Origin of the sequence: Microbacterium enclense (genome assembly GCF_004022425.1) — a bacterium.
Classification (GTDB): domain Bacteria; phylum Actinomycetota; class Actinomycetes; order Actinomycetales; family Microbacteriaceae; genus Microbacterium; species Microbacterium enclense_A.
In genome coordinates this window covers 1-48,416 of sequence record NZ_RBZY01000029.1, presented here as the reverse complement: position 1 = coordinate 48,416, position 48,416 = coordinate 1, and the positions used below count along the sequence as shown (strand labels likewise).

Genomic DNA, 48,416 nt, shown 5'->3' with positions numbered 1-48,416 from the left:
GGGGGGGGGCGAGGCGCGGTGCGCGCCCTCCAGCTGAACACGGATCCGGGCGGCACTCTTCCCGGATGACGCCGTGTTGCACGTCCGTGCACCCGGGGGCGTGAGCCCGCGTGATGTGAGCGCGGGCGCGGCTGCACGCGAAAACCCCGCCGGCACGAGGCGCGACGGGGCTTTCGGCGGGGTGCGTCAGACGATGGCGTTGACGTCCAGCGGGATGCCGGGACCGAACGTGGTCGAGACGGCGCCCTTCTGGATGTAACGGCCCTTCGAGCTGGACGGCTTGAGGCGGACGATCTCCTCGAGCGCGGCCTTCAGGTTCTCGTCGAGCTGCTCGGCCGAGAACGAGGCCTTGCCGACGACGAAGTGCACGTTGGCGTGCTTGTCGACGCGGAACTCGATCTTTCCGCCCTTGATCTCCTCGACGGCCTTGGCCGGGTTGGGGGTCACGGTGCCGGTCTTGGGGTTCGGCATGAGGCCGCGGGGTCCGAGGACCTTACCGAGGCGACCGACCTGGCCCATGAGCTCGGGCGTGGCGACGGCCGCGTCGAACGCGGTGTATCCGCCGGCGACCTTCTCGATGAGCTCGGCGCCGCCGACCTCGTCGGCACCGGCGGCCAGGGCGGCCTCGGCCGCGGGGCCGTTGGCGAAGACGATGACGCGCGCGGTCTTACCCGTGCCGTGGGGCAGGATGACCGTGCCGCGGACCATCTGGTCGGCCTTGCGCGGGTCGACGGAGAGCTTCAGCGCGACCTCGACGGTCGAGTCGAACTTCGCGGAGCCGGTCTCCTTCGCGAGGGCGACGGCCTCGGTCGGGGTGTAGAACGTGTCGGGCGCGACCTTCTCGGCGGCGGCCCGGTATGCCTTGGACTTGGTAGCCATGATTATCTCCCTCAGTCCTCGACCGTGATGCCCATGGAACGGGCGGTGCCGGCGATGATCTTGGCCGCGGCCTCGATGTCGTTCGCGTTCAGGTCGGGCTGCTTGGTCGTTGCGATCTCGCGAACCTGGTCCTTGGTGAGCTTGCCCACCTTGACCGTGTGGGGCGTCGACGAGCCCTTGGCGAGACCGGCGGCCTTCTTGATGAGCTCCGCGGCGGGGGGCGTCTTCAGGATGAACGTGAAGCTGCGGTCCTCGTAGACGGTGATCTCGACGGGGATGACGTTGCCACGCTGGGCTTCGGTCGCCGCGTTGTACGCCTTGCAGAACTCCATGATGTTGACGCCGTGCTGACCGAGCGCCGGACCGATCGGCGGCGCGGGGTTGGCCGCACCCGCCTTGATCTGGAGCTTGATCAGGCCGGTCACCTTCTTCTTGGGTGCCATATCCTTTTCCTCTCTCGAGCGGGGGCCTCGCGGCTCCCTCTCTCCCGCACATCCGGCCGTTCCGGACAGCGGTCGCGCTCGCACGATGCACGAGCAACCTCCCCATCATACGCGATGTCCCGGCATCCCGGTGTCCGCCCTCCCCTCCCCGCCCCGCGTCTGCCGCCTGTTTGCGATAAACGCCGATTCTCCCGAGACACGCTGCGACGCGGAGTGTCTCGAGAGGATCGGCGTTTATCGCGGACGGTAACGCCGCGTTGTCCACAGGCGGCGAACCAACGTGCCCGGCCCTGGCACGCTCGGGAGGATGAACGCCAGCGCCCTACCGCTCCGCGGAGCACCTGCACCGCTGATCGCGGCCGGCAGCGCCCTACTTCTCGGGGCTCATCCGTCGATGGATGCCGAGCTCCACCGCGTTCGCCCGGGGATCTACACGCCGCGGAATCTCTGGAGCGACCTCTCGGAGTGGGACCGCTATCTCCTCCGGATCCACGCTTTCCATTTGGTCCGACCGGACGCTGTGTTCTCTCACGAGTCAGCGGCAGCCCTGATGGGCCTCCCACTCTTCGGCCACCCCCGACACCTGCACGTCTTCGACGGAAGACGTTCGCGGTCCCTGGCATACGGCGACGTGCGCGTGCACACGAGCGCAGACGCTCGACGGTCACAGGATGCCAACGGCATCCACCTCACGACGGTCGCCGACACCGTGGTCGACCTCGCGCGAGCCTTGCCTCCCGCCTTCGGTCTAGCGGTCGTAGACGCCGCGGTACGCGCGCTCGGCGTCACGAAGGCGGAGTTGCACGCACTTCTCGAGCGCCAACGGAACCCGCGTGGTCGACGCCGAGCGGAGTGGTCTCTGTCGCGTGCCACGGCCTTCGCAGAGTCAGTCGGGGAATCCTTGAGCCGGGCCGTCATCGAATGGTGCGGCTTCCCCACACCGGAATTGCAGCATGAGCACCGGGTTGAGGGGCGGCTCTACCGTTCCGACTTCTGCTGGCCCGACCAACGCGTGATCGGCGAGTCCGACGGGTGGGTGAAGTACCGGGCCGAGGACCCGGCCGGGTCGGCTCACGCGGTGCGCGACGAGAAGCGGCGCGAAGACGCGCTGCGACGAGCGGGCTGGAGAATCGCCCGATGGGATTACGCCGCGACGATGAGCGTCACCGGCCTCCGCGACTCCCTCACCGCCGCAGGTCTCTCCCCCACCAACGCCCCCGACCCGATCAATCTTGCTGCGTTGGCACGCAATCCCCGTTCCATGCCTCCCTCCCCCCTCGATAAACGCTGATCCTCGCGAGACTCGCTGCAAGGCAGCGTTTCTGGGGAGGATCAGCGTTTATCGACGCCAGGCGTCGGCGCCCCAAACGGTGAACGCCCCGCCGGCACAGGCCGGGCGGGGCGTTCGCACAGACGCGCGGGGCGTCAGAGCATCTTGGTGACCTGGTCGAACGACAGCTCGACGGGGGTCTCGCGCTCGAAGAGCGACACCAGCACCGTGAGCTTGCCGCTCTCGGGCTTGATCTCGCTGATCGTTCCGGGCAGGCCCGCGAACGAACCCTCCTTGATCGTGATGGTCTCGCCGGCCTCGAAGTCGACCTCGGCGGGGATGACGCGCTGGGCGACGGGAGCACCCTTGGCGGCGCCGCCCTTGGCCGGGGCGGATTCCTTGACCTCGACGAGGCTCTTCAGCATGTTGAACGCCTCGTCGAAGCGCAGCGGCGTGGGGTTGTGGGCGTTGCCCACGAAGCCGGTGACACCCGGGGTGTGGCGCACGACCGACCAGGTGTCCTCGTTGAGGTCCATGCGAACCAGCACGTACCCGGGGATGCGCACGCGCGTGACCATCTTGCGCTGGCCGTTCTTGATCTCGACGACGTCCTCCATGGGGACCTCGACCTGGTAGATGTCGTCCTCGACCTCGAGCGTCGACTTGCGCTGCTCGATGTTGGCCTTCACCTTGCGCTCGAACCCGGCGTACGAGTGGATGACGTACCACTTGCCGGGGAGCGACCGCAGCTCGGAACGGAACGCCTCGTACGGGTCGAGGTCCTCGTCGTCGGCGGCATCCTCATCGACGGGTGCCTCAGCGGCATCGGCGGGAGAGATGGATGCCTCGACCTCGTCGACGACGCTCTCGGCACCGGCAACCTCGTCGACGAAGTCCTCGTCGAGCACGGGTGCGTCGGGCTCGCCGTTGATGTCGGGACCGTCGTAGGGGGTGACCTCGTCGGCGGCTTCCGCGGCCTCTTCTTCCGCTTCTTCCGCGAGCGAGTCGTTGAGCACCTCGGCGGCGGCTTCGGCCTCGCTGGCCTCGTCGATCTCGAGCGCGTCGTTCACGATGGCGTCCGCCTCCGGGTCGGTGATGTCGATGTCGCCGAGGTCGTCGGCGGTGTCGTCGTTCTCGTCGTCGACGATGTGGATGGCCGTGTGCTCGGCCGCGTCGGAGGCGCGCTCCTGGGAGGCCAGGACGCCACCCTCCTGGGCTTCGTCGTCCTCGCTGGACTGCTCGGCCGTGGGCGCCCAATCGGCGTCGTCGACATATCTTTCAGACACTGGTGATCTCTTCCGTTCTAGGCGGCCGCTCGTGGGGGCCGCGCGTCCGCCGAAGCGCCGGTTCCGGCGACGGTCAGGCGCCGGGGATGCCGAACACGGCGCTCGTCAGCCACACGAACAACACGTCGAGGCCGTACACGAGCGCCATCATCACGACGACGAATCCGAGGACCACGGCGGTGAACTTGAGCAGTTCCTGCCGCGTCGGCGTGACGACCTTGCGGAGTTCCGCAATGACCTGACGGATGAAAAGAGCGATCCGCGCGAAGAAGTTCAGCTTCTTCTCACGGGGCGCGCCGCGTTCTGCGACGATCTCGCCCTTCGCCTCGTCCTGCGTCATCGAACCACCTAGGTCGCTTCTCGGTTGCCAGCGTGTGCTGTGCGCAGGGCGGACAGGAATCGAACCTGCAACCTGCGGTTTTGGAGACCGCTGCTCTGCCAATTGAGCTACCGCCCTAAGGCCCCCTGGGAGGGCCCGGGATGCGAAACCGACATGCTTTCGCCAGGAATCTCTCGGGGAGGGATGCCGCCTGTGCGCGGGGCACGGCGAAAGAATGCAGATTTCGACTGCACTCCCCAGTCTATGCCATGTCCCCCGACGTGGCGAACCGCGCCGGGGGACATCGCGGGTCTCAGGCCGTGCGGATCAGCTTCTTGTTCACGAACTCGTCTGCCGCGAGAAGCCCGAGCTCGCGCCCGGTGCCGCTGCGCTTCACGCCGCCGAACGGCAGCTCGGGCGAATCGGCGAGCACGAGGTTGACGTAGACCATGCCTGCCTCGATGCGGTCGGCGATGCGCTCGGCCTGCGCGGCATCCGTCGTGAAGACGTAGGAGCCGAGACCGAAGCCCGTGTCGTTGGCGATCGCGACCGCCTCGTCCTCTCCCGACACGCGGTAGACCGTCGCGACCGGGCCGAAGAACTCCTCGCGGTAGGCGTCCATGTCACTGGTGACGCCGGTCAGCACGGTGCCGGGGTAGAACGCCCCGTCGCGGGTTCCGCCGACCTCCAGCGTCGCGCCCTGGGCCACGGCGCGCTGCACCTGATCGTCGAGGCGCTCAGCGGCGGTCAGGGACGACAGGGGCCCGAGCACGGTGTCGTCGGCGAAGGGGTCGCCGACCTTCGCCTCGCCGAGCGCTGCGCTGAACTTCGCGAGGAACGCGTCGTACAGTTCGTCGACGACGAGGAACCGCTTGGCACCGTTGCAGGACTGCCCGTTGTTGTCGAGGCGCGCGTCCACCGCCGCCTGCACGGCGGCGTCGAGGTCGTCGGTGGAGAGCAGGATGAAGGGATCGGATCCACCCAGCTCCAGGGCCACCTTCTTGAGGTTGCGGCCGGCGATCTCGGCGACCGCCGCACCGGCGCGCTCCGAGCCCGTGACCGAGACGCCCTGCACGCGCGGGTCGGCGATGATCGTGGCCGCCTGGTCGTTCGTGACGCGGACGTTGACGTACGCGCCCTCGGGCAGCCCCGCGTCGCGGTAGATCAGCTGCAGGGCCTCGGCGGACTCGGGGCACTGCGGCGCGTGCTTGAGCAGGATGCTGTTGCCCACCGCCAGGTTCGGGGCGGCGAAGCGGGCGACCTGGTAGTACGGGAAGTTCCACGGCATGATGCCCAGCAGCGGACCGAGGGCCGAGCGGCGGATCACGGCGGTGCCTTCGCCGAGGATGTCGATCGGGGTGTCCCCGGTGATCCGCTCGATGTTGTCGGCGTAGTACTCCGTGATGTCGGCGGCGAAATCGACCTCGCCGAGGGCGGCCTCCAGGGGCTTGCCCATCTCGCGCACGATGATCGCGGCGAGGTCGTCGCGGCGCTCGCGGTGCAGCTCCGCCACCCGGCGCAGGGCCGCGGCGCGCTGCTCGGGCGCGGTCCGCGACCACGCACGGAAACCGTCGTGAGCGGCGGCGAGGGCGGCCTCGACACCCGCGTCGGACAGGGTGTCGTATTCGGCGAGGGTCTCCCCCGTGGCGGGGTTGACGACGGCGTAGTCACTCATGTGTGCTCCCGTGGTGGTGTCGTGATCGATGGTCAAAGGGCCGAGCGGCGGGCGCGGCGGGCGCTCGGCGGAGCGTCGATGGCGAGGGTCTCACCGCGGAAGAACGCCGGTCGGCGGAAGTACTGCACCACCATGATGACCGCCCCCAGGACGATGATGGTGACGCCGAGGACGAACACCAGCCCGACCCCGCCGATCTCCGATCCGCTGCCGTACTCGGGGTTCATGCTGTCGATCAGCGTGGTGACGAAGATCACCGCGAGGATGACCCCGCCGACGAGCGGGAACAGCAGGGTGAAGAACACGTTCCGTGCGGAGTCGAACCACTGCTTGCGGAAGTACCAGACGCACGCGAACGCGGTCAGGCCGTAGTAGAAGCAGATCATGATGCCGAGGGTCAGGATCGTGTCGGAGAGCACGTTCACGCTCACGACGCGCATCACCGCGTAGAACCCGGCCGCGACGATCGCGGAGACGATCGTGGCGTAGCCCGGAGTGAAGAACCGCGGGCTCACCGCCGCGAACTTCGGCGGCAGAGCCCCGTAGTGGCCCATCGCGAGGAGCGTCCGGGCGGGACCGACGAAGGTGGACTGCAGCGAGGATGCCGAGCTGGTGAGCACCGCGAGCGACACGAACGCCGCGAAGGGCCCGAGGATGGGACCGGCGAGCGCGAAGAACGCGTTGTCCTGGATGTCGGGGTTGCCCAAGCCGAACTCCCCGTCGCCGATGCCGGCGAACATGATCATCGACACCGCCAGCAGCAGGTACAGCGACACGATCGTGACGACCGTGATGGTCGCCGCGCGCCCCGGTGTCTTCTCGGGATCCTTGGTCTCCTCGTTCATCGTGAGGGTGACGTCCCAGCCCCAGAAGATGAAGATCGACAGCGACACACCCGCGGCGAAGGCGCTGAACGTCGACACCGCGAACGGGTTGAACCACGCCCAGTCGAACGGCGTCGCGTCGAAGGCATCCCCCCGCAGGACGTGCGCGATCGCCACGACGGCGAAGATCACGAGCACGACCACCTGGAAGCCGACGAGAACGTACTGCAGCTTCTGCGTCGTCTGCATGTCGCGATACGACACCACCGTCGCCCCGAGGACGAACAGCAGACAGACCGCGATGTTGATGGGGAGGTTGGATGCCAGATCGGCGACGCCGGGCTGGCCGGTGAGCTGCGAGATCAGGAGGAAGAGGAAGTCGACTGCGATGCCGGCCAGGTTGGACAGCACGATGACGGTCGCGGCGATCAGGCCCCAGCCGGCCATCCAGCCGATCCAGGGACCGAACGCGCGCGCGGCCCACGTGAAGGACGTGCCCGAGTCGGGCATGCGGTTGTTGAGCTCGCGGTAGCCGAAGGCGACGAGCAGCATCGGGATGAAGCCGACGAGGATGATCGCCGGTACCTGCACCCCGACGGCCCCGACGGTGGGGCCGATGGCGGCGGTGAACGTATAGGCCGGCGCGATGCAGGAGATGCCGATGACGACGGCGCCGAGCAGGCCGATCGTGCCGGCGCTCAACCCCTTCTTCGACAGTCCGCCGGCGTCGCTGCCGGTGGTGGGTGCGGGAGCGGTCATGGCCGCGATCCTTCCGGAGACGAGACGTCGGCACGACTGCGTGGCACGACGACGAGCGGGACGGGTAGTTCGTGCAGCATCTTCGCCGCGGTCGAACCGAGGAACAGGCGGCGCGGCTGCGCGAGACGGCTGCTGCCGACCACGACGAGCTCGGCGGGATCCCAGGAGAGGTCGCGCACGGCCTCTTCGATGCTGTCGCCGTCGGCGACGACCACCTCGGCCGCGACGTCGGTGGGCAGTTCGATGCGGGCCTGTGCGAGCACCTCCTCGGCGTGCCGGGCTCCCGCGATGCGGATGGCACCGGTCTCGAGGCCCGGGGGAAGGTCGACGGTGACGAGGGACAGCAGACGCAGGGGGACGGATGCCGCGGCCGACAGCGCGATGCTCTCCTCGCGCAGCACGTCGGCTCCGGGTCGGCTGCCGATCGCCGCCGTGATGCGGCTGATGCCGACGGCGGGATCCACCCGTCGCGACCCCTCGGGCGCCAGCACCACGGGCACGTCGGAGGAGTGCAGCAGTTCCGATGCGACGGTCCCGAGCCGGTGGCGGCCGCGCAGGCCGCCGTTGGCCGCGCCGACGACGATGTACCCCGCCCCGACCTCGTCGGCGAACGCCACCAGGCCCTCGGCGAACGAATCGGCGTGCCGGACGTGCTCGCGGTGGGGCACGGCATCCCGGATCGTGACGACCGCCTCACCGAGCCAGCGCTCCGCCTGCTCGGCGACCAGGCGCGCGTAGGCGGCGTCCGGAGGGGTGATGACGCTGCGCGCGTCGTCGGGCAGGACCAAGACGACCTCGAGCGGGGCCCCGATCGCCCGGGCGACCCGGATGCCGAGAGCCAGGGCGTCGGCGCCGGTGTCGGTCGCGGTGTAGCCGACGACCACCGGGGCGGTCATCCGCGGACCCGTTCGAGGATCTCGTCGGCGGCGCGGTGCCCCTGGCGGATGGCGCCGTCCACGTGCTGGTAGCCGGCGCCGGCCATGTCGCTGCACGCGAGATGAAGGGGACCGACGGGCTCGCGCAGATCGGCGCCGTAGCGCTGCAGGCCGCCGAGGTCGAAACTCGCGGCGTATGCGCCGCGCGTCCATTCCTCGGTGCCCCAGTCGCTCTCGTAATAGACGACCGGGTTCTTCGCCTCGGGTCCGTAGTAGTGCGACAGCGACTCGAGGATGCGCTCCTTGCGCTCCTCGGCGCTCACGCGGAACAGGTCGTCGGCGTTCTGGTCCGAGACGAAACCGACCAGGGTGCCGCGTTCGTCACCGTGGTTGGTGTTGTCGTACGCCTCGTGCGACAGCTCGTACGGGCTGAACGCCGTGCCGGACAATCCCTGCTCGCGCCAGAACGGGCGGTCGTAGACCGCGTGCACCTTGATTACGAAGCCCATGGAGATGTGCTGGTGCATCTGGTGCTGGAGGCGCGGCAGCGGCGGCTCGAAGGAGATACGCGGGTACAGCACCGGAGCCAGCGCCAGGATCGCGAAGCGCGCGCGGACGGTGACGCCGTCGGCGATCACGGTGACACCCGACGAGGAGGTCTTCGCGGCCTCGACCCGCGCCGTCAACGCACGCAGCTCGTCGACGCGGCGCCCCGTCACCGCATCCGCCCCCCGGTCCGGTGCCACGGAATCCGGGCCCCAGATGATGCGGCGCACCGGCTGGTTCAGCAGCACGTCGTCGCCGAGCCGCTCGGCGAGCAGCTCGGGCACCTGCTGCAGGCCCCCCACAACGCGCTTGTCGAGGATGAAGTCGGCGTCGACCAGGTGCGAATACGACCCGGCGGATGCCGCCATGAGCAGCGACTGCAGCAGCGAGAACGTGTGCGTCGGCTTGGTCAGCATCGCCGAGCCGGTGGCGAACGCGAGGTTGCGGACGGCCTCGTCGTCGTCGGTCTGCTGGCGGAGCCAGGCATCCCACGAGATCTTGTCCCACTCGGCGGCGTTCGGGTGCTCCCACGGCTTGTCCGGGTCGATCTCCGCGACCATGGCATCCAGGCGAGCCGTGATGTCGTCGATGATCCTCTCCGTCTCGGGCGCGACCGGGAACATCTCGCCCGTGAAGCGCTTCGCGACGCCGTCGGGGCCGACGTAGACGCTGTCGCCCTCGCGGTAGCGGCTGTAGGTCGACAGACCCAGGTCGGCGACGGTGTCGATGAGCGCTTCCTGGTCGGGCGAGACCCACTGGCCGCCGAGCTCCAGCATGGCCCCGTCGACGACGTCGGTCCACAGGCGCCCGCCGACGCGGTCTCGCGCCTCCAGCACGACGACCGACAGACCGGCCTTGCGCAGGTCGTTCGCGGCGGTCAGGCCCGCGGCCCCCGCACCGATGACGACGACGTCACGCGTGATCTCGTCCATGAAATCTTCTCTCTCTGCAATGTCCCCTGCGAGGTGACCCGGGATGATGCGGACGAGGGGGCGGCTCGTTCGGGTCGATTGCCGCCCCCTCGGGTCGGGGTGCTCAGTGGCGTGCGAGTGCTCCGGCCACGACGTCGAGGCCCTCGTGCAGAAGGTCGTCGCCGATGGACAGGGGCGGGAGGAACCGGATGACGTTGCCGTACGTCCCGCACGTGAGCACGATGACGCCCTCGGCGATCGCGGCCTTCGCCACGGCCGCGGTGAGCGCGGCGTCGGGGGCGCCGGTGGCCGGGTCGACGAACTCGGCCGCGATCATCGCGCCGTGGCCGCGGACGTCGCCGATACGCGGGTCGCTCTGCTGCAGCGCGTGCAGGCGTCCCTTCACCACCTCGCCGATCGCCCGCGCACGCTCGATGAGGCCGTCGTTCTCGAACGCGTCGATGGATGCCAGAGCGGCGGCGCACGCGATCGGGTTGCCGCCGTACGTTCCGCCGAGGCCGCCCGTGTGGGTGGCATCCATCATCTCCGCTCGACCCGTGACGGCCGCGAGCGGAAGGCCGCCGGCGATGCCCTTCGCGGTGGTGACGAGGTCGGGCACAATACCGAACAGCTCGGACGCGAACATCGCGCCGGTGCGGGCGAAGCCGGACTGCACCTCGTCGGCGATGAACACGACGCCGTTGGCACGGCACCACTCGACCAGCGCCGGAAGGAAGCCGTCGGCGGGGACGATGAAGCCGCCCTCGCCCTGGATCGGCTCGATGATGACCGCGGCGAGGTTCTCGGCCCCGACCTGCTTCTCGATGAGCGAGATGGCTTTGGCCGCCGCCTCGGGACCGGACAGACCGTCGCGGTAGGGGTACGACAGCGGGGCGCGGTAGACCTCGGACGCGAACGGGCCGAAACCGCTCTTGTACGGCATGTTCTTCGCCGTCAGCGCCATCGTGAGGTTGGTGCGACCGTGGTAGGCGTGGTCGAAGGCGACGACGGCCTGGCGTCCGGTGTGCTTGCGGGCGATCTTGATCGCGTTCTCGACGGCCTCGGCGCCGGAGTTGAACAGCGCGCTCTTCTTCTCGTGGTCGCCGGGCGTGAGGCGGTTGAGCGCCTCGGCCACCGAGACGTACGAGTCGTACGGCGAGACCATGAAGCATGTGTGCGTGAAGGCCGCGACCTGCTCCTGCACGGCGGCCACGACGGCCGGGTGGGCGTTGCCGACGCTCGTCACGGCGATGCCGGAACCCAGGTCGATGAGCGAGTTGCCGTCGGCGTCGACGACCACTCCCCCGCCGGCCGCGACGGCGTGGATGGGGACCGTATGCCCGACACCGGCGGAGACGGCGGCGGCCTTGCGGTCGAGGAGCTCCTGCGAGCGCGGGCCGGGGATGCTCGTGACCAGGCGGCGCTCCTGCGGGAGCGAGGGTCCGCCGACGGGGGGCGCGGTGACGGTGTGCGGTGCGGTCATGTTCGGGAGCGTAGGGAACCGTGCCGCCGCCCGATACCCTCCCTGCTGTACATTCTCGATACTCGGCTGTACGAAAAGTACAGCGGATTCCGCCGGAGACCCATGGATGCCACCGACACCCCCACACTGGGCGCACTGCTGCGCCGACCCGATCTCCACCTGCGCCTCGAACACGGCGCGCCGGCCGCGCTCGACCGCCCGGTGCGGTGGGTGCACAGCAGCGATCTCGCCGACCCGACGCCGTTCCTCTCCGACGGTCAGGTGCTACTGACCACCGGCACGCAGTTCCAGGGCCCCGGGGCGACATCGGCTCCCGATTACGTGCAGCGACTGACGGCGCGGGGGGTCGCGGGCCTCGGGTTCGGCACGGAAGTCGTGCGCGATGGCATCCCTCCCGAACTCGCCGGCGCGTGCCGCGACGCCGGGCTCCCGCTGTTCGAGGTGCCGTACCGCACGCCGTTCATCGCCGTCGCACGGGCCAATGCCGAAGCGATCGCCGCCGAGGCCTTCGCCCGACGCACGTGGGCGCTCTCCGCGCAGCGCGCGATCGCGCTGGCGGCGCTGCGTCCCGACGGACTGGGCGCGACCCTCGCCGAGCTCGCGCGGCAGCTGGGCACGTGGGTGGGGCTCTACGACGGGGCCGGTGAACTGACCCGCGAACACCCGAGCGGGGACCTGGATGCCAAGACCTCGGCGTCGCTCGGGAACGAGGTGGCCGCGGTCCTCCGCCGAGGCGCACGGGCGGCGTCGGCGCTGCGGATCTTGGATCGTCCGTTCACCCTGCAGACCCTGGGCCGCGGCGGCCACCTCCGGGGCGTCATCGCCATCGCGGCCGGTGAGCTCGACCAGGAGGGGCGCGGCGTCGTCACCGCCGTCATCGCGATGGCGGGTCTCGCGTTCGAACAGCACCAGGGACTCAGCCGGGCCCGCGGCGCGCTGCGGGCGGGGCTCGTGCAATCGCTCCTCACCGACGACCCGACGCTCGCGCGCCGCATCGCCCGCGACGCGTGGGGCCCTCTGCCGACGCCGCCGATCGCCGTCGCCCTCACCGATGCCGCCGGTGCCCGCAGCGACGGCCTCGCCGAACTGCTCGAACTCCGCGCGGAGGAGCGCCGCGGCGCCGTGTTCTTCGGCCGGGCCGACGACGGCCTCGTGATCGTCGTACCGGCCGACGATCGTCAGGCCCTCGACGAGGCGGCCGGCCGTTTCGGGGCACGGATCGGCGTGTCCGATCCCGCCGCCTACGACCGCTTCGCCGCGGCACTGGAACAGGCACGGGTGGCGAGGGACCGCGGGGGCGAGGCCGTGACGACGTTCCGAGAGGTCGCGGCATCCGGCGTCCTCTCCGCCCTCGGGCCCGAGGCCCCGAGCCTCGCCGCCGCCGAACTCGCGCCGCTGACCGCGCACGACGCTACCGAGGGGTCCCGCCTCGTCGAGACCCTGCGCGCGTGGCTCGACAACGACTGCTCGCACGAAGTGACCGCCCAGGCCCTCGGCGTCCACCGTCACACCGTGCGCACGCGCCTGGCCCTGGCCGAACGCCTCCTCGACCGCGACCTGTCGTCGTTCGCGACCCGCGCCGAGCTGTGGACCGCGCTGCGGGTGCAGTCGGCCTGAATCCCGGCATCCGGCCCGGGCCGTCCTGCGGAGTCTTCGGCCGACACGCAGCCACCGGGGCCCCGAACCGTCGTGTCATCCCGGAACTCCGCACGACGGTAGGAGCGACGGCGCGCACGACGGCGCGATCAGCAGCCGCAGCTGCGGCGCACCACCAGCCGCGGCTCGAAGACCACGTCGAAGGGGCGGTCGGCAGGACCCGCCACTCCCGCGAGGATCCGAGCCGCGGCGCGTCCCATCGCCTCCATCGGTTGGCGGACGGTGGTGAGCGTCGGAGAGCTCAACCGCGCCGCGAGGGTGCCGTCGAACCCGGTGACGACCACGTCCTCCGGCACCCGCACCCCCTCGGCGGCGAGCGCGTCCAGCACCGCGAAGGCGTGCTGATCGGTCGCGCACACCAGGGCTTGCGGCAGCCGTCCCCCGGCGATGAGAGCGCGCAGCTGGGCGACCAGCTCGTCTTCGCCTCGGACGGTGGCATCCACGATCTCCGGACGGAGCCTCATGCCGAGGTCGTCCGCGGCCGCGCGGAGACCGTCCAGGCGCTCGGCGGTGTCGGAGGCCTCGGGGCGCCCGACGAAGGCGACGTCGCGGATGCCGTGAGCGGTCGACAGGTGGTCGGCGAGCGCGCGCACGCCCGCGGCGTTGTCCACGCGGACGCGGTGATGCTGATCGTCGTCGGGGGCCGCGCTGAACAGCACGATCGGGATCGTCGGCGCGTACCGCGCCAGAGCCGGGGCCGTCTGGGGGGACGGGAAGATCGCCAGTCCGTCGACGCGGCCGGCGGTGTCGGCCACCGATACGTCCGTGTCGGCGCCGCTGCTCAGCATCACGGGGCGCCCCAGCGCCCAGCACTCCAGTTCGAAACCGCGCTGCACCTCGTCGACGTACAGCGGGAACGCCCGCGGGTCGGAGAGCACGTCGTCGTCCGTCTCGTTCCACGGGATGACTCCGCCGGCACCCAGTCGAGGCGTCGACAGGCCCGTCAGCGGCTGCGCCTGCGCGAGCGGGTCCGCTCGTTCGAGCAGCAGGTCGAACGCGTGCAGGCCCAGGGTCCCGGTGCGACCGTGCGCGAGGCCGCGGGCGGCTGCGCTGGGGGCGTATCCCAGCCGGCGTGCGGCCGCGAGGACGCGCTCCCGGGTCGCGTCGCTGAGCTTGTCCGGACGGCGGAACGCGAACGACACCGAGGCGATGGAGACGTGGGCCTCCTGCGCCACGTCGTACACGGTCGGTCGACGTGTCGCGTCCGCTTCGCTCATCGGTGCGCGTACCCCCTCATCGGCTCGGCCTCGTCCTCCGCACCCGTCATCTCGAGCCCGAAGTGCACGGGGAAGACGGGGTCGCCGGTGTCCGACGGTACATCCTCGCGCGACGCGCGGACGGCATCCATCGATCGGGGGATCTCGATCGGGAGGCGTCCGCGGGGTGCCACACGGCCGGTGAGCCCGTCGAGCACGGCGCGCGCCGAGCTGCCGTAGTCGGCCACGATCGCGGCGGCATGGCCGACGAACGGCGTCAGGATGGCCGGGCGGTCGAGGTTGACCACGAGCACGAGCGGGCAGGATGCCGCGATCTGCTGCAGCCGGTAGACGAGTCCGGGCGCGAAGTCGAGCGACCCCTGGTGGAACCACGCCTCGAGGAAGAGATCGTCGCGCGGGTCGAACGGCGCACCGATACGCACGAGGGCGAGATCGGCCTCGGCGGGGTCGGACACCACGCGACCGAGCTCCGCGACGTCGCCGGCGCGGAAGCCCTCGACGTACACGGTGCCGGTGCGACGCAGCGGCAGCACGTCGCCCTCGTTCACCAGCACCGTGAGCGAGCGCGCCTGCGCCCGCTCGCCCAGCTCGCGGAACGCCGCGTTTCCGACGATGCGCTCGGCCTCGTCCACGTCCACGTAGGGGTCGTCGAACAGCCCGAGCTGGAACTTCACCCGCAGCAGGCGCCGGACGGACGCGTCGACGCGCTCCTCCGAGACGCGGCCGGAGCGCACGAGATCCACGAGCATCTCGACGCACTCCTCTCCGCCGAACTGGTCGGCACCGGCATCCAGGATCTTCTCCATGCGCTCGCTCGCCGTCAGCTCCTCGACACCCCACGCGCGAGCCGGCAGCACCTGGTCGCCGACGTGATTGTCGTTGACGAGCTCCCAGTCGGTCACGACGACACCGTCGTAACCGAGCGTCTCGCGCAGCAGACCGGTGACGATCTGCTTGTTGTAGCCGAAACCGACCTCCTCGACCGGCCGCCCGTCGAGCTCGAGGCCGACCGGCATGCCGTAGTAGGGCATCATGCCGGCGGTCCCGCGGCGGATCGCCTCGCGGAACGGCTCGAGGTGGTAGTCGAACATGCCGCCGGGGTAGACCTGCTCGCGACCGTACGGGAAGTGCGCGTCCTCGCCGCCCTGCTGCGGTCCGCCGCCGGGGAAGTGCTTCGTCGTGCAGGCGACGCTGTCGGGTCCCAGCTCGTCGCCCTGGAATCCGCGCAGGTACGCCGCGGTGAACTCCGCGACGCGCGCGGCATCCTGTCCGAGGGTCTGTGCCTGCCGCCCCCACCGCGGCTCGGTGGCGAGGTCGATCTGGGGGTGCAGCGCCGCACGGATGCCGACGGCGACGTACTCGCGGCGGGCGACCTCGGCGAATTCGCGCACCGTCTCGACGTCGTCGAGGGCCGCGAGACCGAGCCCCTCGGGCCACTGCGAGAACGGACCCGCCGCGAAACCGACGCCGGTGTTCTCGACGAACGCGTGGCGCGGATCGGTGCTGATGGTGACCGGGATGCCGTGCGGCGTCGTCTCGGCGAGCGCCTGCAGCGCGTTGTTCCACGTGGCCGCCTGTCGCGCGGTGCGGATGGCGTGCACGTTGAAGTGCGTCATGTTCTTGCCCCGCACGACCGCCGTCGTCGGCGATTTCGAGATCTTGCCCGGAGCCTCGAGCAGCTCGCCCTCCTCCCCCACCTCGATGACGGTCTGGAACATCAGGCCGCACTTCTCCTCGAGGCTGAGGCGACCGAGCAAGTCCTCGGTGCGCTCGTCGGCGCTGCGGCGCGGGTCTTCGTACGGGTCCATCACGCCGTTGCCGTTGAGGTCGCGGAAGCGCGTCCCGTCGGGGGCCGTGAGGAAGCGGGGGGAGGTCATGGGAGTCCTTTCGAGGGGCTCGGGGGTGTCGCCCGCGGGGGCGCGGAGCGGACCCCGGTCACTTCAGGCCGGTGGAGGCGATGCCCTGGATGAAGTACCGCTGAAGGAAGACGAACAGCAGGATGATCGGCGCGATCACCAGCACCGAACCGGCCAGCAGCAGGCCGTAGTCCGTCGCGTTCTGTCCCGTGGAGTAGAGCGACAGGGCCACCGGGAGCGTGTACTTCCCCTCGGTCTGTGCCGCCACGAGCGGCCACAGGAAGTTGTTCCACGACGCCAGGAACGTCAGGATGCCGAGCGTCGCCAGCGGAGGTCCGCACAGCGGCATCACGATGCGCGCGAAGATCCGCAGCTCGCCGGCCCCGTCGATGCGGGCGGCCTCGAGAAGGGGGTCCGGGATGCCGAGCATGAACTGCCGCATCAGGAACACCCCCAGCGGCGTTGTCACGAACGGCAGGATCAGCGCGGCATAGGTGTCGACGAGGCCCAGCGAGGACACCATCACGAACAACGGCACGAAGGTGACGACACCCGGGACCATGAGCGTGACCATGACGACCACGAACAGCGCCTTCTTGCCGGGGAAGTCCATCTTCGCCAGTGCGTAGCCGACCATCGAGCAGAAGACGAGGTTCCCCGCCACGGTGAGCAGCGCCACCACGAGGCTGTTGCCGAAGAACTGACCGAAGTTCAACTGCCCGAACCACGCGGCGAAGTTCTCCCACGTGAACTCCTGCGGCCACCAGGTCGGCGGACGTTGCAGGATCTCGCGCTGCGTCTTGACCGAGCCCAGCAGCATCCACGCGAAGGGGAGCATCCACACCAGGAGCCCCACGATGAGCACGGTGAGAGTGAGCGCGCGGCCCGGGGTGACACGGTTCTCCGGGCGACGGCGCCGACGCGGCGATTCCGCGGTGTCGGCGGCGGCCACGGGGGCCGCGGGAGCGGTGAGCGTCATGGCATCCTCCCTCAATCCTTCGAGCGCAGCAGGCGGAACTGCAGCAGGCTGAGCAGCGCGATCGCCAGGAAAAGCAGGTAGCTGGCGGCGGATGCCGTGCCGTACTGCCCGAAACCGAACTGCTTGAACGTGTAGTAGGCCACCGAGAGGGTGGAGTTCAGCGGGCCGCCCTGCGTCATCACGAACGCCTCCTCGAAGAACTGGAGGAACCCGACCGAGATGAGCACGGCACCCAACAGCAGGGTCGGGCGCAGCAGCGGCAGCGTGACCGAGGTCAAGCGCCGCCACGGCGACGCGCCGTCCATCAGCGCGGCCTCCGTGACATCGGTGGGGATTGCCTGCAGCCCCGCGAGGAAGATCACCATGAGCGTTCCGACGTTCCGCCACACCGCCATCGCGATGAGCGACGGCAGGGCGGTCGAGGTGTCGTTCAGCCAGTCCGGACCCTGGATGCCGATGACCGCCAGCGCCGAGTTCACCAGACCGTCGGGCTGCAGGATGTAGCGCCACACCACCGCGACCGCGACGATGCTCGTCACGACGGGCGCGTAGAAGCCCACGCGCAGGACCGACACGATGCGTCCGCCGCTGGAGTTCAAGGCCAGCGCCAGCGCGAGCGCGACGGCCATGGTCACCGGGATCCCGACCACCACGAACGTCGCCGTCACCCCGAGCGAGGTGAGGAACACCGGGTCGCCGAGGACCGACAGGTACTGGTCGAGACCGATGAAGTTCACCGCGAACGGCGAGCGGATGTCGCGGGCCGTGAAGTCGGTGAACGACATCGCGAACGACCCCACGATCGGCACGACCATGAACACCGCGAACACCGCGACGAACGGCAGCGCGAAGCCCCACGCGACCCATCCCTGGCGCCGACGGCGGCTCGACGCCCCGCCGGCGCGGGCGCGACCGGGGGCCGGAGCCCGTCCGGTCGCGCCCACGACTGCCTGTGTCATGGCCTCAGCCCAGACCCAGCTGGTCGGCGGTGGCCTGGAGTTCCTTCAGACCGTCGGCCGGCGACTGCTGGCCGAGGCGGATCTTCTCCAGCATCGCGTCACCGGCCGCGGCGACCTGCACCCACGTGGTCGTGGCCGGCACCGACTTCGCGGTCTCCAACTGCGTTCCGAAGGCCGCGAGGGTCTCGGACGAAGCCAGGGCCTCGGACTCCCAGGCATCCTGCACCGAGGGCAGGTCGCCGGTCGCCTCGTACCAGGCGGCCTGCGTGTCGGGCTGGGTGAGCCACTGCACGAGCTTCCAGGCGCTCGTCGCGTTGTCGGAGTTGTCGAAGACCGCCAGGTTGGCACCGCCGCTGAACGAGGTCGAGGATTCCTTGGCCGGCAGCACGGCGGTGGCGAACTTGTCGCTGAAGCCCTCGCCTCCCAACTCCTCGAGCGCGCCGATGAGGAAGGGGCCGTCGATGAGCATCGGTGTGGCGCCCGAGACGAAGTCCGCCTCCTGCGCGCCGGCCGAACGGTCCGCGGCGGGGTTGGCCACGCCGTCGGCGTAGAAGCTCTGGTAGTACTCGAACGCCTCGACCGCCTCGGGGGTGTCGAGGGTCCATGCCGAGCCGTCCTCCAGCTCCGCGCCGTTGGACCACGGCATCCACAGGTTGCCCTGGAACGAGTCGTTGCCGGCGGGGAGGCGCATGCCGTACTCGGCGCCGCCCCGGGACTGCATGTCGGAGGCCATCTGCTTCAGCTCATCCCACGTGGTGGGGGCCTGGTTCCAGCCGGCCTGCGCGGCGATGTCGGTGCGGTAGTAGAGCACCCGGGTGTCGACGTACCACGGCACTCCCGTCGCGCGGTCGTCGATCATCGTCGAGTCGACCGAGCCCGGGAACATCCCGTCGGTGGAGAGGTCGGTGGGCACCGTCTGCAGCGCATCGCCGAAGTCGGCCATCCACGTGGAGCCCACCATGGCGAGGTCGGGCGTGTTGCCGCCGGCGATCGCCGTCTGGAACTTGCTGTACGCGGCATCCCACGGCACGGGGGTGACTTCGACGGTGACGCCGGGGTTGGCATCCTCGAACTGCTTCACGAATTCCGGCAGCGCTTCGCCTTCGGCACCCATCGCCCACATCGTGAGCGTGCCCTCGGCCGCGGCGTCGCCGATCGTGATCGCCTCGTCGGCACCGGCTCCGGAATCGGAGGTGCGTCCGCACCCGGTCAGCGCGATCGCGGCCGCCGCAACGACGGCGACGGCGCTCCATCGGGTCATTCTCATGGTGTTCCTCCTCGAACGGCGCCCCACATCGGGCGCGGTGGTCGCGCTAAGTTTAAGCGCATAACTTCTGCTGGGCAAGCCCGTGATGTGCGCGGCCGGGGCGTCCCTCACCGCGCCAGCCGCGGCCCGGGCCGTCCGGCGCCGCGGCCTGGGCCGTCCGGCGGGGTTCTCCCACGACACGCCGGGCCCCGGCATCCCTGCCCGGCGTGTTCCCCACAAACTCCGCACGAAGGCACAACCCGGATGCCACCGGCCCGAGGTCGAGGCCGACCGGCGGGAGCCGCCCGGGCACGGGCACCCGGCCGCGGCGGTCCGCTCCGTCCGGCGGAGTTCTCCCACGACTCGCCGGGTGTTGGCATCCCGCACCGGCGTGTCCGCCACAAACTCCGCACGACGGCACGACCGGGCTGCCGGTGGCCACCCCTTCTCCCCAGGTGTCGATCTTGTGCTGGCATCCACGGATCGAGGACTGGACACGGTGACAGATGGGTCGGGTTCGACATCGTCGTTCCATGTGCATCCCAGGGGCCCAGATTCGTACACGGACGGAGTTGTTCACGACGGGAATGTCGCGCCGAACGCTCGACGCGGCAGTTCGCGGCGGCAGCCTCGTGCGTCTGCGGCGCGGCGTCTATGCGGATGCCGGTACCTGCGATGTCGTGCGGCGTGCGGCGTACTGCGGAGGTGCGCCCGCCTGCATTTCCGCGGCGCGACACGAAAAGCTGTGGGTGCTTTCCGGGACGGAACCGCTCCACGTGGCGCTGCGCCCGGACGGACATTGTCGGGCGGGCGAGGTCGTGCCCCACTGGGACCGCGTCGGCTCGGGAGCATTCGGGTCTCCACTCCTTCGCGAGGTTCTGCGACAGATCCTCCGATGCTGCGGAGTCGAGGAGTTCCTCGTCGCACTCGAATCCGCGCTGTACCAGCGGCGGATCCGCGCAGCCGACCTCACCTGGCTCGCGGCGAACACCAACGACCTCGGGCGCGAGGCGATCGCTTTCGCGCGCGCCGATGCCGAAAGCGGCCTCGAGACCCTGGTCAGGTGGCGTTTGCGTGGGTGGGGCATCCGCGTGCGCACCCAACAACGCCTCACGTCCGTCGGCCGTGTCGACCTGCTGCTCGGTGAGCGCCTGATCGTCGAGGTCGACGGCGTACAGAATCATGCGAGCCCCGAAAATCGCCACCGCGACCTCGTGCGCGACGCGAACGCCGCGGCGTGGGGCTTCGTCACGCTGCGGTTCGACTACGCGATGGTGGTCCACGACTGGCCGACCGTCGAACTCGCTCTGCACGGCCTGCTCGACCGGGGGCTCCATCTCGCGGTGCGCTGAAGCCGGCGCAGGCCGCAAGGGCGCGTGACGCGCCGTCCCGCGGAGTCCGGCCCCGACACGCCGCCCGACGACGCCCCCAACCGGCGTGTCACCCACCCACTCCGCACAGCGGTGCGGGTGCCGGCTGGAGACCCGGATGCCAGGACTCAGGGCCGTGGCTGGATGTACCCGCGCACGAACTCGGCGAAGTGAGCCGACATGTCGACGGTGTCGTCGAGAAGCCACTGCTGCTGGAGGCCGTCCATCACGGCGCTGAGCAGCCGCGCGGCGCGCTCCGGGTCGAGGTCGGGGCGCACCTCGCCGGCTGCCTGGCCCGCGCGCAGCAGTTCCGCGGCGCGTGCCGCACCTTCGCGGTATCGGGCGGCGAAGTCGGCGTGGGCGGGATGCTCGGGGTCGCTCGCCTCGGCGACGACCACCGTGTACAGCGAGGTGAGGCCGCGCGTCGTGGCGTTGTACGCCACGACCTTGCTCATCTGCTCGATCAGCGTGTGCTCGCGCGGGTCGCCCGCCGCCCGGCGCACGCGGTCGTCCCGCTGTCGCAGCACCTCGGCGAAGAGCTCCTCCTTGGTGGCGAAGTGGTGGAGCAGGCCCGCAGGCGTCAGCCCGACACGCTTGGCGACCTCGCGCAGCGAGCCGCTGGTCACCCCGGAGCGCCCGAAGACCAGCACCGCTTCGTCGACGATCCGCTGGCGCCGCTGCTGCCCCTTCGGATAGCTCCCGCGCGAAGCGCGCGGCATCCCCTCGTCCGTCATCCGTTCCCTCCCGCGCGCACCGATGCCCGGTCCCGCGAGGGTACCGGGCATCGACGTGCCACTCGGTCAGGGGCGGCGCCCACCCCACGACGACCCGAAGACCTGCTGCTCCATCGCCGGCCGCAGACGCTGCTCCATCTCGTCGTCGACGAAGTAGTCCTTCAGGGTGTCGGCGGTGAGAGCGTTGCCGACAGCCGCGATGATCATCGACTGATCCAGAGACAGATAGCGCTTGGCTACGGTGTCACTCTTCACGGCGACCGCGTCGTAAAAGCCGCCCGGACCGTAGGCGCCGAGCTTCTTCTCGAGACCGCGGAGGTTCTTCAGCACTCCCGGGCGGTCGTAGGGCAGGGCGAGGAAAGCGGCGTGCGGCGTCACGACGCCGTCGCCGAAGGTCGGATCGGGGTTCGTCCCCTCCGCGCAACCTGGGCGGTCGATGTCGACGTCTGTCTTCTCGGCATCCGAGGTGTAGCCGTCCGAACGGATGCCGGCGATGTCGACGCCGTACTCGCTGTAGCCGCCGAACGGGTTGCTGGCGGGCGAGAAGCCCCAGTACCCGTATCCGGCCTCGTCCAGCCCGTGACGCTTCTGCACCTCGACCGTGATCGGGTGGTTCAACGCCCACGACCGCGGACCCCATTCGGTTTCGGGCACGAGGAGGTCGGGCATGAGCGACTCGAACATGCTGCCTCCCCAGCTCGGCACGAACGACATGCCGTCGTACGAGTACACGCCCTCGTACACCTCGATGCCGTCGTAGGTGCGGGTCTCGCCGGTCGGCAACTGCTCCTGCCACGCCCAGTCGCAGCCCGCCGGCATCGTGCGGTGCGTGCCGGACAGGGCCGTCGAGGGGATGCCGCCCTGCGCGATGCCGAGGTAGGTGGCGATGCGGCTCTCGCTCACGGTGGTGTCGTAGTGGTGGCAGGTGTAGAACGCCTGCTCGCCGCTACCGTTGTACATCGGCGCCTCGACGGCGCAGCCGTCACCGGGAGGCTCTTCCCAGAATCCACCGCGGTTGGTGCCGGCGGGCAGCCCGGGAGCTCCCGCGGTGTCGAAGAACGCGGAGAAGTCCATCGACTCGTACAGCGCATCCGCGCGATCGGCGAGCGTCGGCTCGGCCTCACGCACGATGCGCAGCGCCGCGGCGAGCCACCCGTTGTCGACGGTGCTCAGGAAGGGATGGATGACCTCGCCCGACGTCGGGAAGACCTCGAGCTTCGCACCGGTCTCGGGGGCGTACCAGTTGTAGTACATGCCGCTGGCCTCGTTGCGCTCCATGCGTTCGAGGGTCGAGACGGTCGCGGTGAGGCGCGAGCGCGCCTCGTCGGCGTCGATGATGCCGAGGTCGCGTGCGGTCACGGTCGACCAGAGGTAGCCGCCGATGTTCGTGGGCGAGGTGTAGCCGGAGGCCGTGTCCAGGTCGAGGTCTCCCCCGATGTTGTCGTCGGGCAAGCCCGTTGCGGGGTGGGCCATCGCGACCATCGAGGCCCAGGTGTCTTCGGCGTAGCGCACGAGTTCACGGGCGCCGGGGCCGCTGCCGGCGCCGATCGGAGCCCCGGAGTGCGGAGGCGGGCCCGGCGGGGCGGCGGTCGCCGGAGCGGCGGCGACCAGACCGCCCACGACGAGTCCTGCGATCGCGGTGGATGCCAAGCGTGTGTGCTTCATAACGGGCTCTCCTCATCGAAAGCGCTCCGGGGGGACGGAGCTCGGTTCCAAAAACCTTACATCTGTGCGGTTTTTTGGCAAGCCCTCGCTCGGCCCCGATCCGTCGCGCGGAGTTCTCCCACGACACGCCGCCGCACGGCATCCCGAACCGGCGTGTCATCCACGAACTCCGCACGACGACATGGCACGGCACGACGACACGGCACCGGCCCGACGACACGGCACCGGCCGGACCGCCACCCCGGCCGTCACCTCGGGGCGTGGGCCTCGAGGAACTCGTACACCTCGGTCGTGTCGACGCCGGGGAACGCGCCGGTCGGCAGCGTCGCGAGCAGGGTCCGGGGCGTGCGGACGTTGGGCCAGGCGTTGTCGCGCCACGCCGCCTCGAGGTCGGCGGGCGGACGCCGGCAGCACACCTCGACCGCGTGCCGCGAGACGCCGCGGTTGGGGGTGTCGCGCCCGCGGAACCACTTCGTGTCGTCGAACCGCACGCCCACGCTCACCGAGTGCGCCCCCTCGCTCGACTGCTCGACGCGGGCGGTGCACCAGTAGGTTCCGTTCCCGGTGTCGGTGTACTGGTAGTAGGGGTTGAAGCGGTCGTCCTCGTCGAAGACGACGCGGCTCGTCCACCGGCGGCAGCACATCTGCCCCTCGATCGACCCCAGCCGGTCCGTCGGGAAGTTCACGTCGTCGTTCTCGTACGCCTTCGTGATCGTCCCCGACTCGTGCACCTTCAGGAAGTGCACCGGGATGCCGAGATGCACCGTCGCGAGATTCGTGAACCGGTGCGCGGCCGTCTCGTACGACACGGAGTACGTGTCGCGGAGGTCCTCGATGCTGAGGGCTCGGCGGGCCTTCGCATCCGTCAGTGCCGTAACGGCATGGGATTCGGGGATGAGGAGAGCGCCGGCGAGGTAGTTCGTCTCGACCCGCTGGCGGAGGAACTCGCCGTAGCTCGTCGGCTCGGTGTGCCCGAGCATGCGGCTCGACAGCGCCTGCAGCACCGCGGCACGCGGGTCGCCCTTGGCCACGCGCGTGGAGAGGTACAGCCGCCCGTTCTTCACGTCGGCGATGCTGCGGGTCGTCTGCGGCAGGTCGGGCACGTAGTGCAGCGAGAACCCGAGGTACGCGGCGATGTCGCTCGCGGCGCGCTGGGTGAGCGGGCCGCCGGGGTGGTCGACGGCGGCGAGGATCTCGGATGCCGTGCGCTCGAGCTCGGGGAAGTGGTTGTCCTGCGTGCGCATGAGGCGGCGGAGCGCCACGTTGGCGCGACGCGCTTCCTCCGGTGTGGCGGAGCGCTCGTCGCGGAGCCGCTCGATCTCGGCCTGGAGCGCGAGCATCGCGGCGAGCGCCTCGTCGGGCACCGACTTGCCGACGCGGAACGGCGTGATGCCGAGGGCCTGGAACGTCGACCCGCGCATCGCGCGCTCGACCGCGATCTCCAGCGACGCGCGCTCGTCGAGGGGCTCGGCGTCCAGGAGGGCATCCAGGCCCGTACCGAGCGCCCGCGCGATGGCCTGCAGGAGCGTGAGCTTCGCCTCGCGGCGCCCGGTCTCGATCATCGACATCTGACTCGGCGCACGACCGACCGCGGCGGCGAGTTCGTCGAGCGTCATGCCGCGCGCCGTGCGCAGTTGTCGGATGCGCTTGCCGATCGTGAGCGTGTCCACGCCTTCATCGTCGGATGCCGCGGAGGCCGCGGTCAGGGAGACACCGGTGTCCATGTCGCGATGATCTCACCAGAACGGAAGAACAACAAAACTTCACACCGGCTCCAGTGGTTCCGGCGGCGATTCTTCGCCGACAGTGGTCTCCACGGGCACCGATGCCCGACACCCGAAGGAGGACGACATGACGATCCAGGCCACCCCCGCCCAGCCGCCCCTGCGCCCCGGCGACCAGACCGAGACCGCCGATGAGATCCGCGCCGCCTGGGAGAACGACCCGCGGTGGGACGGCATCGAGCGCACGTACTCCGCCGAGGACGTCGTACGGCTCCGCGGCAGCGTCCGCGAGGAGTCCACGCTCGCCCGCCGCGGCGCGGAGAACCTCTGGAACCTCCTCCACACCGAGGAGTACGTCCGGGCCCTCGGCGCCTACACCGGCGGCCAGGCCGTGCAGCAGGTGCGCGCGGGACTGAAGGCCATCTACCTCTCGGGCTGGCAGGTCGCCGCCGACGGCAACCTCGCGGGTCAGACCTACCCCGACCAGAGCCTGTACCCCGCCAACTCGGTGCCCGCGGTCGTCCGCCGCATCAACAACGCACTGCTGCGCCAGGACCAGATCGAGCGCGCCGAGGGCGAGATCACGCAGGACTGGCTCGCCCCGATCGTCGCCGACGCCGAGGCCGGCTTCGGCGGCCCCCTCAACGCCTACGAGCTCGCGCAGTCGCTGATCCAGGCGGGGGCGGCCGGCATCCACTGGGAAGACCAGCTCGCGAGCGAGAAGAAATGCGGCCACCTCGGCGGCAAGGTGCTCGTTCCCACGCAGCAGCACATCCGGACGCTCAACGCCGCGCGCCTCGCCGCCGACGTCGCGGGCGTCCCGACGGTGATCATCGCCCGCACCGACGCACTCGCCGCCGACCTGCTCACGAGCGACGTCGACCCGCGCGACGCGGAGTTCCTCACCGGCGAGCGCACGAGTGAGGGCTTCTACCGGGTGCGCCCGGGTCTGGATGCCGTCATCTCGCGCGGCCTCGCGTTCGCGCCCTACGCCGACCTGATCTGGGTCGAGACGGGAGAGCCCGACATCGAGCTCGCCCGCGCCTTCGCCGAGGCCATCCACGCCCGTTACCCGGGCAAGCTCCTCGCCTACAACTGCTCGCCGAGCTTCAACTGGAAGCGTCACCTCGACGACGAGCAGATCGCCACATTCCAGGCCGACCTGGCCGCCCTCGGCTACGCCTTCCAGTTCATCACGCTGGCCGGCTTCCACGCCGTGAACCACTCGATGTTCGATCTCGCCCGCGGCTACGCCGAACGCGCCATGAGCGCGTACGTCGAGCTGCAGGAAGCCGAATTCGCCGCCGAAGCGAACGGGTACACCGCCACGCGCCACCAGCGCGAGGCGGGCACCGGCTACTTCGACGTCGTCTCGACCGCGCTCAACCCCGACAGCGCCACGCTCGCCCTCGCCGGCTCCACCGAGACCGCGCAGTTCCACTGACCCCCTTCGCCTCTCGAGTGTCCAAGACACGCGGATGCCACGACCTTCCGCCCGCGTGTCCTGGACACCGAGGCTCACACGAAAGCCACGATCATGACCCTCATCGAACCCCCGCCCACCACCGACCGCCGCGGCCCCGAGCCGACGGCATCCACCCCTCACCTGCGCATCGAGCGTCCGCTCGAGGGACGGGATGCCGAGATCCTCACCCCCGCGGCCCTCGCCTTCCTCACCGAGCTGCACGACCGCTTCGGCCGTCGCCGCTACGACCGGCTCGCCGCACGGGAGCGCCGCCGCTTCGAGATCGGCAACGGCGACGACCCGCACTTCCGGTCCGAGACGGCGCACATCCGCGAAGACCCCTCGTGGCGCGTGGCCGGCGCCGGTCCCGGCCTCGAGGACCGCCGCGTCGAGATCACGGGCCCGACCGACCCGAAGATGACGATCAACGCGCTGAACTCCGGCGCGCGGGTGTGGCTCGCCGACCAGGAGGATGCCACCTCCCCCACGTGGCGCAACGTCATCGGCGGCCAGCTCTCGCTGTTCGACGCGATCCGCGGGCAGCTGAGCCACATCAGCCCCGAGGGCAAGGAGTACCGCGTCACCGCCGAGCGCACGCCCACGATCGTGATGCGCCCGCGCGGCTGGCACCTGCCCGAGAAGCACATCACCGTGATCGACCGCGAGGGCCGCGAGCTCGCGGCATCCGGTTCTCTCGTGGACTACGGGCTGTACGTCTTCCACAACGCACACGCGCTGATCGCGGCCGAGCGCGGACCGTACTTCTACCTGCCGAAGATCGAGTCCGCCGACGAAGCGCGGCTGTGGGACGACGTGTTCTCGTTCACCGAGGAACGCCTGGGACTGGCCCACGGCACGATCCGCGCGACCGTACTCATCGAAACGCTGCCCGCGGCGTTCGAGATGGAGGAGATCCTCTTCGCCCTCCGCGACCACTGCGCGGGTCTCAACGCCGGCCGGTGGGACTATATCTTCTCGATCATCAAGACCTACCGCGGTCGCGGGGCGCGGTTCGTGCTCCCCGACCGGAGCGAGGTCACCATGACGGTGCCGTTCATGCGGGCGTACACCGAACTGCTCGTGCGCACGTGCCACAAGCGCGGCGCGTACGCGATCGGCGGCATGAGCGCCTCCATCCCCAACCGCCGGAAGCCCGAGGTGACCGAGGCGGCGTTCGAGAAGGTCGCCGCCGACAAGCGGCGCGAGGCCGGCGACGGCTTCGACGGGACATGGGTGGCCCACCCCGACCTGATCCCCGTGGCCCGCGCCGAGTTCGACGCGGTCCTCGGCGATCGTGAGAACCAGCTCGACCGGCTGCGCGAGGACGTCGAGGTGCGCCCCGAGCAGCTGCTCGACCTGCGGATCGGCCTGCCGATCACGGCGAAGGGGGTACGCGGGAACGTCTCGGTGGCGATCCGCTACATCGAGGCGTGGCTGCGGGGCCTCGGGGCCGTCGCGATCGACGACCTGATGGAAGACGCCGCGACCGCCGAGATCTCGCGCTCGCAGATCTGGCAGTGGATCCACCAGGACCGCTCCACCGCCGACGGCACGCGCATCACGCGCGAGTACGTCGAGGGGCTGCTCCGGGATGTCCTCGCCGAGGCGACCCGCTTCGAAGGCGACCGTTTCGACGACGCCGCCGAGGTATTCCGCGACGTGGCGCTGCGCGAGGAGTTCCCGGCGTTCCTCACCCTGCCGGCGTACGCGAAGTACCTCGACTGACGGGGTGCGCGGGGCCGGGGCCGTGGCGTCCCGGCTCCGCGCGCTGCCGTCGGGCTCTACTCCCTGCCGGGGTCGCGCGGCGCGAAGCGGCGCACACTCGCGCGCGAGGTGAGCCGTGCCGCGGCGAGGGATCCGGCGACGGCGAGGAAGATCGGCAGCAACAGATCGAAGCCCGTGTCGGTGAACTCGATGACGAGCACGATCGCGGTGAAGGGTGCGCGCATGTTCGAGGCGAGGAACGCCGCCGCGGCCACGATGGCGAGGCCGGTGGCATCCGCTCCCGGCCAGATGAACGCCCACCCCGCGGCGGCCGCGGCACCCAGGCTCGCGCCGATCGCGACCGACGGCTGGAGCGTCCCGCCCACCGCGCCCGACCCGAGCGAGACCACGGTCGCGACGTACTTCAGAGCGGCGAGCGCGAGCAGCAGCAGTGCCGGCTGCGACAGATCGAACCCCGCGGTCGCGAGCGCCCGCCCGTTGCCGAGGATCAGCGGGAACAGCGTGCCGAGCGCGCCGACCGCGGTGAACGTCAGCGGTAGCACGACGAGCAGCTTCCACCCGGTCGGACGCACCTTCGCCAGGAGCGAGGTGACCGTCGAGAAGCTCGTCGCGCCCCACCCCATGAGCGGGCCGATGAGGATCGCCGCCACGATGAGGGACGCATTCACGTCGATGGATGCCACGGTGTAGAGCGAGCCGTCACCGACGAGCGGTCGTGCGACCACGGTGGCGATCGCACTCACCGACAGGGCGACGACGGCAGCGCCGACGCTGAACTGCGCGAGCAGGATCTCGATCGCGAACAGCGCTCCCCCGAGCGGCACGTTGTACACCGCGGCGAGACCCGCGCCCGCGGCGGCGGCGATGAGGATGCGTCCCCAGCGCGCGTCGAGGCGGAACCACCGCACGATCTTCGACCCCGCCATCGCGGCGAGCTCGCGCGGCGCGACCTCCTTACCGATCGAGGCGCCGAGGGCGACCGAGGTCACCTGGATCACGGTGTCGGCCAGCGTCTCCCACCACGGCATGCGGGCACCTGCGACGCCCTGCTCGACCGTGGCGATCCTCCGGCCGAAGCGGCGGAGCAGGTACCAGCCGAGCGCGGCGACGACACCCGCTCCCCCGACCGTGGCGATGGGGAGCCACCACACCGACGGGTAGGCCAGCCCGTCCAGGAAGGGTCCCTCGTCATCACCCCAGACGAGGTGCTCGATGGTGTGGACGATCCAGACCAGCAGGAGCACGGCGAGCCCGGTCGAGACCCCCACGACGGCGGTCGCCAGTCCGAGCCGGAGCAGGATGCCGAGCCCTCGACGATGCACGCGGGTCCGTTCGGGGGCCTCTGCTGTCACGACCGCCACGCTAATGCACGCGCGACACCCTGCCCGCCACGCGCTACCGTGACCGCATGGCCTCTGTCTCACCGGCCGGTCGACGCGCGACCGATGTTCTCGGCATCGTCGCGATCATCCTCGCGGCGTTCATCCTGCTGCCGGCCCTCATGATCTTCCTCATCGGCCTCGCCCCCGAGATGAACGCGATCTGGTGGCTCGGCATCGTGCTCCTGCCGATCATGGGATTCCTCGGCCTCGTCGCCCTGATCGTCGGGATCGTCGGCATCGTCCTCCGCGTGCGCGCCCACCGCACCCCCGTCCTGTCGATCATCGGTACCGCGCTCGGCGTCGTCCTCGTGCTTCCCCTGGTCTGGTTGTTCCTCAGCTCGGCCGTGTAACGCTTCGCCGACGTCCGGTCGCGAGCCCGCGGCATCCCGGGTACCGCCGAGTAGGCTCTGTGCCGTGACCGACCGTGCACCGCTCTCCCGCAAGCTGTCCGCCATCGCCGAATCCGCGACCCTGAAGGTCGACGCGAAGGCCAAGGCCCTGAAGGCCGCCGGCCGTCCCGTCATCTCGTATGCGGCCGGCGAACCCGACTTCGCGACCCCGCAGTTCATCGTGGATGCCGCCGCCGAAGCGCTGCACAACCCCGCGAACTTCCGCTACACCCCCGCCGCCGGGCTCCCGGTGCTGCGGGAGGCCATCGCCGCGAAGACGCTGCGGGACTCGGGCCTCGAGGTCGCGCCGTCGCAGGTCATCGTGACCAACGGCGGCAAGCAGGCCGTGTACCAGGCGTTCCAGACCGTGGTGAACCCCGGTGACGAGGTGCTGCTCCCCGCGCCGTATTGGACGACCTACCCCGAGGCGATCGCCCTCGCCGACGGCATCCCCGTCGAGGTGTTCGCCGGCGCCGACCAGGACTACAAGGTCACGGTCGCGCAGCTCGAGGCCGCCCGCACCGACAAGACCACGGTCTTGGTGTTCGTCTCGCCGTCGAACCCCACGGGCTCGGTGTACACGCCCGAGGAGACCGCCGAGATCGGCCGCTGGGCCCTCGAGCACGGCATCTGGGTCATCACCGACGAGATCTACCAGAACCTCACCTACGAGGGCGCCCGCGCGGTCTCGATCGTGGAGGCCGTGCCCGAGCTCGCCGGCCAGACCCTCCTCATCAACGGCGTCGCGAAGACCTACGCGATGACCGGCTGGCGCGTGGGCTGGATGGTCGGACCGGCGGATGCCATGAAGCTCGCCGGCAACCTGCAGTCGCACCTGTCGAGCAACGTCAACAACATCGCGCAGATCGCCGCCGCCGCCGCACTGAACGGTCCGCAGGACGAGGCCGAGCAGTTCCGCGAAGCGTTCGACCGGCGCCGACGGCTGATCGTGGCGGAGCTGTCGAAGATCGACGGCGTCGAGGTGCCGAACCCGCTCGGCGCGTTCTACGTCTACCCCGACGTCCGCGGCCTGCTGAACCGGTCGTGGGGTGCGGCGACCCCCACGACGTCCCTCGAGCTCGCCGACCTCATCCTCGAGCAGGCCGAGGTCGCGGTGGTCCCGGGCGAGGCCTTCGGTCCGAGCGGCTACCTGCGCCTGTCGTACGCCCTCGGCGACGCCGAGCTGCTGGAGGGCATCCGCCGCCTCCAGCGCCTGTTCGCCTGACGGACGCTGGTCGGCGGGCGGCTTCTCCGAGCCGGCAGCGCCGTCGTGCGGAGTTCGTCCGCGACACACCGGCCGGCGAGGTTTCCGGTCGGCGTGTCGGCGGCGACCTCGGCACGATGACCCTGGTCATGGCATCCACTCCACCTTCGACCGACCGGACCCTGAGCCCACCGGTCCGTACCGTCCCGCGGAGTCCCTGACCGACACACCGGCTTGAGGCAGCGCCGAACGGCGTGTCGCCCGAGAACTCCGCACGACGGCGCGACGGATGCCGGGACGGCAGACCGGATGCCAGGAACTCCCGGCTACAGCTCGACGTTCACCAGCACCGGCTCGGGCTGCAGGAGCAGGCCGAACTCGGACTGGACGCGGCTCTGCACGAAGCGGGCCAACTCGGCGATCTCGGCCGCCGTCGCACGGCCGCGGTTGGTCAGCGCGAGCGTGTGCTTGGTCGACAGCCCGGCGCGCGAGCGGGGGAAGCGGAAGCCGCGCGAGAGCCCGGCGTGCTCGATGAGCCAGGCCGCGCTCACCTTCACCTCGCGGCGCTCCGCCACCGGCGGTGGGACGACGCCGTCGAAGGCGGCGAGAGGAATCACGGTCACCGGGTCGAGGACCGGCCCCAGCGGCCACTTCGGGCACTCCTGCGGGAGCGTCCGCGCGAAAGCCTCCGACACGATCGCGTTCTGGAAGAACGACCCGGCGCTCCAGGTGTCGGGGTCCTCGGCGTCGAGCACCATGCCCTTACGCGCGCGGGTCGCGAGCACGTGATCGCGGATCCATCGCAGCGACACCGCCGCGTCGGCATCCAGCCCCAGGGCGCCCCGGAGCTGGGCACCCGCGATCGGTCGCTCTTCGTCGCCGACGCGCGCGAGTTCGAGCGTCACCGACACGATCACCCCCGGGCGTTCCGCGACCGAGCCGTAGTGCTGCTTCAGCACCGAGGTGCGGAAGCCGAGCCCGAGCTCGGATGCCGGGACGGTCGACAGCTCGCCCGTGCCCTCGTCGAGCAGCTCGACCTCGGCGAGGGTCTGCACGATCTCCTGCCCGTAAGCGCCGACGTTCTGCACGGGGGCCGCGCCCACCGTCCCGGGGATGCCGGACATCGCCTCGACCCCCGCGAGTCCGCGGGACACCGTCTCGGCGACGAGCGCGTCCCAATCGTGACCGGCCTGCACCCGCAGCCGCACCGTGTCGGGGCGCGAGCCCGGCAACTCCTCGATGCCGGACGAGCGCACCAACACGACCGTGCCGTCGAACGGCTCGTCGCCGACGAACAGGTTCGACCCACCGCCCACGACGAGCCACGGCTCACCCCCCGACCACAGGTCGCGCAGCACGGCGACGAGTTCGTCGGCGGTCCGCGCCTCGATCGCGCGCGCGGGGAGACCACCCGTGCGCAGGGTCGTCAGCGTGGACAGCGGGACAGGGGTGACCTCGGGCATCAGGACAGCCGGACGCGCACCTGCGCCTTGCCGAGAACCGTCGTCCCCGCGTGCGTCACGGTGAGATCGATGCGGGCGGACGCGTCGTCGACAGCGCCGACCTTCGCGCTCACGTGGAGGTCGGCGCCCTCGGCGGGGTCGACGACCACGGGCCGGGTGAAGCGCACGCCGTACTCGAGGACGCGGCCGGTGTCGCCGAGGGCTTCGGCGAGCGTGCCGACGGCGATGCCCATGGTGAGCATGCCGTGGGCGAGGACGCCCGGCAGTCCGACCTCGGCGGCGATGTCGTCGCGGTAATGGATGGGGTTGAAGTCGCCCGAGGCTCCGGCGTAACGGACGAGCGACTCGCGCGTGAGGTGCACGGAGCGTTCGGCGATGACGTCTCCGACGGTGAAGGTGCTCATGCGCCGGCCTCCCCCGCCAGCAGGACACTGGTCGCGGTCACGACGTGGGCGCCGTCGGCATCCACGATCTCCGCCTCGCTCGTGATCATCGCGTTGCCCCCGAGAGTCCGGATGCCGGTCACCGACAGCGTCGCGGTGAGTTCGTCGCCCGCGACGATCGGGCGGGAGTAGCGGAAGCGCTGCTCGGCGTGCACGAGGCGCGAGAGCTCGATGCCCGAATCGGGGTCGCCCAGCAGCTGCTGGAGCGTGAGGTCCTGCACGACCATCGCGAAGGTCGGGGGTGCGACGACGTCGGCATAGCCGAGCGCGCGGGCGGCCTCCGGGTCGGAGTGCTGCGGGGCGTCGGCGAAGACGGCGCGGGCGAACTCGCGCACCTTCTCGCGGCCGACCAGGTACGGCGCGGTCGGCGGGAAGGCACGACCGACCAGTTCGGGGTTCACGGGCACCGGTTCAGTCTACCCGACCACTCCCGCGACGCCTCAGCGCTGGTGGCGCCCGCGGACGGCCTTCACGGCCATCTGCGTAGCGATGAAGACGAGGAAGATCGAGAACAGGACGTTGCCCACGAACGGGTCCACGAGCTTCGCGAGCGAGGCCCCCAGGGCGGTGGTCGTGCAGGCGGCGATGCCGATGCACGCGGCGGCGCGCAGGTCGACGTTGGATCGACGGAGGTTGCCGACCGTGCCCGAGATCGCCGTCGGGATCATCATGAGCAGCGACGTGCCTCGCGCGATGAGGTCGCTCGTGCCGAACAGCAGCAACAGGGCGGGCACCACGATGATCCCGCCGCCCACACCGAGGAGACCCGCGAGGATGCCGGTGACGACACCGAGCGCGACGAGCCCCGGTCCGGTGACCCACGTCAGTTCGAGCTCGGCATCCCTCGAGGGGATGACGAAGTACAGGCTGACGATCACCGCGAGGAGGAACGCGACGAACGCCCACCGCAGCGCGGTCTGGGAGAGCTTGGGGAGCAGCCACGTGCCGATCTGCGCCCCGCCGACCGCACCGGCGGCGAGGATGAGCGCGGGGATCCAGGCCACGTGCCCGTCGACCGCGTACGTGATGACGCCCACGGACGCCGTGGGCACGATCGCCGCGAGCGAGGTGCCGGCGGCGAACCGCTGGTCGAAGCCGAGGGCGAGGACCAGCAGCGGCACGATCACGGTGCCGCCGCCGACACCGAAGAGGCCGGACATGAGCCCGGCGAGCAAGCCGACTCCGACGCACACGGCGTAGAAGCGGGCGGAGGGGCGCGGACGGATGTCGTCGGTCATGGGGCGGGGATCCTCGGCGTGGGGGCGGAGCGGCTCGGAACCGCGACGCATCAGTCTTCCACCTTCGGCGGCAGCAGCACGCCGGAAAGAAAGCGGCCCCCGGTGGTCCGAAGCCGCGTCCACCGGGGGCCGTCGCCCTCACAGGTCAAGCGGAACGGTGACCCGAACACCGGTCTGCGACCATGAATCGCGAGGGTGCGACAGGAGAAAAGTATCGCGCCGGGGCGGAACAATCTGCCTCTTGACACTGATATCTCGTCCTGCTAACTAGCTAATCCACTGCGTCTATCTCGGGAATGCGCGCGGCGTCTCGCTCGTTCGGTTGCGGTATGACCACCGTAGGAATCATCGGAGCAGGAAACATCGGCCAGGCCCTCGCACAGGGTTTCGTGGACCACGGGTACGACGTCGTGATCGCGAACTCCCGCGGCCCCGAGACGTTGACCGACCTCGTCAGCGCCCTCGGCGCGCGGGCCCGCGCGGCGACCGCATACGAAGCCGCAGAGGCCGGTGACATCGTCGTCGTCACCGTCCCCCTCAAGGCGTATCGCGAGATCCCGGTCGAGCCGCTCCGCGGCAAGACCGTGCTCGACACCAACAACTACTACTGGGAGCGCGACGGGCACATCGCCGAACTCGACGAGAAGCGCACCACCACCGCGCAGCTGCTGCAGGAGCACCTGCCCGAGAGCATCGTCGTGAAAGCGTTCAACCACATCGGCGCCGCCGAGATCCTCACGACCGGTTCCGTCGCGGGCACGCCGAACCGCCGCGCGCTCGCCACCGCGAGCGACTCCGACGAGGGCCTCGCGCTGATCACCCGCATCTACGACGCCTTCGGCTTCGACACGGTCGTCATCGGCCCGCTCGCCGACAGCTGGCGGATCGAACGCGACACACCGGGTTACGGCATCCGCCAGAACCGCGAGGAGCTCGAGCAGAACCTCGCCGCCGCCGAGCGCTGACCCGCGCGCTCGGCGCCCCGGCGCCCGCAAAGCCGGCAGCATCCCGGTGCTGACCCCGCGATAGACGGCATCCGCCCGGAGAAACGCCTCGACAGGCCGTTTCTTCGGGCGGAACGCGTTTATCGATGGATGCCGGAACCCCGACGCAACGTCAGAGGGCGGCGAGGGCCTGGTCGACGTCGGCCACGAGGTCGTCGGCGGACTCGATGCCCACCGAAAGTCGGACGATCGTGTCGGGGACGGCCAGCTCGGTCCCGCGGACGGACGCGTGGGTCATGGCATCCGGGTAGTTGACCAAGGACTCCACGCCGCCGAGGGACTCCGCGAGGGTGAACAGACGCGTCGACTCGGCGAAGCGGCGCGCGGCGGCGCCATCGGCGAGTTCGAGCGACACGATGCCGCCGAAGCCGCTCATCTGCGCCGCAGCGAGCGCGTGGCCGGGGTGTGCCGGCAGGCCCGGGTAGTAGACCTGGGCGACACGGTCGTGGGTGAGCAGGTGCTCGGCGACCGCCTGGGCGTTGAAGCTGTGGCGCTGCATCCGGATGCCGAGGGTCTTGATGCCGCGCGTGGTGAGGTACGCGTCGAACGGACCCGACACCGCCCCGGCGGCGAACTGGAGGAACTGGGTCTTCTCGGCGAGGTCGGCGTCGGCGAACGCGAGCGCACCGCCCACGACGTCGGAGTGACCACCGAGGTACTTGGTCGCGGAGTGCACGACGACATCGGCGCCGAGCGAGAGGGGACGCTGGAGCGCCGGAGAGGCGAAGGTGTTGTCGACGACGACGATCGCCCCGGCCGCGTGGCCGAGGCGGGCGAGACCCGCGATGTCGGTGATGCGCAGCATCGGGTTGCTCGGCGTCTCGACCCAGACCATGCGCGGCGCGCGCTCTTCGATGGCGGATGCCACGGCATCCAGGTCGCTCATGTCGACGACGCGGAGCTTCACGCCCCACGGACCCAGCACCCGCGCGAGCAGGCGATAGGTCCCGCCGTACACGTCGTTGCCGAGCAGCACCTCGTCACCCGGGACGAGGGCGGCGCGCAGCAGCGCATCCTCGGCGGCGAGACCGGACGCGAAGGAGAGCGCGCGGGCGCCCCCTTCGAGCGCGGCGATCTGCGTCTCGAGCGCCGTGCGCGTCGGGTTGCCGCTGCGACCGTACTCGTAGCCCCCGCGGAGGCCGCCGATGCCGTCCTGCGCGTACGTCGTGGAAAGGTGCACGGGCGGGATCACCGCGCCGGTCATGGGGTCGAACGCCTGACCCGCGTGGACGGCGAGGCTGTCAAAGCCGCGGGCGGCGTCGTGGGTGCTCATGAGGAGTGCTCCTGGGTGCTCGATGCGGGGAGGACGGATGCCACCGGCTCGACGTCGTAGCCGCGCGCGGTCATCCACTGGTCGTCGAAGATCTTGCTGAGGTAGCCGCGGCCGTGGTCGGGCAGGAGCACCACGACCACCGCGTCCGCGGGGAGGTCGCGCGCGACGCGCAGCGCGCCGACCACCGCCATGCCGCTGGAGCCGCCGACGAGCAGCCCCTCCTCGCGGGCGAGGCGGCGCGTCATCGCGAAGGACTCCGCGTCCGACACGCGCTCGTACGCGTCGACGACCGTGGGGTCGAAGGCGGGCGGCCAGAAGTCCTCGCCCACGCCCTCGACGTCGTAGCCGTGGATGTCGTCGCCGGAGTAGATCGAGCCGATCGGGTCGACGCCGATGATTCGCACCGACGAGCCGGCGACCTCGCGCAGGTAGCGTCCGGTGCCGCTGATCGTGCCGCCCGTCCCGACGCCGGTGACGAAGTGGGTGAGCGCGCCATCGGTGTCGCGCCAGATCTCGGGACCCGTGGTCTCGTAGTGGCTACGCGGACCGTTGGGATTGGCGTACTGATTGGGCTTGAACGCCCCCGGGATCTCGCGCACGAGGCGGTCGGACACGCTGTAGTACGAGTTCGGGTCGTCCGGCTCGACGTTCGTCGGGGTGACCACGACCTCGGCACCGTACGCGCGGAGCACCGCGCGCTTGTCCTCGGCGACCTTGTCGGGAACGACGAAGACGCAACGGTAGCCGCGCTGCTGCGCGACGAGCGCGAGACCCACACCGGTGTTGCCGCTCGTCGGTTCGACGATCGTGCCGCCGGGCTGCAGCAGCCCGTCGCGCTCGGCCGCGTCGATGATGTTGGCCGCGATCCGGTCTTTGGCGGAGCCGCCGGGGTTGAAGTACTCGATCTTGGCGAGCACCGTGGCGGCGATACCGTCGGTCACTCGGTTCAGACGGACGAGGGGGGTGTTGCCGACGAGGTCGGCGACGCTCTGGGCGTAACGCACGGTGGTGTCCTGGGGGTCGGTGCGCCGAAGCGCGGCTGACGGGGTCGTCGAAGAGGAACGCGGGAGCGTTCAGCGACGACAGCGACAGGTCAGCACGCCGTCAGCATACCTGACGATTGCGTCGCTCCGGCGTGCACGCGTGGCATCCGGTCGGACCCGGTCATGCTGCGTCACGCGAATTGTGGATGCCGCGCACCCCTGCCTACGGTACTCGGACGCCCGAACCGGGTGATGCACCAAGGAGAGCACCATGAGTGACAGCACGAACGGCCCGACCGGGCCCGCCCTTCCGCCCAAGCCCCGCCGCCGCGGCGGGCTGTACGCCGCGATCGCAATCGTCGCCGTCGCGGTCATCGTCGCGGGCGCCCTGTTGATCCCACGCCTGTTCGGCTCGTCCGACACCACCGCCGCCGACGGCGAGCGCACGACCGTGCGCCTGGGGACGACCGACGCGGCGCAGGGGCACTGGCCGGTCCTGGCCGAGATCCTCGCCGAGGAGGGGATCGACCTGGAGGTCGTCTCGTTCGACTCCTACGAAACGCCGAACCCGGCGCTGGCCGACGGATCGATCGACCTGAACGCCTTCCAGCACATCGACTACCTCTCCGACCACAACGTCGCCACCGGTGACGGGCTCGCCGTCGTCGGGCCGACGCTCATCGTGCCCCTGCCGATCTACTCGGAGCAGTACTCCGATGTCGCCGACATCCCCGAGGGCGGCCGCGTCGCCATCCCGCAGGATGCCACCAATCAGGCGCGTGCGCTCAAGGTGCTGGAGTCCGCGGGTCTGCTGACGCTGAACGACGCGACGACCCCGACCCCGGCCGACATCGCGACGAGTCGCGTGAACGTCGAACCGGTCGATGCCTCGCTCACCGCCCCGGCGCTGCAGGACCCGTCGATCGCCGCCGCGATCGTCAACAACAACTTCGCCACGGATGCCGGGATCATCGACCGGGCGATCTTCTCGGTCGACGCCTCCGACGCGAACAGCTGGCCGTACATCAACATCATCGCCTCGCGCGCGGGCGAAGAGAACGACCCCGCGTACCAGAAGGTCTGGGAGGCGTACCACGACCCGCGCGTGACCGAGATCGTGGTGTCCGAGTCGAGCGGAACGGCCCGCATCGTCGAGGAGGAGCCGGCCCAGGTGCGTGACTGGCTCACCCAGATCGAGACGCAGAAGGAAGCGGGGGCCTGATCCCGCATGCCGCCGCTCATCAGCCTCTCGGGCGTCACCAAGACGTATGACGTCGATGGAACGACGGTCACCGCTCTCGACGGCGTCGACCTGGAGATCACGGCGGGCGAGATCTTCGCCGTCATCGGGCAATCCGGTGCGGGCAAGAGCACGCTCGTCCGCCTCATCAACGGGCTCGAACGGGTGACCTCCGGCACGGTCGTGGTCGACGGCGTCGACATCTCGACCCTGCCCGAGCGGCAGGTGCGCCCCATCCGCCGTCGGACGGGGATGATCTTCCAGCAGTTCAACCTCTTCGCTTCCCGCACGGTCGCCGGCAACGTGATCTACCCGCTGAAGGTGGCGGGCTGGTCGAAGGCGGACCGCGAGAAGCGGGCGGCGGAGCTGCTCGATTTCGTCGGGCTGCTCGACCGGGCGCACGCGTACCCCGATCAGCTGTCGGGAGGGCAGAAGCAGCGGGTGGGCATCGCTCGCGCTCTGGCCACCTCTCCCCCGATCCTGCTGGCGGACGAGTCCACGAGTGCGCTGGACCCGGCGACGACGGCCGACGTGCTCGACCTGCTCCGTCGGGTCAATCGCGAGCTGGGGGTCACGGTCGTCGTCATCACGCACGAGATGGACGTCGTGCGATCCATCGCCGACCGCGTCGCGGTCCTCCACGCCGGACGGATCGCCGAGACCGGGACCGCGTTCGACGTGTTCGCCGAACCGACCTCCGAAACCGGTCGAGCGTTCGTTTCGACCGCGCTGCACGACCGCCCCGGCACCGAAGACCTCGCGCGTCTGCGCGCGGCCCACCCGGGCCGGATCGTGATCGCGGACGTCGTCGATGGAGCGGGGATCGGTGCCATCCTGTCGCGCGCGGCGAACGCCGGCGTGACGTTCGAGCTGTTGTACGGGGGCATCAGCTCGCTGCAGCAACGCTCGTTCGGCTCGCTCACGGTCGAACTGACGGGCTCGGACGAATCGGTGGATGCCGTGATCGCGCAGCTGCGCGCGGTCACCCGTGTCGAGGAGGTGGCGCGATGACGTCGCTCAGCACCCTGATCGTGCCCGCCGCGACGCAATGGAGCTGGGATCGGTACGGCCCGATTCTTCTGGAGTCGATCGGTCAGACCCTCACGATGGTGATGCTGACCATGGTCTTCGGCGGGATCGGTGGGCTCGTGCTGGGTCTCGCGCTCTACGTCACCCGCGCGGGCGGGGTGCTCCCGAATCGCGCGGTCAACGTCGTGCTGAATCTGCTCGTGAACGTCTTCCGCCCGATCCCGTTCATCGTGCTGATTCTGGCGCTGTCCCCGGTGACGGCGGCGGTCGTCGGGACGGCGATCGGCACGACCGCGGCCGTGGTCCCCCTCTCGATCGCGGTGACCTTCGGGTTCTCGCGCATCGTCGAGCAGAACCTGGTGACGATCAGTCCCGGCGTGATCGAGGCGGCACGCGCCGCGGGTGCGGGACCGTGGCGGATCATCGCGACCCTGCTCGTCCCCGAGGCGCTCGGCCCGCTCATCCTCGGGTACACGTTCGTCGTCGTCGCGATCGTCGACATGACGGCCGTGGCGGGCGCCGTGGGCGCGGGAGGCCTGGGCTCGTTCGCGCTGACCTACGGGTTCCGCCGGTGGGATTTCCTCACGATGTGGATCGCGATCGGCATCATCATCGTGCTCGTCCAACTGGCGCAGTTCCTCGGGAACCGGATCGCGCGCCGAATCCTGCGCCGCTGAGCGGAACGGTCGCGTCGCCGTGGGCCGGCGGCGCGACCGGTCAGGCGATCGCGCCGAGGAATTCGTCGAAGCTCTGCGCCGGGCGTCCGGTCACGGCTTCGACGTCTCGCGAGACACGCGCGAGGTCGCCGCTGCCGATCGCGGTGTAGGTGCTCACCCACGCGTCCACCTGCCACCGCGGTGCCCCGAGGACGGCGCGCGACGCGTAGGCCTCGTCGATCGTCTCGTCGAGATAGCGCACCGGATGACCGCGGACGGCGGAGATCTTCTGCGCCACCTCCTCGAGGGTCAGCGCCTCGGGACCGGTGAGGTCGTACGCCTTCTCCGCGTGGGCACCCGGGTCGAGGAGCACCGCGACCGCCGTCGCCGCCACGTCGGACCGCGACACCAGCGAGCACCGCCCCGCGCCCGCGGGACCGCGGATCACGCCGTCGTCGCCCGCGAAGAGCTCCATCATGTCCATGTAGAAGTTGTCGCGGAGGAACGTCCACGACATGCCGGACGCGCGGAGGAGATCCTCCGTGGCGGCGTGGTCGCGCCCGAGGGTGAAGACGGCGTCGGGTGCCGCAGCCAGGAACGACGTGTACACGATCGACCGCACGCCCGCGCGCGCGGCGGCGTCGATGAAGGTCCGGTGGTGCTCGACCCGGTCGGCGGACTCGGATGCCGAGACCATGAACAGCGTCTCCACCCCGGCGAGCGCGACATCCGCGGCATCCGCATCGGAGTACCCGGCGACGTGCACCTCGGCGCCCTCGAGCCGCGGGGCCCTCGCCGCGTCACGGACGAGCAGGCGCTGGGGGATGCCGCGGGCGGCGAGATCGCGCGCAACGCGCCCTCCCACGGCTCCGGTCGATCCGGTGACGGCGATGGCGGGCTGTGCGGGCATTCATCCTCCGTGGGGCGAGAGTCGGTGCTCTCAGCGTAGGGCGCGGCGCCCGGAGGGGGCCGTGAGATCCCTCAGGATCGACGTGCCACGAGCCGCGCGACACGGACGCGGACCGTGTCCGTCGGGGCGTTCGCCCCGGCTTGGCGCACCGCATCGGCGACCGCCGATGCGACGGCTGCACTGTCGTCGTCCGTGGACACGCCGATGCAGACCGTGACCGCGCGCTCACCTTCGTGCTCATCGACCGCCGCGAGGGATCCCTCGACCTCGGCCATCCGCTCGTAGGCGCGGGCCACGACCGGTCGCGCCGAGTACGACTCCCGGACACCGGCGACCGCCGTCACGGCCAGGTCGATGCGCGGCGCCAGGTCGGCTGAGGTTTCCGTCATCATTCGTCCTCCACATCGACGTGCACGTCCCCCACGGTGACGTCCACACGTCCGACCCGCAGCTCGCCGTGGCGCTCGATCGCGGCACGGATGCCGTCGCGCATCAGATCCACCGTGCCCTGCATCGGGTACCCGAACAGCACGCTAACGCTCACCCGCACGTCCAGCGGGGCCGTGGGCTCCGGCTGATCGATGCGGACACGGCCGACCAGCACGCCGGGAACGTCGTCGCCGACCGTTCGGATCAACTCGTACAGGGCGCCCTCGGTCACCACGAGCTGAGTGCCGTCCGTGGTGCGCGCGAGGGGGATGTCGCGTCCCGCGCGGAACTCGCGCATCACCTCGCGCATGATCCCGTCGTACCAGGACTCGGCCAGCGGCTCCGCGGCCTGCTCATCCACGATCTCGCGAGACAGGCGGCCCATCCGCTCCATGGATGCCAAGAGGGCCTGGCACTCGGCATTGCGCTCGATCGCCGGGATCCGGGGGGTACGCCCTCGATCGAGATACGCGGAGAGATCCTCGAGCGAGTAGCCCGAACCGCCCACGTCCTCGACGTCGTCCACTTTCTCACTCATTCGATCACCTCCACTCCTGCATGCGTTCCAACACGGTCTTTCGCGCCCGGGCGAGTCGGCCGCGGACCGTCGCGGCGGTTTCGCCGACCTCGGTCGCGATCTCGTCGTAGCTGTGGCCGCCGATCTCACGCAGCACCCACACGACGCGCAGGTCCTCGGGCAGATCGGCCAGGACCTTCTTCAGCGCGTCCATCTGCGACGATGCCACAACCGACCGCTCCGGGTCATCCCCGGCCGACACCATCTCTTCGTCGATCTGCTCGGAGATCTTGCGCGATCGCATCCGGTCGGTCACCTTGCGCGACACGATCGTCGTGAGCCAGCTGCGCACCTTCTCGGGATCGGCCAGGTCGGGCAGCCGCCGCCAGGCGGTGATGAGCGCTTCCTGTACACAGTCGTCGGCGTCCGCGCGCGAGCCGGTCAGCTTCGTCGCGAAGGCGAGGAGGAAGGGCGCGTGCCGTCGCACGAGGATCCCGAACGCGATCTGGTCACCGTCAGCCGCGCGCGACGCGAGGAACGCGTCGGTCGCGGAGGACAAAGAGGTCATGCCAGTTCCTGTCAACAGATTCCGGGTCGTTCGTGACGAATCGCGAACACCACTCGTCCGCATAGCGAAACACCCCGGTCCGGTCGGACGCTGGAGGTTGACGAAATCGCTCCGTCATGCCATCCAGTTCGTCGACACGCGCGCGACCCGGGGCATCCCCACCCCTGTAGCGTCGTGGTCACGCCCCCGATCGAAGGACGCTCATGCGCATTGCTCTCACCGGTTCGTCCGGCAAACTCGGCACCGTCGTCGCGAGGGAGCTGCGCTCCGCGGGTCACGAGGTCATCGGCCTCGACATCCGCGGCGAGCGCGGATCCGGGTTCGTGCAGGTCGACCTCGTCGACTACGGCCAGGTCATCGATGCGCTGGCGGGGGTCAACGACAAGCACGACGGCATCGACGCACTCGTCCACCTCGGCGCGATCCCGGCGCCCGGCATCAGTTCCGACGTCGCGACCTTCCACAACAACATGATCAGCACGTTCAACGTGTTCTGGGCCGCGGTGCGGCTGGGCATCGACCGGATCGTCTACGCCTCGAGCGAGACGGTCCTCGGGCTGCCCTTCGACATCGACCCGCCCTACATCCCGGTCGACGAGGACTACGCCCCGCGCCCCGAGTCGGTGTACTCCCTCGTGAAAGTGCTCGAGGAGCACCTGGCCACGGAGCTCGTCCGTTGGCATCCGGAGCTGTCGATCACAGCGCTGCGGTTCTCCAACGTCATGGTGCCGGAGGACTACGCCGAGTTCCCGTTCGACGCCGACGCGCGTGCGCGCAAGTGGAACCTGTGGGGCTACATCGATGCGCGCGACGGCGCCCAGGCCGTGCAGCGGGCTCTCGAGAACGCGCCCGCCGGGTTCGACACCTTCATCATCGCCGCCGCCGACACGGTGACGACGCGTGCGAACGCCGAGCTGATCGCCGAGGTCTTCCCGAACGTCGAGACGCGTGGCGATCTCGACGGCACCGGCACGCTGCTCTCGATCGACAAGGCGCGGCGCCTGCTCGGTTACGACCCGCAGCACTCCTGGCGCGACCACCGCTGACGCGCGGCGGCGTGCACCGGGGAGCGGTCGTTCTGCGCCCTCACTCCGCGGTGACCCGGTAGATCACGACCCGCTCCGGGAACGATCCGGGAATGTGCAGACCCGCGGATGCCAGAGCCCGACCGCTCATCACGACACCGGAACCATCGCCGTACCACACCGGGTCGGCGCGGCCGTGATCGGGTGTGCCCACCACGACGGGTGTCACGCGGTAGCGCGTGTCCGGGTCCAGCCCCGGCACAGTGAACCGGCCCCGCGGAGAGACCGTCGAACGCGAGAGGAAGGCCAGGAACACGAGGGCCTCCGACCGGTCCCGGGCGATCGAACCGTAGACCTGGAAGGCGGGGTCGACCGTGTCGGCGCGCATCATGTCGCCGGAGTGCAGCAGCGCCCGGTGCGTCTTGTAGAACGCGATCCACTCGGCGAGATCGGCGTTCTCGCGGTCGGTGGCCCTGGCGAGGTCCCACTCGATCCCGAAATGACCGAACAGCGCCGTCGCAGCCCGGAACGATAGCTCATGGACACGGCCGGTGGTGTGGTTGACCGTCGACCCGACGTGCGAGCCCAGGAGCTCGGCGGGCATCAACTGCATCGTCCAGCGCATCATCTGCTGGCGTTCGAGCGGATCGATGCAGTCGCTCACCCACACCCGGTCGGTGCGTTCGATGACGCCGAGGTCCACGCGCGCGCCCCCTGACGAACACGACTCGATCTCGAGCGCGGGGAACCGGCGCTTGAGCTCGTCCATCAGACGGTACGTCGCCAGGGTCTGCTCGTGCACGCCCGCGGCCCCGGAGGGGAAGGTGCCGGCGTCGATGAGGTCGCGGTTGTGATCCCACTTGATGTAAGCGATGTCGTGCGCGGCCAGGATGTCGGTCATGTGGGAGAGGACGTGCTCGTACGCCTCGGGGATCCCGAGGTTCAGCACCTGCTGGTGACGGCCGGGGATGGGCAGTCGCCCCCCGGTCTGCATGATCCACTCCGGGTGGGCGCGAGCGAGCTCGCTGTTCTCGCTCACCATCTCCGGCTCGAACCACAACCCGAACTCCATGCCCAGCGACGTCACGCGCTCCAGCAACGGAGTGAGGCCATCGGGCCAGACCTCCTGATCGACGGTCCAATCCCCCAGACCGCTCGTGTCGTCACGGCGCCCCAGGAACCACCCGTCGTCCAGCACGAACCGCTCGACGCCGAGCGCGGCGGCGCGGTCGGCGAGCTCGAGGAGGCGGGGGACGTCGTGGTCGAAGTAGACCGCTTCCCACACGTTCAGTGTCACGGGGCGCGGCCGCGTCGGATGACGGTCGCGCGCGCGGAGGAAACGGTGGAAACGATGCGCCTGCTCGTCGAGACCGACACCGTAGGCGCCGTAGAGCCACGGGGTGCGGTAGGTCGCTCCTTCCGCAAGACGGACCTCGCCCGGGAGGAGGAGTTCTCCCCCACCGACGACCTGCGCGCCCGCCGACAGCTGCTCGGCGTAGTGGCGATGGTTCCCGCTGAAGCCCACGTGGATGCCCCAGACCTCGCCGGAAGAGAACCCGAACCCGGGCGTGCCGACGCTCAGCACCGTCGCCGCCTCGGGACCCGTGCGCCCCTTGCGCCCCTCTCGTTCGTGGATGCCGACCACGAGGTCGCGACGCTGGGGGACGCGTTCCCGACTCCAGCGCCCGGCGAAATCGAGGATCTCCCGCGCGCGGATGGGAACGGGCAGGGCCAGGTTCACGTCGTCGACGGTGTAGATGCCCTCGGCGGCATTGCGGACCTCCGCGCGCGTGCGCAGCAGACCGCTTGCGAGGAGCTCGATCTCGAGGACCAGACCGAGCCCCGCCTCGGCGTCGTGCGCGCGGAACACGAGCGACGCCGCACCGGTCTCGACCAGTCCTGCGTCGGAGACGGCGGAGCCGTCGATCTCGACGCCCTCCAGCACGAACCGCGGTGACCATGACCTGCCGTCGCGGTGACCGACGAGACCGGGCTTCCCCTCCCACCCGGCGTGGTGCTCCGGCAGGATCGCCACGCGCACGGCGGCGTCGACGACGTTGCCGGACTGCGGCTCGAGGGCCGCGAGGGCGAGCGAGGTCACGTCGTCCAGGGTCTGCGACCCGAGGGCGGCGCCCCAGTGGACGATCGAGGGCAGCCTCTGCTCCGTGGCATCCAGCACCAGGCTGACGCCCGCGGAGGAGAGGTGGACGAAGACGTCCGGGGTCGTTCCGGTGCGGGGCAGGGAAGGTGCCGTCATCAGTGCATCCGTCATCGGGGGCCTTTCGGGTGTCGTCCTCACGCCACGGGGCGCGGGGAACGGAATCGCAACGTGCGGAGCTCGAACGGGCGCAGGTGCACGTCCACCGAGCGGGGCGCGGCACCGCGGTCGACCGTGTCGCCGGTGGGCCGCTCCAGGAGGTCGGTGACCTCCACCGCGTCCCACTCGACCGCGGTGGTCACGGTCGCGTGCACGCGGGTTCCATGTGCTTCGTACACACGCACCACGAGATCACCGCTGCCGTCCTCGGCGAGCTTGACCGCCTCGACGACGACCGCCGGGTGGGAGACCTCCAGGAGCGGAGCCAGCGGCGTGCCGCGGAGCCTGCGCAACGGCAGACTCTGCCGGTACCCGTCGACGACGGCCTCGGGGATGCCTCCCGGTCGGAGGCTGACGGTGAACGCGTGGATGCCCTGGTCGGCGCTCGGATCGGGATAACGCGGGGCCCGCAGCAGCGAGAGCCGCGCCACCACCATCGGTCGGTTCGAGGGTGCCTGCACCGTTCGCAGATCGTGCCCGTAGACGACGTCGTTCGCGATCGCGATGCCCCACCCGGGCTCGCCGACGTGGACCCAGCGGTGCGCGACCGTCTCGAAGCGCGCCGAGTCCCACGAGGTGTTGCGGTGGATGGGCCGGTGGAGGTGCCCGAATTGGATCTCCGATGCCGCGCGGTCGGCGCGCAGGTCCAACGGGAAGGCGAGCTTCAGCAGCTTCTGCGACTCGCGCCAGTCGATGTCGAAGGCGAGGTCGACGCGCCCGTCGGCCACCGTCGCGCGCATCTCGATCCGCGAACGGCCGACCTCATGCCGCACCACGACGGCGTCGCCGTCGATCTCGACCGCGACCGGGGTGAGCAGCTCGGTCCCCGATCTCTGGTCCTCCTCGTTGATGTCCCATGCATCCCACTCGCGCGGCGTATCGCGGAGGAGCTGGAGCACACCGCCGGCCATGCCCTCCGGAAGCACTTCGCGATCGGCCACGAGGTCGCGCATCGAGACGAAGGTGCCGCGCCCGTCGATCACGACGCGCAGCGCCGCATCCTCGATGACGAACAGGCCACCCTCTCGGCGCGGCGTCGCCGTCGCCGCAGCGACGGCCGGCTGCACGGACATCGCGGCCACTCCCCGCTGCGCGTAGGGGCTGGCATTGGCCGCGAGGGGCACGTCGCCGTCGCCGGCGAGCGCGCGAAGCGCCGCATCGATGACCGCGTTCAGCGCCGTCGCGACCCGGGCGTAGGTGGCCTCGGCATCCTGGTGCACCCACGCGATGGAGGTGCCGGGCAGGATGTCGTGGAACTGCAGGAGCAGGACGCTCCGCCAGGCCTCCTGCAGCTCGGCGGCCGGGTAGGGGACCCCGCGCAAGAGGCTCGCCGCGGCAGACCACAGTTCGGCCTCGCGCAGGAGGGCCTCGCTGTGGCGGTTGCCGCGCTTGGTCTTCTGCTGCGAGACGAGGGTGCCCCGGTGGAGTTCGAGGTACATCTCCCCCACCCACACGGGAGGGGCGGTCAGCTCCGCGCGGGCGGCCTCGAAGAACGTGTGCGGGTCGGACAGCCGGACGCGCGGCGAGCCCTCCAGATCACGCTTGCGCGACGCCTGCGCGAGCATCTCGCGCGTGGGACCGCCTCCGCCATCGCCCCAGCCGAACAGGCCCAGCACCTCGCGGGCCGTGCCCTTCTCGCTGAACACCCGCTCGGTACGAGCCAGGTCGAGCGCCCCCAGGTCGGAGTTGTAGGTCTCGGCGGGAGGAAGGTGGGTGAAGACCCGCGAACCGTCGATGCCCTCCCACTCGAAGGTGGAGTAAGGAAGGCGGTTGGTCTCGTTCCACGACGGCTTCTGCGTCACGAAGTACCGTGCCCCCGCCGCGCGCGCGATCTGCGGCAGCGCGGCGCTGTAGCCGAACGAGTCGGGCAGCCACACCTCGTCGCTCTCCACCCCGAACTCGTCGAGGAAGAACCGTTTGCCCATCACGAACTGCCGGGCGAGCGCCTCGCCGCCGGGCATGTTGGTGTCGGACTCGACCCACATGCCGCCGACGGGACGGAAACGTCCCACGGCAACGGCCGCTCGGACCCGTTCGAAGAGCTCGGGCTGGCTCTGCTTCAGCCACAGGTACTGCTGGGCGGAGGAAGCGGCGAAGACGAAGTCCGGGTCCCGATCGAGCAGGTCCAGGACGTTCGCGAACGTCCGGGCGACCTTGCGGACCGTCTCGCGCGTCGGCCACAGCCACGCCGAGTCGATGTGGGCGTGGCCGACGGCCGACACGCGCAGAGCGCTCCCCGCCGCCGTGGCGGCGAGCGCCGGAGCGAGCGCCGCTCGCCCGGCCTCCGCCGTCCCCGAGATGTCGTCGGGATCCATGACGTCGACCATGCGCTCGAGCGCGTGCACGATGTCGGCCCTCCGGACGCCGTCGCGCGGGAGCACCTCGACGAGGCCGTCGAGCGTCACCACGTCCTGGAGCAGCTCCCACACGGCCAGGTCGCGTCGAGCAACCTCGACGCGCTCGAGCCGGTAGAGCGGCTC

42 protein-coding genes and 1 tRNA gene are annotated in these 48,416 nt (G+C 70.3%); 12 read left to right on the top strand and 31 right to left on the bottom strand.

From position 1 onward, the window contains the following. Positions 1–186: 186 nt before the first annotated feature. Positions 187–879 carry a 50S ribosomal protein L1 gene (rplA, locus tag D8Y23_RS09415; RefSeq protein WP_128217890.1) on the bottom strand — a complete coding sequence of 231 codons (693 nt, stop codon included), beginning with the start codon at positions 877–879 and terminating at the stop codon, positions 187–189. Between the two features lie 11 nt (positions 880–890). Then, a complete protein-coding gene (rplK, locus tag D8Y23_RS09410; RefSeq protein WP_076494491.1) occupies positions 891–1,322 on the bottom strand; it encodes a 50S ribosomal protein L11 in 432 nt (143 codons plus the stop codon). Positions 1,323–1,872: 550 nt separating this feature from the next. Between rplK and D8Y23_RS09405 the strand changes: the two genes are divergently transcribed. Beyond that, complete coding sequence (locus D8Y23_RS09405) at positions 1,873–2,613, top strand: hypothetical protein (RefSeq protein WP_128217889.1); 741 nt, start codon at positions 1,873–1,875, stop codon at positions 2,611–2,613. A gap of 134 nt (positions 2,614–2,747) precedes the next feature. On the opposite strand, the gene nusG is transcribed toward D8Y23_RS09405, so the two are convergent. The 8 genes from nusG to gabT all read right to left on the bottom strand — a co-directional run bounded on the left by nusG (position 2,748) and on the right by gabT (position 11,270). Then, positions 2,748–3,878 carry a transcription termination/antitermination protein NusG gene (gene nusG, locus D8Y23_RS09400; protein ID WP_128217888.1) on the bottom strand — a complete coding sequence of 377 codons (1,131 nt, stop codon included), beginning with the start codon at positions 3,876–3,878 and terminating at the stop codon, positions 2,748–2,750. A gap of 73 nt (positions 3,879–3,951) precedes the next feature. Continuing rightward, positions 3,952–4,218 (bottom strand): preprotein translocase subunit SecE, encoded by a 267-nt coding sequence (secE, locus tag D8Y23_RS09395; protein ID WP_128217887.1) that lies wholly within the window; start codon positions 4,216–4,218, stop codon positions 3,952–3,954. Positions 4,219–4,262: 44 nt separating this feature from the next. Beyond that, positions 4,263–4,335: transfer RNA gene (locus tag D8Y23_RS09390), tRNA-Trp, on the bottom strand. 175 nt (positions 4,336–4,510) lie between these two features. Further along, a complete protein-coding gene (locus D8Y23_RS09385; protein WP_128217886.1) occupies positions 4,511–5,872 on the bottom strand; it encodes an NAD-dependent succinate-semialdehyde dehydrogenase in 1,362 nt (453 codons plus the stop codon). A gap of 32 nt (positions 5,873–5,904) precedes the next feature. Next, a complete protein-coding gene (locus D8Y23_RS09380) occupies positions 5,905–7,455 on the bottom strand; it encodes an APC family permease (protein ID WP_128217885.1) in 1,551 nt (516 codons plus the stop codon). Next, positions 7,452–8,351 (bottom strand): universal stress protein, encoded by a 900-nt coding sequence (locus D8Y23_RS09375; RefSeq protein WP_128217884.1) that lies wholly within the window; start codon positions 8,349–8,351, stop codon positions 7,452–7,454. The genes D8Y23_RS09380 and D8Y23_RS09375 overlap by 4 nt, the downstream gene beginning before the upstream one ends. Continuing rightward, the gene (locus D8Y23_RS09370) at positions 8,348–9,808 is read right to left on the bottom strand and encodes a flavin monoamine oxidase family protein (protein ID WP_128217883.1); all 1,461 of its coding nucleotides are present in this window, start codon (positions 9,806–9,808) and stop codon (positions 8,348–8,350) included. The genes D8Y23_RS09375 and D8Y23_RS09370 overlap by 4 nt, the downstream gene beginning before the upstream one ends. A 103-nt stretch (positions 9,809–9,911) precedes the next feature. Then, the gene (gene gabT / locus D8Y23_RS09365) at positions 9,912–11,270 is read right to left on the bottom strand and encodes a 4-aminobutyrate--2-oxoglutarate transaminase (RefSeq protein WP_128217882.1); all 1,359 of its coding nucleotides are present in this window, start codon (positions 11,268–11,270) and stop codon (positions 9,912–9,914) included. 102 nt (positions 11,271–11,372) lie between these two features. Between gabT and D8Y23_RS09360 the strand changes: the two genes are divergently transcribed. Beyond that, positions 11,373–12,887, top strand: coding sequence for a PucR family transcriptional regulator (locus D8Y23_RS09360; protein ID WP_128217881.1), 1,515 nt, complete (start codon positions 11,373–11,375; stop codon positions 12,885–12,887). 128 nt (positions 12,888–13,015) lie between these two features. On the opposite strand, the gene D8Y23_RS09355 is transcribed toward D8Y23_RS09360, so the two are convergent. Genes D8Y23_RS09355 through D8Y23_RS09335 form a run of 5 tightly spaced genes read right to left on the bottom strand, consistent with a single transcriptional unit; the run spans position 13,016 to position 19,204 of the window. After that, a complete protein-coding gene (locus D8Y23_RS09355; protein ID WP_128217880.1) occupies positions 13,016–14,143 on the bottom strand; it encodes a LacI family DNA-binding transcriptional regulator in 1,128 nt (375 codons plus the stop codon). Next, a complete protein-coding gene (locus tag D8Y23_RS09350; protein WP_128217879.1) occupies positions 14,140–16,020 on the bottom strand; it encodes a glycoside hydrolase family 3 protein in 1,881 nt (626 codons plus the stop codon). Before D8Y23_RS09350 ends, D8Y23_RS09355 begins: the two co-directional genes overlap by 4 nt. Positions 16,021–16,078: 58 nt before the next feature. After that, complete coding sequence (locus D8Y23_RS09345) at positions 16,079–16,978, bottom strand: carbohydrate ABC transporter permease (RefSeq protein WP_128217878.1); 900 nt, start codon at positions 16,976–16,978, stop codon at positions 16,079–16,081. 11 nt (positions 16,979–16,989) lie between these two features. Next, the gene (locus D8Y23_RS09340; RefSeq protein WP_128217877.1) at positions 16,990–17,937 is read right to left on the bottom strand and encodes a carbohydrate ABC transporter permease; all 948 of its coding nucleotides are present in this window, start codon (positions 17,935–17,937) and stop codon (positions 16,990–16,992) included. A 4-nt stretch (positions 17,938–17,941) separates the two neighbouring features. Continuing rightward, the gene (locus tag D8Y23_RS09335) at positions 17,942–19,204 is read right to left on the bottom strand and encodes an extracellular solute-binding protein (RefSeq protein ID WP_128217876.1); all 1,263 of its coding nucleotides are present in this window, start codon (positions 19,202–19,204) and stop codon (positions 17,942–17,944) included. A 728-nt stretch (positions 19,205–19,932) separates the two neighbouring features. Here D8Y23_RS09335 and D8Y23_RS09330 point away from each other — a divergent pair. Beyond that, a complete protein-coding gene (locus tag D8Y23_RS09330; protein WP_240663854.1) occupies positions 19,933–20,535 on the top strand; it encodes an endonuclease domain-containing protein in 603 nt (200 codons plus the stop codon). A 146-nt stretch (positions 20,536–20,681) separates the two neighbouring features. On the opposite strand, the gene D8Y23_RS09325 is transcribed toward D8Y23_RS09330, so the two are convergent. From D8Y23_RS09325 to D8Y23_RS09315, 3 genes are all read right to left on the bottom strand, one after another. Then, positions 20,682–21,338 (bottom strand): TetR/AcrR family transcriptional regulator, encoded by a 657-nt coding sequence (locus D8Y23_RS09325; RefSeq protein ID WP_240663853.1) that lies wholly within the window; start codon positions 21,336–21,338, stop codon positions 20,682–20,684. Positions 21,339–21,353: 15 nt separating this feature from the next. Further along, entirely contained in the window at positions 21,354–22,952 is a 1,599-nt protein-coding gene (locus D8Y23_RS09320) for a glucoamylase family protein (protein WP_128217874.1), read from the bottom strand. A 248-nt stretch (positions 22,953–23,200) separates the two neighbouring features. Continuing rightward, on the bottom strand, positions 23,201–24,676 hold the full coding sequence (locus tag D8Y23_RS09315) for a helix-turn-helix transcriptional regulator (protein ID WP_128217873.1): 1,476 nt from the start codon (positions 24,674–24,676) through the stop codon (positions 23,201–23,203). Positions 24,677–24,803: 127 nt separating this feature from the next. Here D8Y23_RS09315 and aceA point away from each other — a divergent pair, with 127 nt between their 5' ends. Together aceA and aceB are read left to right on the top strand one after the other, a co-directional pair. Beyond that, positions 24,804–26,120, top strand: a complete 1,317-nt coding sequence (gene aceA, locus D8Y23_RS09310) for an isocitrate lyase (RefSeq protein WP_128217872.1) — start codon at positions 24,804–24,806, stop codon at positions 26,118–26,120. Positions 26,121–26,213: 93 nt separating this feature from the next. After that, positions 26,214–27,866 carry a malate synthase A gene (gene aceB / locus D8Y23_RS09305; protein WP_128217871.1) on the top strand — a complete coding sequence of 551 codons (1,653 nt, stop codon included), beginning with the start codon at positions 26,214–26,216 and terminating at the stop codon, positions 27,864–27,866. Positions 27,867–27,922: 56 nt separating this feature from the next. Here the strand turns inward: aceB and D8Y23_RS09300 are convergent, their stop codons facing one another. Then, complete coding sequence (locus D8Y23_RS09300) at positions 27,923–29,218, bottom strand: chloride channel protein (protein WP_128217870.1); 1,296 nt, start codon at positions 29,216–29,218, stop codon at positions 27,923–27,925. A 56-nt stretch (positions 29,219–29,274) separates the two neighbouring features. Between D8Y23_RS09300 and D8Y23_RS09295 the strand changes: the two genes are divergently transcribed. After that, entirely contained in the window at positions 29,275–29,598 is a 324-nt protein-coding gene (locus D8Y23_RS09295) for a hypothetical protein (protein WP_128217869.1), read from the top strand. Positions 29,599–29,662: 64 nt separating this feature from the next. Next, on the top strand, positions 29,663–30,862 hold the full coding sequence (locus D8Y23_RS09290) for a pyridoxal phosphate-dependent aminotransferase (protein WP_128217868.1): 1,200 nt from the start codon (positions 29,663–29,665) through the stop codon (positions 30,860–30,862). Between the two features lie 305 nt (positions 30,863–31,167). On the opposite strand, the gene D8Y23_RS09285 is transcribed toward D8Y23_RS09290, so the two are convergent. Genes D8Y23_RS09285 through D8Y23_RS09270 form a run of 4 tightly spaced genes read right to left on the bottom strand, consistent with a single transcriptional unit; the run spans position 31,168 to position 33,985 of the window. Continuing rightward, positions 31,168–32,304: a UDP-N-acetylmuramate dehydrogenase gene (locus tag D8Y23_RS09285; protein WP_128217867.1), complete on the bottom strand. Its 1,137-nt coding sequence runs from the start codon at positions 32,302–32,304 to the stop codon at positions 31,168–31,170. Further along, positions 32,304–32,708: a MaoC/PaaZ C-terminal domain-containing protein gene (locus tag D8Y23_RS09280; RefSeq protein WP_128217866.1), complete on the bottom strand. Its 405-nt coding sequence runs from the start codon at positions 32,706–32,708 to the stop codon at positions 32,304–32,306. The genes D8Y23_RS09285 and D8Y23_RS09280 overlap by 1 nt, the downstream gene beginning before the upstream one ends. Next, complete coding sequence (locus D8Y23_RS09275) at positions 32,705–33,154, bottom strand: FAS1-like dehydratase domain-containing protein (RefSeq protein WP_128217865.1); 450 nt, start codon at positions 33,152–33,154, stop codon at positions 32,705–32,707. Before D8Y23_RS09275 ends, D8Y23_RS09280 begins: the two co-directional genes overlap by 4 nt. Positions 33,155–33,187: 33 nt before the next feature. After that, positions 33,188–33,985, bottom strand: a complete 798-nt coding sequence (locus D8Y23_RS09270) for a sulfite exporter TauE/SafE family protein (protein WP_128217864.1) — start codon at positions 33,983–33,985, stop codon at positions 33,188–33,190. A gap of 329 nt (positions 33,986–34,314) precedes the next feature. On the opposite strand from D8Y23_RS09270, the gene D8Y23_RS09265 reads away from it, so the two are divergent. Then, entirely contained in the window at positions 34,315–34,950 is a 636-nt protein-coding gene (locus tag D8Y23_RS09265; protein WP_128217863.1) for an NADPH-dependent F420 reductase, read from the top strand. A gap of 151 nt (positions 34,951–35,101) precedes the next feature. On the opposite strand, the gene D8Y23_RS09260 is transcribed toward D8Y23_RS09265, so the two are convergent. Both D8Y23_RS09260 and D8Y23_RS09255 read right to left on the bottom strand, forming a co-directional pair. Then, complete coding sequence (locus tag D8Y23_RS09260; protein WP_128217862.1) at positions 35,102–36,262, bottom strand: cystathionine gamma-synthase; 1,161 nt, start codon at positions 36,260–36,262, stop codon at positions 35,102–35,104. Then, the gene (locus D8Y23_RS09255; protein WP_128217861.1) at positions 36,259–37,266 is read right to left on the bottom strand and encodes a pyridoxal-phosphate dependent enzyme; all 1,008 of its coding nucleotides are present in this window, start codon (positions 37,264–37,266) and stop codon (positions 36,259–36,261) included. The genes D8Y23_RS09260 and D8Y23_RS09255 overlap by 4 nt, the downstream gene beginning before the upstream one ends. A 250-nt stretch (positions 37,267–37,516) precedes the next feature. On the opposite strand from D8Y23_RS09255, the gene D8Y23_RS09250 reads away from it, so the two are divergent. Genes D8Y23_RS09250 through D8Y23_RS09240 form a run of 3 tightly spaced genes read left to right on the top strand, consistent with a single transcriptional unit; the run spans position 37,517 to position 40,191 of the window. Further along, positions 37,517–38,467, top strand: coding sequence for a MetQ/NlpA family ABC transporter substrate-binding protein (locus D8Y23_RS09250; protein ID WP_128217860.1), 951 nt, complete (start codon positions 37,517–37,519; stop codon positions 38,465–38,467). 6 nt (positions 38,468–38,473) lie between these two features. After that, positions 38,474–39,496, top strand: coding sequence for a methionine ABC transporter ATP-binding protein (locus D8Y23_RS09245; protein WP_128217859.1), 1,023 nt, complete (start codon positions 38,474–38,476; stop codon positions 39,494–39,496). Continuing rightward, on the top strand, positions 39,493–40,191 hold the full coding sequence (locus tag D8Y23_RS09240; RefSeq protein WP_128217858.1) for a methionine ABC transporter permease: 699 nt from the start codon (positions 39,493–39,495) through the stop codon (positions 40,189–40,191). Before D8Y23_RS09245 ends, D8Y23_RS09240 begins: the two co-directional genes overlap by 4 nt. Before the next feature lie 40 nt (positions 40,192–40,231). On the opposite strand, the gene D8Y23_RS09235 is transcribed toward D8Y23_RS09240, so the two are convergent. The 4 genes from D8Y23_RS09235 to D8Y23_RS09220 form a co-directional block, all read right to left on the bottom strand. Next, on the bottom strand, positions 40,232–41,080 hold the full coding sequence (locus D8Y23_RS09235; RefSeq protein ID WP_128217857.1) for an SDR family oxidoreductase: 849 nt from the start codon (positions 41,078–41,080) through the stop codon (positions 40,232–40,234). A gap of 71 nt (positions 41,081–41,151) precedes the next feature. Then, positions 41,152–41,469, bottom strand: a complete 318-nt coding sequence (locus tag D8Y23_RS09230; RefSeq protein WP_128217856.1) for a hypothetical protein — start codon at positions 41,467–41,469, stop codon at positions 41,152–41,154. Then, positions 41,469–42,047: an Asp23/Gls24 family envelope stress response protein gene (locus D8Y23_RS09225; RefSeq protein ID WP_128217855.1), complete on the bottom strand. Its 579-nt coding sequence runs from the start codon at positions 42,045–42,047 to the stop codon at positions 41,469–41,471. Before D8Y23_RS09225 ends, D8Y23_RS09230 begins: the two co-directional genes overlap by 1 nt. 4 nt (positions 42,048–42,051) lie before the next feature. Then, entirely contained in the window at positions 42,052–42,594 is a 543-nt protein-coding gene (locus tag D8Y23_RS09220; RefSeq protein WP_128217854.1) for an RNA polymerase sigma factor, read from the bottom strand. A gap of 203 nt (positions 42,595–42,797) precedes the next feature. On the opposite strand from D8Y23_RS09220, the gene D8Y23_RS09215 reads away from it, so the two are divergent. Next, positions 42,798–43,640 (top strand): NAD-dependent epimerase/dehydratase family protein, encoded by an 843-nt coding sequence (locus tag D8Y23_RS09215; RefSeq protein WP_128217853.1) that lies wholly within the window; start codon positions 42,798–42,800, stop codon positions 43,638–43,640. A 40-nt stretch (positions 43,641–43,680) separates the two neighbouring features. On the opposite strand, the gene D8Y23_RS09210 is transcribed toward D8Y23_RS09215, so the two are convergent. Beyond that, positions 43,681–45,876, bottom strand: coding sequence for an alpha-galactosidase (locus tag D8Y23_RS09210; RefSeq protein WP_128217852.1), 2,196 nt, complete (start codon positions 45,874–45,876; stop codon positions 43,681–43,683). A gap of 38 nt (positions 45,877–45,914) precedes the next feature. Continuing rightward, the coding region (locus D8Y23_RS09205; RefSeq protein ID WP_164878189.1) for an alpha-mannosidase at positions 45,915–48,416 on the bottom strand (2,502 nt) is incomplete at its 5' end.

Excerpts from the sequence above, each read along its gene's own strand:
- rplA (WP_128217890.1), bottom strand. The coding sequence starts at position 879 with ATGGCTACCAAGTCCAAGGCATACCGGGCCGCCGCCGAGAAGGTCGCG.
- rplK (WP_076494491.1), bottom strand. The coding sequence starts at position 1,322 with ATGGCACCCAAGAAGAAGGTGACCGGCCTGATCAAGCTCCAGATCAAG.
- D8Y23_RS09405 (WP_128217889.1), top strand. The coding sequence starts at position 1,873 with ATGGGCCTCCCACTCTTCGGCCACCCCCGACACCTGCACGTCTTCGAC.
- secE (WP_128217887.1), bottom strand. The coding sequence starts at position 4,218 with ATGACGCAGGACGAGGCGAAGGGCGAGATCGTCGCAGAACGCGGCGCG.
- D8Y23_RS09385 (WP_128217886.1), bottom strand. The coding sequence starts at position 5,872 with ATGAGTGACTACGCCGTCGTCAACCCCGCCACGGGGGAGACCCTCGCC.
- D8Y23_RS09380 (WP_128217885.1), bottom strand. The coding sequence starts at position 7,455 with ATGACCGCTCCCGCACCCACCACCGGCAGCGACGCCGGCGGACTGTCG.
- D8Y23_RS09375 (WP_128217884.1), bottom strand. The coding sequence starts at position 8,351 with ATGACCGCCCCGGTGGTCGTCGGCTACACCGCGACCGACACCGGCGCC.
- D8Y23_RS09370 (WP_128217883.1), bottom strand. The coding sequence starts at position 9,808 with ATGGACGAGATCACGCGTGACGTCGTCGTCATCGGTGCGGGGGCCGCG.
- gabT (WP_128217882.1), bottom strand. The coding sequence starts at position 11,270 with ATGACCGCACCGCACACCGTCACCGCGCCCCCCGTCGGCGGACCCTCG.
- D8Y23_RS09360 (WP_128217881.1), top strand. The coding sequence starts at position 11,373 with ATGGATGCCACCGACACCCCCACACTGGGCGCACTGCTGCGCCGACCC.
- D8Y23_RS09355 (WP_128217880.1), bottom strand. The coding sequence starts at position 14,143 with ATGAGCGAAGCGGACGCGACACGTCGACCGACCGTGTACGACGTGGCG.
- D8Y23_RS09350 (WP_128217879.1), bottom strand. The coding sequence starts at position 16,020 with ATGACCTCCCCCCGCTTCCTCACGGCCCCCGACGGGACGCGCTTCCGC.
- D8Y23_RS09345 (WP_128217878.1), bottom strand. The coding sequence starts at position 16,978 with ATGACGCTCACCGCTCCCGCGGCCCCCGTGGCCGCCGCCGACACCGCG.
- D8Y23_RS09340 (WP_128217877.1), bottom strand. The coding sequence starts at position 17,937 with ATGACACAGGCAGTCGTGGGCGCGACCGGACGGGCTCCGGCCCCCGGT.
- D8Y23_RS09335 (WP_128217876.1), bottom strand. The coding sequence starts at position 19,204 with ATGAGAATGACCCGATGGAGCGCCGTCGCCGTCGTTGCGGCGGCCGCG.
- D8Y23_RS09325 (WP_240663853.1), bottom strand. The coding sequence starts at position 21,338 with ATGCCCGGTACCCTCGCGGGACCGGGCATCGGTGCGCGCGGGAGGGAA.
- D8Y23_RS09320 (WP_128217874.1), bottom strand. The coding sequence starts at position 22,952 with ATGAAGCACACACGCTTGGCATCCACCGCGATCGCAGGACTCGTCGTG.
- D8Y23_RS09315 (WP_128217873.1), bottom strand. The coding sequence starts at position 24,676 with ATGGACACCGGTGTCTCCCTGACCGCGGCCTCCGCGGCATCCGACGAT.
- aceA (WP_128217872.1), top strand. The coding sequence starts at position 24,804 with ATGACGATCCAGGCCACCCCCGCCCAGCCGCCCCTGCGCCCCGGCGAC.
- aceB (WP_128217871.1), top strand. The coding sequence starts at position 26,214 with ATGACCCTCATCGAACCCCCGCCCACCACCGACCGCCGCGGCCCCGAG.
- D8Y23_RS09295 (WP_128217869.1), top strand. The coding sequence starts at position 29,275 with ATGGCCTCTGTCTCACCGGCCGGTCGACGCGCGACCGATGTTCTCGGC.
- D8Y23_RS09285 (WP_128217867.1), bottom strand. The coding sequence starts at position 32,304 with ATGCCCGAGGTCACCCCTGTCCCGCTGTCCACGCTGACGACCCTGCGC.
- D8Y23_RS09280 (WP_128217866.1), bottom strand. The coding sequence starts at position 32,708 with ATGAGCACCTTCACCGTCGGAGACGTCATCGCCGAACGCTCCGTGCAC.
- D8Y23_RS09270 (WP_128217864.1), bottom strand. The coding sequence starts at position 33,985 with ATGACCGACGACATCCGTCCGCGCCCCTCCGCCCGCTTCTACGCCGTG.
- D8Y23_RS09265 (WP_128217863.1), top strand. The coding sequence starts at position 34,315 with ATGACCACCGTAGGAATCATCGGAGCAGGAAACATCGGCCAGGCCCTC.
- D8Y23_RS09260 (WP_128217862.1), bottom strand. The coding sequence starts at position 36,262 with ATGAGCACCCACGACGCCGCCCGCGGCTTTGACAGCCTCGCCGTCCAC.
- D8Y23_RS09250 (WP_128217860.1), top strand. The coding sequence starts at position 37,517 with ATGAGTGACAGCACGAACGGCCCGACCGGGCCCGCCCTTCCGCCCAAG.
- D8Y23_RS09245 (WP_128217859.1), top strand. The coding sequence starts at position 38,474 with ATGCCGCCGCTCATCAGCCTCTCGGGCGTCACCAAGACGTATGACGTC.
- D8Y23_RS09240 (WP_128217858.1), top strand. The coding sequence starts at position 39,493 with ATGACGTCGCTCAGCACCCTGATCGTGCCCGCCGCGACGCAATGGAGC.
- D8Y23_RS09235 (WP_128217857.1), bottom strand. The coding sequence starts at position 41,080 with ATGCCCGCACAGCCCGCCATCGCCGTCACCGGATCGACCGGAGCCGTG.
- D8Y23_RS09230 (WP_128217856.1), bottom strand. The coding sequence starts at position 41,469 with ATGACGGAAACCTCAGCCGACCTGGCGCCGCGCATCGACCTGGCCGTG.
- D8Y23_RS09225 (WP_128217855.1), bottom strand. The coding sequence starts at position 42,047 with ATGAGTGAGAAAGTGGACGACGTCGAGGACGTGGGCGGTTCGGGCTAC.
- D8Y23_RS09220 (WP_128217854.1), bottom strand. The coding sequence starts at position 42,594 with ATGACCTCTTTGTCCTCCGCGACCGACGCGTTCCTCGCGTCGCGCGCG.
- D8Y23_RS09215 (WP_128217853.1), top strand. The coding sequence starts at position 42,798 with ATGCGCATTGCTCTCACCGGTTCGTCCGGCAAACTCGGCACCGTCGTC.
- D8Y23_RS09210 (WP_128217852.1), bottom strand. The coding sequence starts at position 45,876 with ATGACGGCACCTTCCCTGCCCCGCACCGGAACGACCCCGGACGTCTTC.